The following is a 55,180-nucleotide window of genomic DNA, read 5'->3' on the forward strand; positions in this document are numbered from 1 at the left end:
GTCTGGTAGCTCGTCGGGCTCATAACCCGAAGGTCGTCGGTTCAAATCCGGCTCCCGCAACCAAACATCAAAAAAGGCTACTCGAAAGAGTGGCCTTTTTTGTGCGCGTGTGTTTTTCGTCACCCCTCCTTCCCTCTTGTCGCCAGAGCCAGGAAAAAACCCTTTGCGCTTCTTATACTTAACCTGAGCGCAGCAACCGTCCGACGCTAATTAACGTTAATTTGACCAAGCAGGCTATTAACGGTTGACACTCAGGCGATCGCCTGTAGAATGCCGCCACACAGACGCGGGATGGAGCAGTCTGGTAGCTCGTCGGGCTCATAACCCGAAGGTCGTCGGTTCAAATCCGGCTCCCGCAACCAAACATCAAAAAAGGCTGCTCGAAAGAGCGGCCTTTTTTGTATCTGTAGAAAAGTCCTTTCGCAACAATGATCTGGCAATGTTCTACGAACCTTTGGCACCCTTCAGGGTCCACCAGATCAGGCTATGCTGAGTCGCAGGCAAGCCTCTCTACGATTGAATGTGCGTAATCCCCAATGCTCGGTGATACGCGTTAATATTTGTGATTATTTTTTTCTACAGGGATTGGTAACTTGGCTGGATACCCCCATCCTGTCGCGCACAATCCAAGAGGTGATTGATGCGCGCCAACTCGTCTGATTTACAAGACACCGTCACAGCGACACAACCGATCACGGCCACCCGTTTGCACTGGCTGGATCTGGTCAGCAAGTACCGACAGCCCATTGGCCTGGCGGTCACGCTGCTATTGTTCGCTATTGCGCTGATTGCCTGTCGCCATCTATTAAGCGAACTCGATCTCTACGCCCTGCACGACTCAATTCTGGAAGTGCCGAAACCGGCCCTGCTCGGTGCATTGGCTGCAACCATTGCCGGCTTCATCATCTTGCTCGGCTATGAATGGTCGGCCACGCGTTACGCTGGCGTAAGCTTGCCGCCGCGCACCATGATTCTGGGTGGTTTCACCGCATTCGCCATTGGTAACGCCATTGGCCTTTCGCTGCTGTCCGGCGGTTCGGTGCGTTACCGCCTGTACGCACGTCACGGGCTCGGGGCGTCGGAAGTCGCCCACATGACGCTGTTTGCCAGCCTGTCATTGGGCTGCGCCCTGCCGCCGCTTGCAGCCCTGGCGACACTCAGCAACCTGCCTGCCGCGTCCATTGCGCTGCACTTGTCACAGCCGTTGTTGGGTGCCATTGCGATTGCCGTGTTGCTGCTGTGCTCGGTATTGGCCATCGGCCTCTACCGCCGCCGCCTGCCAGAACAACCGTATACGGACAACCTGCTGGTTCGCATCGGACGACGCACGCTACGCTTGCCGGGTCGTCGCCTGACCTTCCTGCAATTGGTGATTACCGCACTGGATGTGGCAGCCGCCGCGACCGTGCTGTATCTGCTGCTGCCGGAAGCGCCACCGTTCGGCGCCTTCCTGTTGGTCTATCTGCTGGCCCTGGCCGCTGGCGTGCTCAGCCACGTACCGGGCGGCGTCGGGGTATTCGAAGCGATTCTGCTGGCGGCCTTCGCCGACAAACTCGGCGCTGCGCCACTGGCCGCCGCCCTGCTGCTGTATCGCCTGATCTATGTGGTTCTGCCGCTATTGGTCGCTTGCGTCCTGCTGCTGATCAATGAAGCACAGCGCCTGTTCAACACCCGTCAATCGCTGCGCGCCGCCTCGGGCATGGCCGCGCCGGTACTGGCGATCCTGGTGTTCCTGTCTGGCGTGGTGTTGCTGTTCTCCGGTGCGACACCGGAAATCGACACCCGTCTGGAACACATCGGGTTCTTGATCCCCCATCGTCTGGTCGATGCCTCGCACTTCGGTGCCAGCCTGATCGGCGTGCTCTGCCTGTTGCTGGCTCAAGGCCTGCGTCGTCGCCTCTCGGCCGCGTGGATGCTGACCACCATCTTGCTGATGATCGGTGCCGTGCTCTCGCTGCTCAAAGGGTTCGACTGGGAAGAAGCCTGCCTGATGATCCTGACCGCCAGTCTGCTGGCGATCTTCCGGCGCTCTTTCTACCGCCCTAGCCGCTTGACCGAAGTGCCGTTCTCGCCACTGTACCTGGTGGCCAGCCTGTGCGTGTTGGGCGCCTCGATCTGGCTCCTGCTGTTCGCCTATCAGGATGTGCCGTACAGCCATCAATTGTGGTGGCAGTTCACCCTGGATTCCGATGCCCCGCGTGGCCTGCGCTCGTTGCTCGGCGCGGCCGTGTTGCTGGTGGTGGTGTCCCTGACCTGGCTGCTGCGCACCGCGCGCCCGGTGATTCATCAGCCCGACGCCGCCGAACTGGATAAGGCGCTGAAGATCCTGATGGCCTCGTCGCAACCGGACGGCGGCCTCGCCCTGACCGGTGACAAGGCGCTACTGTTTCACCCTAACGACGAAGCGTTCTTGATGTATGCGCGTCGTGGCCGCAGTCTGGTAGCCCTGTACGACCCGATCGGCCCGACCCAGCAACGCGCGGAAATGATCTGGCAGTTCCGTGACCTTTGCGACCTTCATCACGCCCGTCCGGTGTTCTATCAGGTACGCGCCGAAAACCTGCCGTACTACATGGACATCGGCCTGACCGCGATCAAGCTGGGCGAAGAAGCGCGGGTTGACCTGCATCGCTTTGATCTCGAGGCCAAGGGCAAAGAGATGAAAGACCTGCGTTACACCTGGAACCGTGGCACTCGCGATGGCCTGTCGCTGGAAATCTACGAACCGGGCCAAGCCCCCATGGAGGAGCTGAAGGTCATTTCCGATGCCTGGCTGACCGGCAAGAACGTTCGTGAAAAAGGCTTCTCCCTCGGCCGTTTCAGCGACGATTACCTCAAGCACTTCCGTATCGCGATCATTCACTTTGAAGGTCGCCCGGTGGCATTCGCCAACCTGCTCGAGACGTATAGCCACGACCTGGCCAGCCTCGACCTGATGCGTGCACACCCGGATGCGCCCAAGCTGACCATGGAGTTCATGATGGTCGGCCTGATTCAACATTATAAAAATCATGGATATGCACGTTTCAGTCTGGGCATGGTGCCGCTGTCGGGTCTGCAACCCCGTCGTGGCGCGCCATTGACCCAACGCCTCGGCTCTATGGTGTTTCGCCGTGGCGAGCAGCTCTATAACTTCCAGGGGCTGCGCCGCTTCAAGGACAAATTCCAGCCTGACTGGGAACCTCGTTACATGGCCGTGCCCGCCGGACTCGATCCGCTGGTGGCACTGGCCGATACCGCCGCCCTGATTGCGGGCGGCCTGACTGGATTGGTGAAACGCTGATGATTCAACGCTCCTGGCGGTATGTATTAGCCACTCTGGTGGTGCTGGCTGTGATCCTCGGTGGCGGTTACTGGTACTGGAGCCGCCCGGCACCCGAGCCCACCCTCGAACTGCTGACGCCCGTTGATGGCCCGGCAATGACCCGGGTCATTCCTGGCACCACGCCGCGCGCCCAGGTGGTTGTCGCGGTGAACGAAGATCAGAAGCTCAGCGACAAGCAACTGATGACCCTGAGCCGTGGCGGTGCCGCGCAAATCGTTCAGGTGGTCCTGCCCACGGACTGCACCCAACAAGGCAATGCCCTGCAGGCAGCCTTCCAGCAGCTCAAGGGCCCTGCGACCCTGGTCAGCGGTATCGGCCCTGGCGCCATCCTGGCCTGGCGCTGGCTGGCCGAGCAGAAAGATGACAAGTCCCAGGCCGTTTCAGTAGACCTGGCACTGGAAAAACCCGGCTGCACCCACTCGCTGCCAAAAAGCGCAGCTCACGGTCACTGGCTGGTTGCATGGAACGATAACCCGGACGACACCAGCGCCGGTTTCGTGCGCGATCAACCCAATGCCGAAACCAGCATCAGCGACTACGACATCAACCTGCCGCAAGTCCTCAACAACGAACTGCGCAAGCTCCTCGTCGGCGCTGACAAGGGCAACGGCGGCCTGAACATTCCGGTGGTCGAAGTGCCCGCCGGCCAAGCAAAGGACACCGTCACCCTGTTCCTTTCCGGTGACGGCGGCTGGCGTGACCTGGACCGTGACGTAGCCGGTGAAATGGCGAAGATCGGTTACCCGGTGGTCGGCATCGACACCCTGCGCTACTACTGGCAGCACAAGAGCCCTGAGCAAAGCGCCATTGACCTTACCGAACTGATGCAGCACTACCGTCAGAAGTGGGGCACCAAACGCTTCATCCTGACGGGCTACTCGTTCGGTGCCGACGTCTTGCCAGCGATCTACAACCGTATGCCGGAAAGCGAACAGCAACGGGTCGATGCAATCATCCTGCTGGCCTTTGCCCGTACTGGCAGCTTCGAAATCCAGGTCGAAGGCTGGCTCGGCAATGCCGGCAAAGAGGCCGACACCGGCCCGGAAATGGCCAAGCTGCCCGCCGACAAGGTGCTGTGCATCTACGGCGCAGAAGAAATCGCCGAGAGTGGCTGCACCGACAAGACCGCTGTGGGTGAAGCCTTGAAGCTGCCGGGCGGCCACCACTTCGACGAGAACTACCCGGCCCTGGCCAAACGTCTGGTCAATGCGATCGAGAAGCGTCAGAACAAGGACAAGGTCGCAGAACAGTGACCTGAGCCGAGTTCAACAAAAAGCCCCCGTTACCGCAAGGTAACGGGGGCTTTTTTGTGAGCACTGTCCTCAGTCCCAGGACAAAGGACAGTCGCTAACCCAGGCCAAATGAACAGTCAACGCACTGTCGCTGGAATAACAACTGCGCAAGCACCCAGCGACTTTTAAATCGCTCGCCGCGTTTACTTTCGTTTACTCAAGGTGTCGAAATATCGGATGACGCTCGCAGACCTTGTAGGCAAACTCCGAATCTTGCGTTGGGGCACTTTGATGCCTTGTTGCGCTTTTCTTCGACGGGATACTCTCCGGACGTCGCTGACCATTCAGCGATCGGGCTTGGAAACCCGTCGAACCGTAGCGCAACAGCACCCCATCATGACTGCAGAGTTTTTTACGACTGCAATCCTGTGTTATGGCGGCTGTGCGTGGGACGCCTTCGGGCGTGCCGGTTCCTAGGTTCCCGGTTTTCCAACCTGCGTACAGCCGTCACCCATTCGCTTGGAAACGAATGTGGCGGCTCCTTGAACCCAGGAGTAACACCATGACCAAAACAGATTCTTCCGCGACTTCAGAACTGAAAACCATCGGTTTGACCCCTCTCATCTACTGCTCGGACCAGGCCTTATTCAACGTCCGCGCCGGTGTTCCCATCGTTGATGCATTGTCACAGGCCTCTGATCTGCTGTTCCTCGCCCGATCATTTGCTCAGGATGCCGCCTTCGCAAAAGGCACCGACCGCCACGCCTGGGCCGCGCATTATCTGACGGCAATGAGCAAGGCAGTGATTGATGACGTGGTAAAGGTCCTGACCCCGCGACCGGCCCGGACAAAGACCAAATCCGAAGACCCGCGGCCTGAAAGCAACTAAAGGCACAGAGACGAAAAAGCCCCCGTTACCAAACTGGCAACGGGGGCTTTTTGTGAGGCTTACATTTCTACCTGTGTACCCAGCTCAATCACCCGGTTCACCGGCAACTTGAAGAACCGCAAGTTGCCGTTGGCGTTTTTCAGCATGAAGGCGAACAACGCCTCGCGCCAGCGAGCCATGCCGACGAGCTTGGAGGTGATGACCGTTTCCCGGCTGAGGAAGTACGTGGTGCGCATCGGGCTGAAGTCCAGTTCATCGAGATGGCACAACTTCAGCGCTTGCGGCACATCCGGTTCGTCCGTAAAGCCGAAGTGCAGGATCACCCGGTAGAAGCCCTCACCGTAGGAGTCGACCTCAAACCGTCGCTGTGTCGGCACCCGCGGAATGTCCTCGTAAACCACCGTCAGCAACACCACCTGCTCATGCAGCACCTGGTTGTGCAGCAAGTTGTGCAACAACGCATGGGGCACCGCATCCGGCCGCGCGGTCAGGAACACCGCCGTACCCTGGACCCGGTGAGGTGGCTGCACGCGAATACTGCTGATGAAAATCGGCAACGGCAGACCGCCCTCATCCAGTCGATCCACCAGCAGCTCTTTACCGCGTTTCCAGGTGGTCATGAGGATAAACAGCACAATCCCCGCCAATACCGGGAAGGCACCGCCCTGCACGATTTTAGGTACGTTGGCGGCGAAGTACAGCCCGTCCACCAGCAGGAAACCGAGCAGGATCGGCACCGTCAGGATAGGCGACCACTTCCACAGCAACAGCATGACCGCCGCCACCAGAATACTGGTGATCAACATGGTCCCGGTGACCGCCACACCGTAAGCCGAGGCCAGGGCGTTGGACGACCCGAAACCCAGCACCAGCAAAATAACGCCGACCATCAGCGTCCAGTTCACCGCGCCGATGTAGATCTGGCCTTGCTCGGCACTTGAGGTGTGCTGAATGTACATGCGCGGGATGTAGCCGAGCTGAATCGCCTGACGGGTCAGGGAGAACGCACCGGAAATCACCGCCTGGGAAGCGATCACCGTGGCCAGTGTCGACAGCACGACCAATGGAATCAATGCCCAGCCCGGTGCCAGCAGATAGAACGGGTTACGCGCGGCGTCCGGGTTCTCCAGCAGCAACGCGCCCTGACCAAAGTAGTTCAGCACCAGCGCCGGCAGCACCAATGCGAACCAGGCACGGGCAATCGGCTTGCGACCAAAGTGGCCCATGTCCGCATACAACGCTTCAGCGCCGGTCAACGACAACACCACCGCGCCAAGAATCGCGATGCCTATGCCAGGGTGAACCTCGAAAAAGCGCACACCCCAGATCGGATTCAGCGCTTGCAACACTTCTGGATACCGGGAAATGCCAAGCGCTCCCATGACACCCAGCACCACGAACCACAACACCATCACCGGACCGAACAACTTGCCGATGCGGTCAGTGCCGTGTTTCTGGATCAGGAACAACCCCACCAGTACGATCAGCGACAACGGCACGACCCAGCGTTCGAGGCCCTCGAATGCCAGCTCCAGACCTTCCACCGCCGACAATACGGAAATCGCCGGGGTGATCATGCTGTCGCCATAGAACAACGCAGCGCCGATCAGACCGAGGATCACCAGCACCGATTGCAGCCGTGGATACGATGCCGAGGCTCGCCGCGCCAACGCGGTCAGGGCCATGATCCCGCCTTCGCCCTGGTTGTCGGCACGCAGAATGAACAACACGTACTTGATTGAGACGACCCAGATCAGCGACCAGAAAATCAGCGCCAGAATCCCGAATACTCCGTCATGGTTGGCTTGCACCCCATAGCCGCCGGTAAACACCTCTTTGAGGGTATAGAGCGGGCTGGTACCGATATCGCCATAAACCACCCCGACCGCCGCCACCAACATTCCCAAGGGCTTTGCTGCCCCGGAATGCGCTGAGCCTACTGCCTGACTACTTGCCTGACCCATCAACCACTCCTGCCACCAAGACCGGGGCTTCATGTAAAAAGCGCGACACGAACAAGTGCCTGCGCTTTGCCAATCTGCGCAGACTGCCGTGCAGCATGCGCTGTTTTACTTATTGATACAGGCGATTTATTGACTGAAAAAATACGCCTGGGTGTAACGGCGCGAAGCATAGCGCAGCACTCGTCGTATTTCCCTCCATAAAGCTGGTCAACTGCGCTGACCACCGCTAGAATTGCGCACTTTTTGATCAGAGGCGCGTCAAGCGCCCGTCTGTCGCCTTGCCGTTGTCGGCTGGAGGCGTCACAAAACACCGAGGTTAGACATGTCCACCACAACGCCGGCCAACCCTAAAGTTGGTTTCGTATCCCTGGGTTGCCCGAAAGCACTGGTCGACTCCGAGCGCATCCTTACTCAACTGCGCATGGAAGGCTATGACGTCGTGTCGACCTATCAGGACGCCGATGTCGTGGTGGTCAACACCTGCGGCTTCATCGACTCGGCCAAGGCCGAATCCCTTGAAGTGATCGGCGAAGCCATCAAGGAAAACGGCAAGGTCATCGTCACCGGTTGCATGGGTGTCGAAGAAGGCAACATCCGCAACGTACACCCAAGCGTGCTGGCCGTCACCGGTCCGCAGCAGTACGAGCAAGTGGTCAACGCCGTGCACGACGTCGTGCCACCGCGCAAGGACCACAACCCGCTGATCGACCTGGTGCCGCCGCAAGGCATCAAGCTGACGCCGCGTCACTACGCTTACCTGAAGATTTCCGAAGGCTGCAACCACAGCTGCAGCTTCTGCATCATCCCGTCGATGCGCGGCAAACTGGTCAGCCGTCCGGTGGGCGATGTGCTCGACGAAGCCCAGCGCCTGGTCAAATCCGGCGTTAAAGAGCTGCTGGTGATTTCCCAGGACACCAGCGCCTACGGCGTTGACGTCAAGTACCGCACCGGTTTCTGGAATGGCGCGCCGGTGAAAACCCGCATGACCGAACTCTGCGAAGCGCTCAGCACCCTCGGCGTCTGGGTTCGCCTGCACTACGTTTACCCGTACCCGCACGTCGATGAGCTGATCCCGCTGATGGCCGCCGGAAAAATCCTGCCGTACCTGGACATCCCGTTCCAGCACGCCAGCCCGAAAGTGCTCAAGGCGATGAAACGTCCAGCGTTTGAAGACAAGACCCTGGCGCGCATCAAGAACTGGCGCGAGATCTGTCCGGACCTGATCATCCGTTCGACCTTCATCGTCGGCTTCCCCGGCGAAACCGAAGAAGACTTCCAGTACCTGCTGAACTGGCTGACCGAAGCCCAGCTCGACCGCGTCGGCTGCTTCCAGTACTCGCCGGTTGAAGGCGCACCGGCCAACGATCTGGATCTGGAGATCGTTCCGGATGACGTCAAGCAAGACCGCTGGGATCGCTTCATGGCGCACCAGCAGGCCATCAGCTCGGCGCGCCTGCAAATGCGCATCGGCCGTGAAATCGAAGTGCTGGTCGATGAAGTCGACGAGCAAGGCGCGGTCGGCCGTTGCTTCTTCGACGCCCCGGAAATCGACGGCAACGTATTCATCGACAACGGCAGCAACCTCAAGCCTGGCGACAAAGTCTGGTGCAAAGTGACCGACGCCGACGAATACGACCTGTGGGCTGAACAGATCTAAACGCAAAAAATATGAAAAGCCCCGCTCTCTTCACGAGATGCGGGGCTTTTTTACGTCTATCGTATTGTTCAGAAAGAGGATTCAACCTCACTCACGGCACAAGGGGCAGGCGGGCATGCGCCATCATTCGGTCATCCACACACCAAAACACAGCGACTATGAAGAACTGACCCGGGTCTGGGAGGCGTCGGTCCGCGCCACGCATGACTTTTTACCGGACAGTTACATCGAGCTGCTGAAAAACCTGGTGCTTACCCGCTATCTGGATGCCGTCATGCTGATCTGTACCCGCGACCGACACCAGCACATCACCGGGTTCGCCGGCGTTGCGGCAGGCAAGATCGAAATGCTCTTTATTGCCCCCGAACACCGTGGCGAGGGCCTGGGCAAACAACTGCTGAACTACGCCATGGAACACCTGAACGCCGATGAACTGGACGTTAACGAACAAAACCCGCAAGCCTTGGGGTTCTATTTCAAGCAGGGTTTCGAAGTCATCGGACGCTCGGAGGTCGATGGCATGGGCCAGCCTTATCCGCTGTTGCACATGCGTTTGAAGCAGGCCAATCAACAGGCCCGGCGCGGCTAAAAGCCACACAAGGCAAATGGACCCGCGATTAACCGGCGCGAGGCAGGTACAATGCCTCCCCCCTTTTGTAACGGCCCCCTGTCATGACTGACCCGATTCGTCTCTCCAAACGCCTCATCGAGCTCGTCGGCTGCTCCCGTCGGGAGGCTGAGCTGTTCATTGAGGGCGGCTGGGTCACCGTGGACGGCGAAGTCATCGATGAGCCGCAGTTCAAGGTCGACACCCAGAAAGTCGAACTCGACCCCGAAGCCAAGGCTACCGCACCGGAACCCGTGACCATCCTGCTGCACGCGCCGGCGGGCATGGACGCCGAGACCGCCCTGCAACTGATCGGCCCCGAGACCCTGAGCGAAGAACACCGCTTCAGCAAACGTCCGCTCAAGGGCCACTTCCTGCGCCTGACCGCCAGCGCCGACCTGCAGGCCAACGCCAGCGGGCTGTTGGTATTCACCCAGGACTGGAAGATCCTGCGCAAACTCACTGCCGATGCCAGCAAGATCGAGCAAGAGTATGTGGTCGAGGTCGAAGGCGACATGGTCGCTCACGGGCTCAACCGCCTGACCCACGGCCTGTCGTACAAAGGCAAGGAACTGCCAGCGGTCAAAGCCAGCTGGCAGAATGAAAATCGCCTGCGCTTCGCGATGAAAAACCCGCAACCGGGGATCATCGCCCTGCTCTGCCAGGCTGTCGGCCTCAAGGTCGTCGCCATCCGCCGCATCCGTATCGGCGGTGTTTCCATCGGCAAAGTGCCGGTGGGCCAATGGCGCTATCTGTCTGCCAAAGAGAAATTCTAAGGCCGCCACACATTTCGGCGTTGCTGTTAACGGCAACGCCCACAGCTGAATGATCAGGACTGCACACATGATTCATAACGACGTACTGCGCAGCGTGCGCTACATGCTCGACATCAGTGACAAAAAAGTCATCGAGATCATCAAGCTCGGCGGCATGGATGTCACCCTGCCCGACCTGGTGACGTACCTCGACAAGAAAGAAGAAGACGAAGAAGGCTTCGTACGCTGCCCGGACGAGGTCATGGCGCACTTCCTCGATGGCCTGGTGTTCTTCAAGCGCGGCAAGGACGAAAGCCGTCCACCGCAGCCGATCGAGCTGCCAGTCACCAACAACATCATCCTGAAGAAACTGCGCGTGGCCTTCGAACTGAAAGAAGACGACATGCACGCCATCCTCAAGGCCGCCGAATTTCCGGTCTCCAAGCCTGAGCTGAGCGCACTGTTCCGCAAGTTCGGCCACACCAACTATCGCCCTTGTGGCGACCAGTTGCTGCGCAATTTCCTCAAGGGCCTGACCCTGCGCGTTCGCGGCTGATCCCAGACCTGCGGTGACCGGGAACATCATTCCACTGGATGGAGGGTTCAGCCTCTGACGCTCTTGTGGCGAGGGAGCTTGCTCCCGTTCGGCTGCGCAGCAGCCGTAAAATTGGCACCTTAATTGATCGGGAAGGACTCGGTCACAGGTTTTGGGGGCGCTTCGCACCCCAGCGGGAGCAAGCTCCCTCGCCACAGAGGCAGCGTGGGTTATCATGCCCACCTCTTTTCCCTCTCGACGCCAGACCATGACCTACAGCGTTTCCCCGATCGGCTTTGTGCGCTCCTGCTTCAAGGAGAAGTTCGCCATTCCGCGTCAGCCACAACTGGCGCCGGCCGCTCGCGGCATTCTGGAATTGGTGGCACCGTTCGATCAGGGTGATGCGGTGCAAGGCCTGGAGCAGGTCAGCCATGTCTGGCTGCTGTTCCTGTTTCATCAGGCACTGGAAGACAAGCCGCGACTCAAAGTCCGCCCACCGCGCCTGGGCGGTAACAAGTCCATGGGCGTGTTTGCCACGCGCGCGACCCATCGGCCCAACGGCATTGGCCAATCGGTGGTCAAGCTGGACAAGGTTGAAGCCAATCGCCTGTGGATCTCCGGCATTGACCTGCTGGACGGTACGCCGATTCTCGACATCAAACCCTACGTGCCCTACGCCGATATCATCCCGGGCGCATCCAACGAGATCGCCAGCGCCGCGCCGCAACTGATTCCCGTGCAGTGGGCGGACTCAGCCTTGCAACAGGCGCATACGCACGCTCAGCGCCTTGAAGAGCCCTTGGTCGAGCTGATCGAGCAATGCCTGGCCCAAGACCCACGCCCGGCTTACCAGACACCCGCACCCGAACGCGAATACGGCGCACAGTTCTGGGACCTGGACGTACGCTGGCATTACCCGCAAGCCGGGCTGATCCGCGTCCTTGAAGTCATCCCCGTCAACACATAAGCCCTATCAACGAAAAAAACCCGAAAACGAAAAAGCCCACGTTGCCTGGAAAGGCAACGCGGGCTTTTTGGGTCAGACGCATAACTAATGTGGGAGCGGGCTTGCTCGCGAAGACGGACTGTCAGTCAACATCATCGTTGAATGCTAAACCGCTTTCGCGAGCAAGCCCGCTCCCACACAAGCCCGCCCCCCCGAGGGATGCGCTTACTTCTCGACGAACGCACGCTCGATCAGGTAGTCACCGGGCTCACGCATACGCGGCGAAACTTTCAGGCCGAAGCTGTTCAGTACTTCGCTGGTTTCGTCGAGCATGCTCGGGCTGCCGCAGAGCATGGCGCGGTCGTCTTCAGGATTGATCGGCGGCAGGCCGATGTCGCTGAACAGCTTGCCGCTGCGCATCAGGTCGGTCAGACGACCTTCGTTTTCGAACGGCTCGCGGGTCACGGTCGGGTAGTAGATCAACTTGTCACGCAGGGCCTCGCCGAAGAACTCGTTCTGCGGCAGGTGCTCGGTGATGAACTCGCGGTAAGCGACTTCGTTGACGTAACGTACGCCGTGGCACAGGATCACTTTTTCGAAACGCTCGTAGGTTTCCGGATCCTGGATGACACTCATGAACGGCGCCAGACCGGTACCGGTGCTGAGCAGGTACAGATGTTTACCAGGCTTCAAATCGTCCAGCACCAGGGTGCCGGTCGGTTTTTTGCTGATGATGATCTCGTCGCCTTCCTTCAGATGTTGCAACTGGGAAGTCAGCGGACCATCGGGAACCTTGATGCTGAAGAACTCGAGATGCTCTTCCCAGTTCGGGCTGGCAATCGAGTAAGCGCGCATAAGCGGGCGGCCGTTGGGCTGTTGCAGGCCGATCATCACGAACTGGCCGTTCTCGAAGCGCAGGCCCGGATCGCGGGTGCACTTGAAGCTGAACAGAGTGTCGTTCCAGTGGTGAACACTGAGGACACGCTCGTGGTTCATGTTGCTCATGTACGGGGGACTCCTGGAGATTTTGTCTGCGCATGCTCTGCGCCAAGAGAGCAGTGCGCAATTGCATCGCATTCTAATGGCAGCGACAATATCTGTTAACTGGATTATTAAGATAAGGGTTATCGGTTATATAGATATGCGATTTACTCTCCGTCAACTTCAAGTCTTCGTCGCCGTCGCTCAGCAAGAGAGTGTGTCTCGTGCTGCGGGCCTGCTCAACCTTTCACAGTCAGCGGCCAGCACCTCGATCACCGAACTCGAGCGTCAATCCAGCTGCCAACTGTTCGACCGCGCCGGCAAGCGGCTGAGCCTCAACGCCATGGGCAAACAACTGCTGCCGCAGGCGGTGGCCTTGCTCGACCAGGCCAAGGAAATCGAAGACCTGCTCAACGGCAAGTCCGGTTTCGGTTCGCTGGCGGTCGGCGCCACGCTCACCATCGGCAACTACCTGGCAACGTTGCTGATCGGCAGCTTCATGCAGCGCCATCCGGAAAGCCAGGTGAAGCTGCACGTGCAGAACACTGCCAACATCGTGCAACAAGTCGCCCACTATGAAATTGATCTGGGTCTAATCGAAGGCGACTGCAGCCACCCGGACATCGAAGTACAAAGCTGGGTCGAGGATGAACTGGTGGTGTTTTGTGCCCCGCAACATCCGCTGGCCGCCCGTGGCCAGGCCAGCATGGAAGAGCTGACACACGAGGCATGGATCCTTCGCGAACAAGGCTCCGGCACGCGCCTGACCTTTGACCAGGCCATGCGTCACCACCGAAGCGCCTTGAATATTCGGCTTGAGCTGGAACACACCGAAGCGATCAAGCGCGCGGTGGAATCTGGCTTGGGGATTGGCTGTATATCGCGGTTGGCGCTACGCGATGCATTCCGCCGCGGCAGCCTGGTGGCGGTTGAAACACCGGACCTGGATCTGGCGCGGCAGTTTTATTTCATCTGGCATAAACAGAAATATCAGACGTCGGCCATGCGCGAGTTTCTTGAACTGTGCCGCGCTTTCACCGCCGGGGTTCAGCGCAGCGACGAGATCGTTCTGCCGACGATTGCCTAAAGCAGAATCACCGCCCACACCATCACGATCATGCTCAGGGCCATTAACTGAGCAGCGCTGCCCATGTCCTTGGCATTTTTCGACAACGGGTGCCGATCGAGGGAAATCCGGTCAATGGCCGCTTCCACGGCCGAATTGAGCAACTCGACGATCAGCGCCAGCATGCAGACGGCAATCAGCAAGGCACGCTCGACGTGGCTGACGTTCAGCACAAACGCCAGCGGAATCAGGATGACATTGAGCAGCACCAGTTGACGGAAAGCAGCTTCGCCAGTGAAGGCTGCACGCAGGCCGTCGAGAGAATAACCACCTGCATTGAGAATGCGCTTGAGACCGGTTTGACCTTTGAAAGGCGACATAGAGTAGGCAACTGAACCAGAAGAAGTAGAAAAGCTAGATCAACAGAAGTTAAAAAAGCGTGAATGAAAGCGCCGTTAGTGGCTCGAAATTGACTCAAGTTGTTGCAACAACAACGCCGCCTGAGTCCGGGTACGCACCCCCAACTTGCGGAAGATCGCCGTCACATGCGCCTTGATCGTCGCCTCCGACACACTCAACTCGTAGGCAATCTGCTTGTTCAGCAGACCTTCGCAGACCATGGTCAATACGCGGAACTGCTGTGGCGTCAGACTGGCCAAGCCTTCGCTGGCAGCCTTGGCCTCGTCCGAAACGCTGACCGCTTCAAATGCCTGCGGCGGCCAGAAGACATCGCCATCCAGCACAGAGCGCACCGCTTGCTGAATCACTTCCAGTGAACTGGATTTGGGAATGAAACCGCTGGCCCCGAATTCACGGGAACGCACCATGATCGAGGCTTCTTCCTGAGCCGAAACCATCACCACCGGGATCTGCGGGTATTGACCGCGCAACAGCACCAGCCCGGAGAACCCGTACGCGCCCGGCATGTTCAGGTCCAGCAGCACCAGATCCCAGTCAGCCTTTTCGGTCAGGCGGGCTTCCAGCTCGGCAATGCTCGCCACTTCCACCAGACGAACCTCGGGGCCAAGGCCCAGGGTCACGGCCTGGTGCAGCGCGCTACGAAAGAGAGGGTGGTCATCGGCAATCAGGATTTCGTATGTGGCCATTTTTCAAATGATCCTGTTTTTTATGGCAGACCCGATGCATTCAGGCCTCGCCAAGGCAACTCGAGGTACCACCAGACAGCGGCACCAACAGGGCACGTTCAACGCCAAGACCCCATAAAACCGGCGTTTCAATCTTCGGCCGCACCCTAATCGGCGCCAAGGATGCCCAGCGAAGCCTGGGTGGTCAAGCCGCAAACCCGCGGTTACCTGTCAGTATGGGCGACTCTCAGGACATGACCGGCGCGGTGTGTTCAACGAAAGGCAGCAATTCTGTATGGGCCGGGGTCGAGACATTCATTTCCAGCTGATGCTTGGCATCGAGGTAATGCTGGCTGAACACATCGAAATAGGCATCCAGTGCCGATGCAGCGTCTACATCCCCCGCCAGATCCAGGCACAACGCAGCCACTTCCGCAGTGCACAGGTGTTCGCTGCGGGTAGATCTTCGCAGGCGGTACCGCGAGAGTTTTTCGGGGAGCAGGCTCAGAATCGGAAACCCGTCGAAATAAGGGCTTTTCCGAAAAATCTTTCTCGCCTCGGTCCAGGTTGCATCCAGCAGGATGAACAGCGGGCGCTTCTCGCTGGTCGCCTCGACGGTATGAGTCACGCGTTCGGGAGCAACGTATTCGCCGGGAAAGACCAGATAAGGCTGCCATTGCGGGTCGGACAAAAGCGTGATCAATTGCGGATCGATCTCGGTACGCGACCAGATAAAGGCAAAGTTATCCCTGACCACGTCTGCGATCAGCCAGCCGGTGTTGCTCGGTTTGAACACTTCCTTCCTGGTCATGATCAGGCAAACACCGGCCCGTGATTCGACCTGGGGACGCCAGTTACACAGGCAGTGGCTCTCGATCACCCGGCACGTATGGCAACGGGGCGCCCGTGAACCGCGGGCCAGAAAAGGCTTGGTGCTCTCCTCTTCTCGCTCATCGCGCAGACGGGCTACGGCGTTCGTGGCAAAACGTGGGGCGGCATTGCTCATCGCAGGCAGCACCGGCAGGGAAGGAATATCGACACAAAAAACACTCGGCAAGGCAGGAAGTCGTGGCAGTTTACCAGAGCAGCTCGCCCAAACCTGTACCGCCTACCCCCCGCTCGCCTATAATCCGCCGCCACTGAACGCACCGCCATGTGGCTGGTCGAAGCACCAGTCACTGAACCAGGAGAGTTTCATGCTGCGCCTTATCGTCCCCACCGCTGCCCTTCTGCTGGCCCTGCCCTTCAGCGCTCAAGCAGCCTCCCTGAATGACTTGAATCTGGGCAAGATGCTGGAAAAGGTTGCTGCGGAAAGTAACGTCGGCCTGCCTCGGGAAATCAACGAGAACCTTCTCGACCAAGGTTATACGGTTGATGGCAAACAGCTGATCGACCACATTAGCGTGCAATCGGCTTATGCCGACGAAATGCGCGCCAATCCGAAAGTGGTTTATCTGCAACTGGGCGCCAGCGTTTGCCGCAACGTGAACTACCGCAAGTTGATGGCCAAGGGCGCGATCATGCGTTACGACTTTTCGGAAAACAAAACCAATCGCCCTGTAGGCTCGGCCAGCTACCAGGAATCGGATTGCCCTGCGCAAACGGCACAAAAGAAAAAGTAATCACTTAATCAGTGCGAACCTGCGCGTCGTTGCTCATCATCGGCGCGCAGCTCTGCCACCAGCGCCTGCAAATAAGGCGAGCGCCACTCTTGGCCTTCCAGGCGCCGACGACATTCCTCTTCAAGGCTCACGTGATTGCGCGCGGCCGCCGACTGCAGCAATCGATACAGTTGCGCATCGACCTCCAGAATCACCAGGCTCATAGCCTGCCTCCTTGCACTTGATCGCCAATCATTGCGCGATGATCCCCTACAGCTCCTGAAGCCTTGCGCCTTGCCCTGGACGCAATGCCGTCGTGTTGTGTCTGTAACTTAGTAAATCAGAGCCATGGCCGTCCGACACAGGTTCTGACGAGCGGTGTCAGTCGGTTGTGAGCTCGCAATAAGTGATTGCCAGCGAAGACTTTCGAAGACCATGATCAAGTCAGCGCGACTCACCACAAGCGTCTAGATTCAATGTATTGGTGTTTAATGTCCGGGGCAGAAAAGGGGCTGCCCACTCAGAGTCCTGTCGTGCGAACATTTCTTTCATCCAAGGGATAAAACAGAACCCGTCTGGATGACTCGACCGCCACTTCAACGCTTCATGGTCAGGTCGAGTCGGGTGTAGTGCCCAGCCCTCTTTGCGGGCTGAGAGCGACACAAGCGGTGTCGCGGCTCAGGCGAATTTCTCGTTCGAGCCGAAGGTTCTGTGTAGAAGGAGAAGTTGAATGCCTTACCAACCGAATGACCTTCTGGTGCGTCACTTTCAGAGCATCGGCGTCGATCTCACCAGCAAGATCGAAGAGCAACTCAACCTGGTTTCACCCAATAGCCCGAATATTCCGATTTATCGCGACATGATGTTGACGGTCTTGCGCATGGCGCAAGAAGACCACAATCGCTGGAACGCCAAGATTACCCAGCAAACCCTGCGCGAACTCGAGCACGCCTTCCGTGTGCTGGAGCAGTTCAAGGGGCGGCGTAAAGTGACCGTTTTCGGCTCGGCACGTACGCCGGTTGAACATCCGCTGTACGCCCTGGCCCGGGAACTGGGCGCAAAACTCGCCCAATCGAACCTGATGGTCATCACCGGTGCCGGCGGCGGCATCATGGCCGCCGCCCATGAAGGTGCAGGTCGGGATAACAGCCTTGGATTCAATATCACCCTGCCCTTCGAGCAGCATGCAAATCCGACCGTAGGCGGCACTGCCAACCTGCTACCGTTTCACTTTTTCTTTACCCGCAAACTGTTCTTCGTCAAAGAGGCCGACGCGCTGGTGCTCTGCCCGGGCGGCTTCGGCACGCTGGACGAAGCCCTGGAAGTGCTGACCCTGATCCAGACCGGCAAAAGCCCGCTGGTTCCCGTGGTGTTGCTGGATGCTCCTGGCGGCACGTTCTGGGAAAGTGCGCTGAACTTCATCCGCAATCAATTGGAGGCCAACCATTACATCCTGTCGAACGACCTGAAGCTGATTCGTCTGGTGTACACCGTCGATGACGCTGTGGCGGAAATCAATCAGTTCTACAGCAACTTCCACTCCAGCCGCTGGCTGAAACATCAGTTCGTGATCCGCATGCATCACAAACTCAGCGACCAGGCGCTCGAGCATATACAGGAGGCCTTTGCCGACCTGTGCCTGAGCGATCACTTTCATCAACATACTTACGCTGGCGAGGAGCACGACGAGGCTCAGTTCAGTCATCTGGTGCGGCTGTCCTTCACGTTCAACGCCCGTGATCACGGACGCCTGCGTGAACTGGTCGACTACATCAACCTGCCGGAAAACTGGGCCACTGCTCAGCCGCCCCAGACGCCACAGCGCAAACGGGAACAGATCAAGGTTACTTGAGCAAAAAAAGGCCCGACTATTTCAATAGTCGGGCCCTTTCAGTCAGTCATCCATTCCTCGGCCGCTGAACAAGCGGCCAATCATTTCCATGGAGTATCCCCGATAGGCGAGGAAGCGCCCTTGCTTGGCGCGCTCGCGGGCGTCTATCGGTAAATGCCCGGCAAACTTGCGTCGCCAGGTCTCCTCCAGGTTCTCTTGCCAACTGATTCCGCTTTCACGCAGGGCAAGTTCGATATCGGCACGTTGCAAACCACGCTGGCTCAACTCTTCGCGAATGCGCAAAGGGCCGTAGCCGGAACGGGCACGGTAGGAAACGAAGCTTTCGAGGTATCGGGATTCGGACAGCAGCCCCTCTTCCGTCAGACGGTCGAGAGCTGTATCGATCATTTCATCAGAAGCGCCGCGCTGACGCAGTTTACGCGTCAGTTCGACTCGACCGTGCTCGCGTCGTGCGAGCAGGTCCATTGCGGTTCGCCGCACCGCGACGAGGGTATCGAGTACGGCGGTCATCGGATCAATCAGATATCAGCGTCAGCCAGATCATCGGCAGTCTCTTTGACCGGCGAAGCCTTGACGTCTGGAGTCGGCGTCAGCAGCTTGTCGCGAATCTGCTTCTCAAGAGTGGCTGCGATGTCCGGGTTATCCTGCAGGAACTTGGCCGAGTTGGCCTTGCCCTGGCCGATCTTGCTGCCGTTGTAGGCATACCATGCACCGGATTTCTCAACGAAGCCGTGCAGTACGCCAAGGTCGATCATCTCACCGTTGAGGTAGATGCCCTTGCCGTAAAGAATCTGGAACTCGGCCTGACGGAACGGCGAAGCCACCTTGTTCTTGACGACTTTGACGCGGGTTTCGCTGCCGACCACTTCATCGCCTTCTTTCACCGCGCCGGTGCGGCGGATGTCCAGACGAACCGAAGCGTAGAACTTCAGCGCGTTACCACCGGTGGTGGTTTCCGGGCTGCCGAACATCACGCCGATTTTCATCCGGATCTGGTTGATGAAGATCACCAGGCAGTTGGCGTTCTTGATGTTACCGGTGATTTTACGCAGCGCCTGGGACATCAGACGGGCTTGCAGGCCCACGTGCATGTCACCCATTTCGCCTTCGATTTCAGCCTTCGGAACCAGGGCCGCCACGGAGTCGACGATGATCACGTCAACCGCGTTGGAGCGCACCAGCATGTCGGTGATTTCCAGGGCTTGCTCGCCGGTATCCGGCTGGGAAACCAGCAGGTCGTCGACATTGACGCCCAGTTTGCCGGCGTACTCCGGGTCCAGGGCGTGCTCGGCGTCGACGAATGCGCAGGTCGCGCCGGCTTTTTGAGCCTGGGCGATCACGGACAGTGTCAGCGTGGTTTTACCGGAGGATTCAGGACCGTAGATTTCAACGATACGGCCTTTTGGCAGACCGCCAATGCCGAGTGCGATATCCAGACCCAGAGAGCCAGTGGAAATAGCCGGGATCGCCTGACGGTCTTGATCGCCCATACGCATCACGGCACCTTTGCCGAATTGACGTTCGATCTGACCCAGGGCCGCAGCCAAGGCTTTCTTCTTGTTGTCGTCCATTAAAGTCCTCACGTAATCAATAAGGCCTGACGGCCAACACCTGTATAAGTAGCCAGTATTATTCCACAGCGTTTCGGGATCGCCTACCCCTCATTTGAGATTTCTCCGGCGGTATACTGCAGCAACCCCTCTAGCGCGGCCTTCACCGTTTGTCGGCGGACCTCACCGCGGTTACCGGGGAAGTGTCGGCACTCCGAATACACGGCATCTCCGATCCCCCAGGCCAACCACACGGTGCCCACCGGTTTGTTCGACGTACCGCCGTCCGGTCCTGCAATACCGCTGACCGCCACGGCAAAACGCGCGCGACTCTTGTGCTGGGCGCCACGCACCATGGCTTCGACCACTTCACGACTGACCGCCCCGACCTCGGTGAACAACTCGGCGGGCACATTCAGTTGCTGGGTCTTCTGCCGATTGGAATAGGTGACGTAACCCGCCTCGAACCACGCCGAGCTGCCGGCGATTCGGGTGATCGCTTCGGCGATCCCGCCACCAGTGCAGGACTCGGCCGTGCTGACGTGGGCATTGAGCACCTGCAATCGCCGGCCTAGTTGCGCGGCAAGCTGGGTGATTTCGTTCACGACTCTCTCCTCGATCAGGCGGGCATGCGCACTACCGTACACGAGCGAATCACGCTTGCAAGACGCAGGCTGGATCAAAATGTTAGCGAGCAAGCGCTCTGACATAGGCCTGACAGGCCTGCAAGGCAATCAGTCCGCGGTCGCCTGTGTCGGTGATGCCGATAATTCGTTGAGCATGCGCCGGCTCAAGTCGGGCTCGTAGGGTTCCATGAACCACGCCGCCGGTGCCGGAGGCGGCTGACACACCACAACCGGTGTCGGCTTCACGGGGGTCGACAAGGACTGACAGGCGCAAATCAGCAGTGGCAAGACGGTCGCGCAGGCGACCTTGATCACGTTGTGCATCGCTCAAGGCCTTTGAATAGGTTTGATCGCTGGCCTGAAGACGCTGCTCCAGGGCCAGCCGCTTGTCCTGTTCGGTGCGCTGTTGATTCGCCGCCGCCAGGGTCAGTTGGTTCAGCGCCTCGCCGTGCAACCTGGCTTGTTCCGCCAGTTGCCGACCGTAGCGCCAATCCTGAAGGTGCCAGGACACTGCCGCGGCACTGCCAGCCACAATGGCCAGCAGCACAGCAACGCCGATCACCCGGTACGGAAGTGGTATCAGACCGAAGGCTGGCATAACACCGCCCTCGCCCGTGTCCAGAGCTGCAAACGTTCTTCCAGCCCATTCAACCCGCCGTTGATCCTGCGGGTGATGCTGTTGAACTGTTCACGATCGGCCAGTTCATTCAAACCGTTCAGCTCCCAGAACCAGGCCGCCGATTCGGCCGCCCATTGAGGCTGCTCGAGCAACTCAGGCAGGGTCAGCAAACGCTCATCCCCGAACAGTCCAAGGCTGCATCGACGATAGTTGTCGCGCCCGGTGATCTGAATCAGCCCACGCCCCCGATAGCGCTGACCATCACCGTCAGCTTCAGGCGTATTGCCCAAGCGGACGGCCAGCGTGCCGGTATCGTATTTGCTGAGGTACCGGTCGCTGCCCAACTCACGCACATACCGCAACTGCCCCGACTCATGGCCGATTTGTGCAAGGAATGCGGCGATGCGCTTGGGGGTGTTGATGTTGTGGCGGGTCATGGCGGTGTTGAGGGCAGAAACGAAAACGCCCGCTTGGAGGCGGGCGTTGGGCATGATTTTGAGCAGATGCTGTTCTGTAAGAGGCATAAACCAATGTCCTATTGCTTAGTACTTGATCACGTACAGCAACGCGATGTTGCGAGGACGCGATTCATTGCCGCCGACCGCTGCCACGGTAACGGTGTGAGCGTGATCGCCAACGGCAGCTACCGCAACGGAGTGGGCGTGGTCACCCACCGCATTGATCGCCAAGCCATGGGCGTGGTTGCCCCCTGCTGCGGTCACCGCGTTATAGTCGCCCGGCCCACTGCCGGTGCCCTGACGACCAAAAGAGGTGTTGTTACCGTTGGCATAAACGCCATGCTGGTGATCTCCGGAATTGTTAGTGATGCCGGTATGGGTGTGGGTACCTGCGCCTCCTGTCGAGGCGCTATGGTTATGTGTACCCGCGCCGGCAGTCGAGGCCGCGTGGGTGTGCGAGGCATTTTGTCCGCCTTGCGTACTGCCCATTTCCCGTGCGGCATCGACTCCGCGACCATCGTCCCAGCCACGTACAAATTCACCGCGCAGATCAGGCAGGGCAAAGGTCGTATTTCCATTACCAGCACCAAAACGTGTACCAATGGCTGCAAAAAGCGCGGCATATTGCGTGCGAGAAACGATTTCACCGTTGCATTTCAGCCAGCCTTTTGGCGGCTCCGCAGTCGCTACAGTTTTGATGTCACCAATATCACTGCCGGTCTGCTTGATCATTCCGGTGCTGGCGACCATCACCCAGGCACCCTCTGCAATCGAGCTGTTCCATTGCACCCAAACATCACCTGCGGCAGTGATCTCTCCTTCCTGGACCGCGTTATGGTCGGTACCAACGATGGGTTTGGCAGCCAGTCCGTTAGGCGAAAAGGTACTCGCGCCGGTATTGGCGTGTAACGCTTTGAAGCGCAATACCAGGCCGTCAACCAGATTGATGAGCGCCGGAGCATAATTGGCCGCATAGGCATCTGCCTTACCGGTGTCCAACGCATAATCAACCAATCCTGCCTGGTTGATTTTGCGTACAGCCAACAGCAATTGCCCAAGCTCGACTTCGTCAGGAACAACCCCCGCACCTTTGATCACAGCCAACAATTCTTCTGTAACCGAGTTCCCCCAGGCGGCAGGTATCAGTGACCCTGGGGTGCCATTCAACGGGTTCTCGTCGACAAACTTTCCATTTACCAGCCCTACGCTGGGCACACTCTTTGGATAATCCACTTTTCTATTCCCTAGTCATAATTGATTTTCACCTGCGTATGAGCAGGTGCGTTTCGGTGTATCAGGCACTCCAGCGCCGAGCCCGGGTTCATGCCAAAACGCTCGCCCCAGTAACTAGCACCGAAGCGGCGACCCAGCAGGAGGCGGCCGCCGGTATTAAGCGTCCACATAAACTGAGCCTGCCATGTACCGAAGTGCGCCGATCCAAACCTTGAGCTCCCCATGCGTGGTGCTCGCGATTGAGTGACGGAGGCATTCGGATAGCCCTGGCTACGGGCGATTTCAACGAAGTACACAGCGGTCTGGGCCCCGACCGCGAGCAGTCGCCGGCGTACTGCGAGGCGGCGGTCGTCGAACAGCGGGGTCAGGCCCAGGCATGGATCGGGCAGGTTCATCACCCGTTCCCAATCCGGCACCAGTTCGCTGACGCCAGCCGGGTCCATTTCGTTGAGCAGGTCGGCGGCGCGGGCGTCGAGGCGAGCCAGTTCCTGAGAGACGCCTTGCAGCACTTGCTCCAGTTCCGGCACCCGCTCCGGGTCCCAGGCCGGGCCGCTGGGCAGCAGGCTGCGCAGTTGGGCCTGGTATTGTTCGGCGGTTCTTATTGCAGCCATACGCAACCTCCGAACGTCAGCAGCTGATTGCTCGCGGCCGTAACGTCGGCGGCTGGCGCGACCAGTTTGTGATCGCTTTCGCCGGTGGCGCTGCTGATGGCTTCGGCAATATGGGTCAACAGCAAGGTTTCACCGAGCCCGGCCTCGCGGTTATGCAAATCACGCAACTGCGCTTCGACGGCGGCGCGTACAGCGCTGGTGTCAGGGGTCAGGCGCAGGTTGTAGGTCACCGGCATCTGCACCGGCGCCAGCACATGCAACTCGGCGGTAACCGGGCGTAGAGGCTCGATGTACGCCTGGACCAACGCCAGTTGCGTCGCGTCCGGAACCGGCCGCGGGTCATCGTCACGCATGACGAACAAACCGACGGTGCCTGGCCCCAGATAGCTGCCACGACACCAGGCGCGGGTGATTCCCGGGCACTCCAGCGCCCAAGTTTCATAGTCTTGCGCCGAGCCGCCGTGAGGGATGATGCGGTACGAGCGGATCACCCGCGAGCGCAGCGATTCGAGGCTTTCGCGGGCAATGCCGCCGGTCAGGCCCGGCGCCAGCACGGTGAAGACTCCGCCGATGCCCTGGATCGGTTGCACCGGGATCAGCGTCATGCCCGCATCGGCATTGCCGAGCGATCCGGCGTCCAGCGCGGCGATGGTGGTGCTGTTGAGACCATTGCCGGTGGTGAGCGCGGCGGTCACTTTGTAGGTGCGACCGTCGCTCGATTGCAGCAGGGTGTCGACATCCAGCACCGCGCCCACCGTGGCGCTGAAGCTGACACTGCCGCGAGCGGACTGCGCCGCTTTACGCGGCTGGTTGAGGCGTAGCGCGGCGATGCGTTCCAGGGTCGGTTCATCGGCCTTGTCCGGCAGAATCTGCTCGGCGATCCAGTCCAGATAGCCATACAGGCCAAAGGCTGCACCGCCGAGGGTTCGGGCCAGAACTTGCGCATCGGACTGGCGCAGCGAATCGCTGGCCAGGTCGCTTTGGGTGCGCTTGATCAGCACCGGCAGCGAAGGCGTTTCAAACGGCATAGGTCACCTGCCAACTGTGTTCAGGGTTGATGTCCAGACGCTCACCGTCGGCCAGGGTCAGGACCGTGCGCAGGTTCAAGCGCTGGTCGTCGAGGCGTTCGCTGAGGATCTCGATGGCGCTGCAGTGGCCATCGTCGATCAGCCATTGCAGGGCTTCGCGGGCATAAAATTCGGCGTCGAGCTGGGTCTGCCGGGTCAGCTTGACCCGGCGCAGCAGCCACAGACGCGAGCCGATTCGGTCGTCGGCCACCGTGGGAAAACTGTCGCCCCACCAGCCGAAGCGTTCGTCGTCATCGAGGAAGTCATCGTCAGCGGCGCGGCGCCAGGTGAAGAGGCTGATCAGCACCGAGCGGGTCAGTGCGGTTTTGAGGTCATGACTGATGAACATCACTGGCCTCCTGCGGGGGCAGCGGTCTGGCCGTTGCCCGGCTGGACGCCCGGATGCACGTGTTTGATCTGGCTGATACCGCCGGCAACCTGGTCCCCTTGGGAGACGATCTTGCCGGTCTGGGTCAGGGTCGGCGTGTCGATATTCACAGCGCTGCTGGCGCGGATGTTCAGCGTGCTGGTTTCGATGTCGATGATCCGGCCGCGCTTGAAGTGGACCTTGTCCCCTTCGTCGGTGTAGATCGCCACTTCACCGGGCGCCAGCGCCTTGAGGCGATAGCGGCGATCGGCGACCACCAGCACCACGGCGTGAGAGCGATCGCCGCCGAGGAAGGTCGCGATACCTTCGGCGCCGGCCAGCGGGTTGCTGGTGAAACCGTAGGGTTCGAAGTGCTCCATGTCGTCGTTCACTTCGCCGGCAGTCAGGCGCATTTGCAGCGATTGCAGCTTGGTCGCCGAATTGGCGAGCACGACGGTGCCGCGCGCCAAGAGGCGTGTCAGTAGGCTCATTATGGGTTCCTCGTAGGAGCACGGCTTGCCGGCGATAGGGGCAAATGCGCTGGGTCAGACAGGACGCTTCGCGGGCAAGCCTTGCTCCTACACAAGTGCGCCGTGCTCAGGATTTTTGGGGTACCGGGTTGGCGTCGAAGGTATGCGGCGGCGCCACTTGCAGGGTGGTGATGGAGCCCTGCTCAGAGAGCGAGTAAGTGACCTTCGAGATCAGCATGTCCTGATCAAAACCCAGCACCTTGTCGATCACCCTGACCTGCGTGTTGTGCCGCCACAAATCGCCGTTGGATTGCCGCCAGCCTTGCACGCGATAGGTCGTCGTCAGGGCCTTGCCAGTGCGGGTGGCGCTTTCCCAGTCGGCACGTTGTTGCGCCAGTTCCGGCGTCAGTTGCGCGCTTTCGCTGATCACCGTGACCCGCTTGCGTTGGGCTGTAGCATCGGTCGCCACACCCGACACCTCGCTCACAGCGCTACCGCTTTTGCTGTCGCTGCCCTTGTGCTGGCCGATTACCCGGTATTCAGAAAACACCTGGCTGAAATCCATCGGCGCGTTGGCCGAGAGAATGTTCTTGCCCAGTTCCAGCACATCACTGGCCCGCCCGCCGCTGCCGGGTTTCGCCAACAGCACACGGCCTTCGGCATCGTCGGTGGAGAACACCCGGTACAGAGTCAGCAAGCGGTCGATGGACTGAAACACCGTTTCTCCTGGGACGATGCTGTGTTTATTCAACTTGGCGGTTTGTGCGATCTCGCTGACCACTCCCACACCATAAGGCGATGCCAGGGCCTGGACGATGCTCAGCACGCTTTGTTCCTGCCATTGGCTCGGACGGTTGATCGCCGCACAATCCACCAGGTCCCGGGTCAGCGAACTGCCCTCGATACTCAGGCTGATCTGCTTGCCGTCGTAACTGATCGGCGCCTTGTAGACATGCCCCGTGAGCACCAGGTCGCAACCGATCCGTACTTGGCAACGCGAACCGGGTTTGATCGGCACCGCCAGGGTTTGCCCCGGCCATTGCCAGGTGATGTTGAGTGTGAAGGTGCGGAACTGACGCTCCAGGTCCGCACTGATTTCCACGCTTTTCCAGCCGCCATAATCCAGACCGTTAACGGTCAGGCTGACGGCGTTTGCAAGGTCGCTCATGGTCTACTCCCGGGCGATTTGCAGGCCGCCCGGGGGCAGGAATCCAAAGTGAATCACCCCGTTGCGTTGCGTCACTTCACTCACCCGAGTGGCATCCCCCAGGTATTTGTAGGTGAGCACCAGTGCCGGCATGCTCTGATTGGGAGACAACGTGATCAGCCGCACACCGGAGGATGCCACCGCCGTCAGATGCCCGAACAGTTGCTGGCGCATGGCATTGAGCGCTTGATAATGTACGGCGTCCGCCTTGAGGGCGGCTTGCCAGATCGCTTCATTAAGCGCATCGCGCAAGGTCAGCACATCGTCGGCCACCGGCACGTCCACCCGCTGCACCGGCTGCACCGCTTGCTGCGCGAGGGACGGCGTGGAGTTCAGTTTGACCACCGGGGTCGCCACCGGCATCCGCGCCACCTGATAGCCGAGCTTCACCAACAATGCGTCCTGCACCAGATTGGCCATGGCCTGAGCCGCCGCCACTGTGTCCTTGCCGGTGGTGAGCTTGGGGGCGTCGATCTTCTTCACTGCTTCGACCTGCTGCGAGGCGTTGGCGAGCACGCCACGGTAACCCTCACGCGCGAAGTCCCCGAGCTCCTTGATGTCGCCGAGCAAACCCTTGAACTCCGCGCTCACTTCACGGGGCAGTTCCTTGATCGCCTTGACCAGCAAACTGAGTTCCTTATAGGTCTCGATCACCTCCTTGAACTCGTGCTCGATGACCTCGTAGACGTCTTTGAGGCTGTCGCGCAGTTCCTTGATGCCAATCCGCGCGGCCTTGATGAGGCTCATGGCATCTTCGAAGCGTCGCACCATCGATCCCAGCAAGCTGTCGGCCGACACCAGCAATTGCTCGCGAGTGTTGACCTGAGCGGTGGGGAACTGCAGCGGCTGGTCGGGATAGAACTTCAGGGCGAACGTCACCAGCCCGCCGTCCTGGCGGGTCTGGGTCATTTCGCATTCGCCGACCTTGACCTGCATCCGTCCCAGCCACGGATGAACCAGTTCACCCGCGCCCTCCTCCAGCGCCTTGAGCAGTTTGTCACGCTGCTCCAGGCAATCCGGCCCGACGATAAAGGCCGTCAGGTCGTGGATCTTCGCCTGTTGGCCAAGGCCCTCGAAGAACGGCTGGTCACGCTGGGGATACTCATGCAATTGACCTTTCTGGCCGACCGGGGTTTTCGCCTGATCGACCCAGAATCCGACGCCGCGAAACGACGCTGGCAACAAACGATCACGCCAACTCATTGGAACCTCCTAGAGACAGTGAGCGATAGCCAATCTGCGACGTCACGGCCAGGCCAGGCTGGTTGGTCTGTGGTTGATCGGTGCGCATGCCGGCCGGTGCATTTTCAAAGCGCACCGTCAGGCCGCCCTCCAGTTGCGCACGGTTGTTGGCGGCGCTTTGTTGCACCAGGGCGTTGGAGCCTTTCGGCAAATCGCTCGACAGCGACGCTTGATCGTTACTGGCACCGAAAAACGCTGGCGCCAGTTCACCTTTGCCCTCGGCGTTGGTTTTCTGTTGCGCCTCGGTCAAGCCTTCGACCTTGCCGGTGATCTTCGCAATGAAGCCACTGACACTGCCGCCGAACAGGTCCTTGATCGGTTCGATAATCGCCTTGAGCTTTTCCCACAGCCCACTGAACCACGCGATGATCGGCGTCCAGTGTTCGGTAATCATCTGCATCGGTGACCAGTCGAACAGCGTTTTGAACAGTTCCCCGACCGGGGCCGTGACACTGCTCAGCGAGTCCCACAAGCCCGAGAAGAATTCACTCAGTGGCTCCCACGCCGCACTGACCTGCGCCATTGGCGACCAGTCGAACAGACCTTTGAAGAAGTCCACCACGGGCACGGACAGTGCCCGAAGCAAATCCCAGATCGCTGAAAACAATCCAACCAGCGGTTGCCAGTTGCTAACGATCATCCCCAACGGAGTCCAGGAAAACAGTGTCTTGAAGAAGTCGATGACCGGCACAGCAACGGCTTTGATCTCTTGCCAAAGCGAACTGAAGAAGCTGCTGACCGGACGCCAGTTGGCGATGATCATCCCTAATGGTGTCCAGCTGAAGATCACCTTGAACGCGTCGAACAGCAGCGAAGCCGCCGCTTTGATAACGTCCCAGAGCGCGGCGAACACCTGACTGATCGGCCCCCAGTTGTTGATGATCAGCCCCAGCGGCGTGAAGGCGAACATCGTCTTGAAAAACTCGACCATCGGCATGACAACCGGTGCAATCTCTTGCCAGAGCCCGGCGAAAAAAGCCGAGATCGGTTTCCAGTTTGCAACGATTACCCCAGCCACCAACGCAATGCCCATGGCTATCAGCATCAGTGGACTGGTCTTGAGCACCGTGCTCATCAGATCAAGCGCTTGTGAAGCACCCGTAACCGCCGATTGAATCGCCGAGAACGCAATAGCGCCCGCGGCAATGCCCTGGACCAGCTCCGGGTTGTCGTTGAGCAACGTTCCGACGCCATTGAGCAACGGCTCGAGACCGACCACCACCGCGCTGACTGCCGGCAGCAATGCGGCGTCAACCGCGACCGACACCTTGTCCATCGAAGCGCTGAAAACGTTCAGGTTTTGCGCAGCACTTTTGGGCACACTCGGTACATCGACGCTTTTTGCCGTCTCACCGACCTCAGCCAATTTGCCCTGGAACGCTGCCGCCGACTTGATACCTTCGACGAAGGGTGTGACCACGCTACCGCCCTTGAACAACCCGCTGATGTCCAGCTTGCCCATGCCGGCCTGCTCAAGGTTGGTTTTGAAGCCATCGACTTTCGCCCGAAGGGCCGCGAGCTTGGGTGACAGTTCATCGATGCCTGTCAGCAAGACCGCTTTTTTCTCAATCTTTTCTGTCTCTGCCATCACTGCACCTGCTGCATCGCATTGATCCGTTGCGCGTGCTCCAGTGATTCGCGGAGCACGTCCAGTGGCCTGGCCATCATCTGTTCGGGGTCAACCTTCCAGAACCAGGCCAGGTCATAGGCGACAGCGATCAGGTCGGAGATGGCGCCGATGCCGCACTCATGAAAAAACTCGCGACGGCCCAGCTCAGCGCGTTGAGGTCAGCCAGGTCCAACTGGTTGACCGACGACGGCGGGATGCCGGTGCAGACTGCGATGTATTTGGCCGCGACATCCATGTCCAGGCTGACTTCTTCGCTCTTGTCGATCTTGTACGGCAACGCTTTGATCGCCCGCACTTCCTGCACCGTCGGACGGCGCAGGGTCAGTTCGGTCAGCGGCTCGCCGTGGGCCTCGATGGCCACTTGCAGCTTCACGGCTTGAGTCATTGCCAGGTCCCCTTCACACCTTCGAAGACCAACGCGATAGACGCGTCATCGCCCTTGGAAATCGGCGCATCGACCAGGTAGGCACCGGCCAGCACGAAGACTTTGCCGTTGCTGAATTCGCAGGTGACGGTCATGTCGGTACCGGCGATCAGCTGCTTGAGCGGGAAGTCCGGGGTGTGCAGTGCCGTCACCTTGAACGATGGGGTGATGTCGGTTTCCTTGTAGAAACCCGGCACCAGTGTTTCGCGTTTGGTGGACATCAGCGGCGCTTCGCAGCCACCGTTGATGGTCAGTTGAGCGCCGTCCACTTTGACGTAGCAGGTGCCCGCAATCAGTTGACCCATGGTGTTTCTCCCTTCAATAAAAAGCCCACGCGAGGTGGGCACAAATCACACAGTGAAACGCGGCACTCAGGCCGCGTTGTCGTACTGCAAACGGAATTGGTTGAGCAGCGCGAACACGCGCAGGCCGTTGATGTAATCCGGCGGGAACAGCACGTTGACGCGGCTCGGGTCCTGGCTGTCGCGCTCGACGATCAGGTGCTCGGCGAACAGCTCGGCGTTCTCGACGTGGCCTTCCAGCTCGAGCTTGGCGTACTGGGCGATCAGCTCACCGCGAATGGTGCTCGGGGTCACGATCGGCTGGCCGGCACCGAAACGGGTGCCATCGGCGGCCAGTTTGTGGCGACCGTACTTGCTGGTGATCACGCTTTGCAGACGACGCACGATGAACGCCGACTGGTGCATGGTTTCGCTGTCCAGGTAGGAGTTGTCCGCCTGACCGTAAGCGTTCTTCTGATAGGTAGTGATCGCACGCTGAATGCGCACGTAGCCGCCTTCGTAGTACGCGGTAGCGATGCCGTAGTTGAGCAACGACTGGCGCTCGGTCAGGGTGAAGCGCTCACTGGCCGGAGCCGGTTCAACGCCCGGCAGGCTGCCGCTTTGGGTCGGACGGCTGGCGTCGGCAGAGATGAACACCGAAGTCCGCGCAGCCAGTGCGGCAGCCTGAACCCAGAACGGTTGAGGGACACCCAACTCCAGCGCCTGAATGGTCATGTGCTGGTCGTTACGGGTTTGACCGGCGGCGACCAGAGTACCAACGGTGCCGCGTTTGGCGGTGTAGACGTGACCGAACAATTGCTTGGCCCACGACCAACGACCGACGCTGTCATCCATAACGGCTTGCCAGGTATTGAGGGTTGCAGTGTCAGTCCACGGCATGCAGATGAATTCGAACGGCTCATCACCCAGTGCTGCGACTGCCGCTACTTGATCCGGTACGCCAGCGCCACCGGCCATTGGGGTGATGGCGGTGGTCAGGCCAGCCGGTGTGTCTTCGCCATTGCTCTTGCCCAGGCGATTGAACTGCAGGCTGATGTCGTTGGCGCTGTCACCGGTCCATTTAGCGGCCAGGGTAATCACGCCTTCGACCGCAGCGGCGGTGACCGGCAAATCGGCGCTGGCATTGATTTTCAGAGCCAGTGCAGTCGCTGCCTGAGCCGCGGTTGCAGCATTGACCACGGCCGCTTGAACACGCACGCCACCAACGTACAGGTTGAGCACACCGCTTTCCGTTGCGGTGCCAGTCAGGGTCACCACGCCTTTGGCAATGCTGCCCACGGTGTTGTGCACCGGCAGGCACCAGATTTCGCCGACCGGATCGGTCTTGCGCCAGGTCTCGTACATCGAGGCCAGCATCGAGCCTTGGCCGCCGATGCTTTTGGCCAGCGCCACGCTGGACACCAGCACCAGTTTGCCGACTTCGGCGCTGGCAACGTTGTCGTTGACCTGAGCGACGATCAACCGGCGCATGGCCGACGACGCGCTATTGGCTGCCGAATTGTCCATCTCGGCGTAGAACAGCGGAACACGAATGTCCGCAGGAATGTTGCTGAATCCGATCGCCATTATTTGGCTCCCTGTGGTGTTGCCGCTTCCACGGCTTTGGTAGTGATATCGCCATCGGCCAGACGTCGACGCCACCAGGCGTTGTCCGGCACTTCACGGCCTTCGAGAGGCAACAGATCGCCCGCTTCCGGGTCGGGCACGGCACGGCCTTCGGCCGGCAGCACAGTGATGCGTTTGCTCATTGCTTTACGTCTCCAGAAAAAGTCAGTTCCAGGCGCCCGTCAGGCCCCGGACGTTTCAGGTTGGGGTCCGCCGGATCGATCGCATCGACCCGCACGGTCACCCCGGCAAAGGACGACAATCCGTCCAGTTCACGCTCGTGCCAGCTCTCTGCCGGCTGACCTGGCAGATTGCGGCCGAGCTGAAACTCGGTAAAAAAGCGCAGGCGATACAGCGCACGACTGCTGTTGATGGAAACCAGTTCGCCGCCGTCATAGACGATGGCGTCGTAACCGCTACCGGGCTTGAAACCCACCAGTGCGCGCCAGAGTTCGGCGCGCAGGTCGTGCAACAGATCCAGCGCTTTTGTAGCGTCCGCGGTGTCGAGCACCAGGGTCACTTCGAAACGGTCGCGGATCGGTTGCAACATCAGGTTTTGCGCCACGCTTTTGCTCGCCATATCGGCGAGCGGCACGACGTAGGCACAAGGGGTTTGCAGCGGTGTGTTGGTTTGCAGCGTGGCGAGGTCTAAGCCTGCGGCCACGCGATTGGCCAGGGTTGGGCATTGCTCACGCAACTGCGTGAGGATCGGCGTGATCTTCATGAGGGCGCTCCAGCGTTTTATGAAAGGCACCGCTCTTGTAGGAGCAGAGCTTGCTCGCGATGGCGGTGCGTCAGTCGCGGTGATGTTGAATGTGCTGCCGCAGGCGATCTGACCGGAACCTGGATCAGGCGATGGCGTCAGCATTCGGGTCAAGGCAAGTCGCCTCGATCATGCAGCGATAGCTATTGGTGCGATCGCCGCTGGCGGTGACTTTATCGATCGACCAGCGCCCACGCATAAAGCCCGGCCACGTGTCGTCCAGCACTACCAGCCCTTCAGCCGAAAAGTCAGGATTACCCGGACAGCTGATTTTCACCTTGAGCTTTTCACGGCCCATTTTGCGCACTTCGGCTTCGCCGACCGCCTGCGCTTCTTCCGCACTTTGGCAGCGCTGGCGCACGGTCTTGAACGGCGCGAGCCCGGTTTCAACCACCCGCAGCAAACCGGCTGCGGCGTCCCACCAACTGATCTTGCAGCCCTGGCTTTTGCCCCGGGCGGAGTCATCGAGAGTGGCGGTAATAAACGCATGATCGCCGGGACGATTGTTGTGGGTGACCGACAGTTTCACGTCCGGCAATACTTTGCCCGACAACGATTTGACCTGGCCTGGTCGAGCCAGCACATACAGCTCATTGACCGGTTTGGCGATGGCGCCGTACTTGCTCGCCAAGCGCGTGATGAAACCCATGTCGGTTTCATTCGACTGGTCGATGTGCTCGACCTTTTTCAGCGCCAATGCCGGGTCCACCCTCGGCGAAAAGCCGTGCCTGGCTGTCAGCTCGCGAAACAATGCGCCGAGGGTAGTCGGGCCATGGCTGGCCGAGCGGCGCTGCTGAAATCCGCTCTCGTCTGCCGCACTGAACGGCGCGGCGGTAGCCACCAAAGACACGCGAAACGGGAACAGCGTCGGCGTGCGTCGTGTCACCAGAAACTGGCCTTTATCCACCAGCCCGGATTCCAGATAACCCACGAGCAAGCCAACTTTCCCGCCCAGGCTCGGCAGCCCTTCAAGGCCTTCCAGATCGAGCACCAGAGTCAGTTGATCGGACTCGATACCGGCGGCATCAATGTGTTCCCAACTGATCAGGCGCTGATTGATCAGGGTCGCGTTGGCCCCGTAAATTTCTATCGCTGGCGTGAACCCCAATGCCATGTAACCTCCTTAATCCCACGCGGTTACCGGTGTGGTCGCTACGGGTCTGGATTCAAGTTCCGGCAGCACCACCCAGATGCCTGCTGGCAGTACCGGAGCTTGCTCGGCCAGCGTCGGGTTGAGGCGCCACAGCGCCTCTTCGGCCAAATCATCACAACGTTCAAGCTCGCGGTAGAGCAACAGATTCACCGAGTCACCGGCTACCGTTCGTACCTTACGCATTGACGAATTCCTCCAACGTAATCGACCAATTGATCAACATCGCCGTGCCGTCATCAATCACATCGCTTTGGGTTTCCGTCACATCATTGATCCGCCATAAACCCCAGTTACGGCCAATGCCATCGACCAACGGCAGCGGTACTCTCATTGCTTGCAAGGCGCGCAATTCATCGAGCCGGTCCATGGCCACCGCGTACATCGCCTTGCCGGTTATCGTCAGGCTTTGCAGGCCTTGACCGGTCTGGCTGGACTTGGGCTTGCTGGTCAGGATATCCACCTTCACCCAGCCGCCGTCCGACTTGCGCACCAGACCGCTGTAGGCGAAGTTGCGTGACAAGCCGAAAATGAAGCTTCCGAGTGCCATTTGCTGCCTCATCAAGCCACCCCGTCAGTCAGGGCCGTGTCACGTCGCACGGCGAGTTGATTAGTCGTTGTCATCAGTCCGAATTGCCCGGAAATATGCTGCACCACCAGGTTTGCCAGTTGAGCGGCGCTGGCTTGATCCTGACCATTGATATAAATGTTCGCGGTCAGTGCATTTTGCTGACTGGTGGCCTGGGTGTTGGTCAGGTCTTTACTGACCTGGTCCGGAGCGGCGAGTTTGTCGGCAGGTGCTGCGAGTTTTTCACCCAGCCAGGCACCTGACTCACTGCCCATCCAGCCGCCTACCAGCCCGCCAAGAACTCCACCGATGGCTGTACCCAGCAGCGGAACGACACTGCCCAAAGCGGCACCCGCGGCAGCACCAGCCGAAGCTCCCGCCCAGCCACCACCTGCAGCCCCAAGACCTGCTCCCACCATCCGGGTGTTGCCGACAAGCAGACCCTCGGCCACATCAGCGACGGCGCCGACTCCTTTCAATGGACCGGGAAGCTTGCGGGGTATCGAACGCATCGAGGCCGTCACGCCGCCCCAGCGAGGAGTGCTCGCACGCGAGCCTCGCGGACTCACACGTACAGACGGACCATTTCTGGGTTCTGGACTCCTGTTTGTCCCGCTGGCATTCGGTTTGTCCGTCCGACCTTTGTTTTTGAAATCGTCGGAAATCGCCTCACCCAATCGATCAGGGAGCCGTGCGGCCACCCCACCCAAGACCCGCTTGGCCATCCGATTGGTCAGCTCATCCGTTATGGCTTTGAACAGCGCCCCCACCAGCGGTTTGATCGCCGCTGCAACCAGCACAATGGCAGCGGTGGTTTTCGGAGATGCTTCAGCCAATTCACTCAAGCCGTCCACCAACGAACCCAGCGAGTGGAGCGAGCTATCCGTCACGGGCGCCAGAGCATTACCCGTGGCCACCGACAGACGATCATTGCTTGCACTCAAGACGTTCCACTGACCTTGCCGGGTTTTCGACAGTGCAAGTGCGTCTTGCCTTACCGAGCCCTTGTCACCCAGCTCCGACGTGGCGTACTGGGCTTTGTCTTTTACCTGCCAGAAGGCGCCATTCACATCGGTAAGGTTTTGCGCCATGTTCAGCGCGGCCTTATCACCCTCGCCAAATAGCGTAGTGGCAAGCGTCGCGCGATTCTCGGCAGGTTGCGCGTTCAAGGCCGCAAGCACCGACATCACCGTGCCAGGCGCGGCGTCCTTGTCACGCAAGCCGCTCGCCACCGCTTTCGGCTCCAGCCCCAGCTGCTTCCAGGCCGCTTGCTCGGTTGCCGAGGCCTGATCACCCTTGCCCATGACCGTGGTGATGCTTTTTAGCGCTACGCCAGCCTCAGTCTTTTGCGTACCGGTATTGAGCAATGCCGCCGTCAACGCTGCGGCTAGCGCAGGGGCCAGGCCTGCCGCCGTAGCAGCAGCACCGTCACGCTGCAAGACGGCGCCGATGTCAGCCGCTTTCGCACCATTGGGTATCTTGCCCAGATGGTTGGTTGCATCCGCCAAGTCAAAGGTTTCAGCACCGTTGAGCTTCATGGAGGTGCGCCAGCCGACCATCATCTCGGCGACATCCATGGCCGGCATTTTGAACGCCGACGCGGCGACGCCGGCGTCGCTGGCGAAGCGCTGCAACTCTAACTGTCGGTCGGATGCATTGGGCAGATCGCTAACGATTCCTGCCCTGGCAGCCAGACTTTCAATCTTCACCAAATCAACTGCCTTGGTCCCCCCGGCCGCCACCAGCGGAGCGCTGGCGATGTGCTGGGTTGACTGCACCATCTCTTCGCTTTGGCGCGGGGTAAATTGGGCTGCCTGCTTCAGATCGGCCATGGCCGAATCCATCGCTATCGCGGGTTTGAGCAGGTCCGGCGGTTCGATACCGCTACCCGGCTTGCCTGCACTCTTTTGCTCGCTGGCCGGTTCACTCTTGGCACCGGCTCCCATCGCCTGGGACAACAATCGCTGCGACGAAAGTTTCAAGGTCAACGACTCGATAGCCGTCGTCAGCAGACCGAGCTTGAGCCCGAGGTTTTCCAGCGCCAGACCGAGGCCAGATATCTGATCCCTGGCGGACGTGCCCGTACCTTGTGCTGACGCAACGCTGGTGGCTGCCGTAGTCAGGCTGGTATTACCGAACGCCCCCCCACTGTCGTCGAGGGCCGCGTATTTGAGCGAATATCTATCGTCCGCCATCCCGCTCTACTCCTGTTTCACGCCAAGGCGAGTGATCGCGATGTCGTAGCGGCGCAATGCCTTGCCAGCGTCCCACTCCAGAATTTCCGCCTCACTTACCGGGTAAATGAGCGGCACCACATCGAGGATTACTTCGATGTCGCGCTCCGAAAGAAGTCCGCCGGTTTGTTTAAAAAATCGTCGATGCGCACCTGCAGCTGGGTCCAGTCGGGCACGGTCAGCGAGGCCAGATCGGGAAGCATCAGGCCGGTACAGTGAGCGGTGATGAACTCGGCGCGTTCCTTGGCCGTCTTCAGTTTTTTCATCGCTTTGGTGGCGCGCAGCACCGGCATTTCCAGGGTCAGCGAAGGCATGCTGCGGCCTGCCACATTGAGCGGTTGCAGCAGTTGCACCTGATCGGGATCGTCGTCCGAAACTTCGTCAGCCTGCTGTAGAAAGTACGACGCCGGGCGGGTCGACATTTCGTGCACGTACTGCGCAATGCTTACGTAGTCCGGGCGTTTGAGCTGATCCAGTTCCTTGACCGACAGGCCGGTGGCCAATTTGGCCAGTTCGAAGAACTGATCGTCCTCATCCTCGCCGGCGCGGGCCAGCGCCTCTTTCTGCGCGGCGTAGTACAGCGGCTTGAGTTGGATCTGCTCGATCTGCGACTCATCGTCACCGGTAATCGGCGACAACAGGACATGTTTAGGCGGCATCCAGGACATGAAATGATTCCTTGCTCATACAAAAAAGCCGCCCGCAGCAAGCCGGAAAACCAGCAGGTGAAGGCGGCGATACAAGAGGTGTTGCGGTCGCTTAAGGCAGCAACACGGCGCGGCGGGCGTCGCCGAGAATGTCGACACCGTTGAGCACGAACTTTTGCGTGCGCACGTCGATGTCGATCACTGGAATGCCGTTTTCCAGGCGGTTGTAGGTGCGGCAGGACAGCTCCAGCGTTGTGATGGATTTTTCGCCCATCTTCAGCTTGGCCTCGCTCAGGGATTTCAGCTTGCCGCCCACGGTGTGATAGGTGAACCAGGTGTTGCCATCCTGGTCCTGACCGGCTTCGCGGACATTCAACAGGATGTCTTCACCCAGTTTCACACCGAGCGCCAGCATGATTTCCGGGCCAGTACCTTGCAGATTCAACGTAGCGTTGAGCACTTTGCCGCTCTTGGCCATTTCCTCGGCGATAAAGCGCCCGCCAGTCATCGGCTCCATGTCGAAATCGATTTTCGGCGGGGTGAAATCCTCCACTGTTGCTGACAACGGCAGGCCTTGCAGGGTGGCCGCGATGGCCTGTCTTACGCGGTTGGTAAACATTAGAGAACATCCTCCAGGAACTGCTCGATGATTTCATCGCGGGCGTTGAGTTGGTAAACCATGTGTTCGTTCGGCGCGTAGCGGCCGTAGTCGATGACGATGAACCAAGTGCCGTTTTTGTACTTCTCGACGCTGTTCAATTCCGGGTGCAGGTACACGCTGCCGCCAGGGATGGTTTCGTCGGCGACCAGGGTTTGCAGCCAGTCGTTGATGCGCTTGACCTCCTGATCCATGAACGACTTGGTCAGGTTCTTGGCCATGGCTTTCTGGCCGGCCTTGACCAGCTTGCGGCTGATCGCATCTTCCAGGCCGACGTAGCTGATGAACTTGCCGGTGATCGAGCGGTTACCCAGCAGCGAGAAGCCGCCGAGGACAGTCCGGGCGTAGTAGCTGATGCCGTAGCGGTTGAGCAGATCGCCCTCGGTCGAAGTGTCGAGGATGTTGTATTCCACGGTCCGCGAAACGTCTTCGGCGTAGGTCACCTGGTTGCCCGGGCTTTCCCATTGCTTGACCTTGGCGAGTGCCGCGATGGCCAGGCTCGACGGCGCCAGGAACACGTTTTTCTTCGCCGCCTTGGAGTACACCGCAGGCATGTTGTGTACGACGAGGCAGCGGTCGAAACCCAGATCCGCACCGCCCAGCTCCTTGCTGTAGGTCACCTGATCGGCGACCGAAGTGTCCTTGCCATCGAGTACCACACGGGCCTTGATGCGCTTGCCGAACGAGGCGAACTCGCTGGCCACCGCTTTGGTGCCGGTAAAGCCCGGAGCACCGATGATGGTCAGGTCTTCAGGCACACCGCTCAATGCGGCCAGGCCCAACTTGCGACCGGTCAGCGCTTCGTTGCCGCCGATGACATTGTTCAGGGTGTCGGCCGGGGTCGCGCCCTCTTCGACGATGACCACATACACCGGCACCTTGACCACTTTCAGGATCTGGTAAACCGCCTGATACAGCGTGCCCGCCTCGGCGCCGGTCGGATCGAGCTGCGCATGGGTGGTAAAGCTGTTGATACGGAACGGGGTATTTTTCGCGATCAGCGGGTTGGCATTCGGCGCCGTGCCGACCAGACCGATGACGTTGTCACCGAGGCCACCCATGGCCTCGGGGGATTCGGTGGCATTGACGGTGATGCCGTTGTGCTCGAAGTTCAAAACCTCAGCCATGGTTATTCAGCCTTCTTGATGGTGGCCTTTTTGGCCGGGGTGGTTGGGGAGGCCTCGGCCTCGAGGACGCTGGTTAGCTCCAGACGGCCAGCGCTGCGCAACGCGTTGGCTTCAACGTCGAGCAGGTCAAGCTCTTGACCGACGCTCGACCAGTGGCCGCCACCGGTGGGGAATGGGAGGAGCACGGTGTATGTTTGGCGTTCTGCCATTTCAGGATCTCCAGAAGCGAAAAGCCCCGCATGAGCGAGGCTGTTAGGAATGTGCCGCGTTATAGGCAGCGGAAAAGAAAACGCCCCGTCAGTGCGGGGCGTTTATTGGAGCTGGGCAGTCGTCCAAGGCGGGGCAGCAGGACGGTGATCAACAAGCGGAAACTCGTCACCTTCTGGCCAGTTTCGAAGCGACCTACGGAACGCTTGCAGCTCGGTGTATTGCTCGGCGGAAAGGGTTGTTGCTCCACCCCCATCCTCCTGCTCATCTCGATGCCGTGCCACCAAGCTATCGGTTTGTGATAGTTGGCCATCGCGCCATGCTCGCTCAGCCGCAGCCAGTGCTTCATTCGATAACCCTGGGCTATCAACAACGAGCGGCAAACCGTCCTCGCCGGGCACTATGACCTTACCGGCCGGAAGCGGCTCCGCAAAAAGACTCAGATACACGTGATCCGAAATCGGTAGTGCATCTGCAGGAATTTCGCCGTGGAACCCCTTCAGGTAGACTCCGCCCGCCGAGGCTGAATACAGGTACTTGCCCATAGTTAATATCCTATTGCGATGTATGAAAGTATCGGCGTATTGCCTACCACACCGCTCGAGTAGATCCAGGTGCCACCCACTTTGGTTCTTAACTCAAGAGAAGTGTTCACAAATGCATTACCTGCGATTCCGGTCACAATACTAGTGGACGTAGCAAGCACCGCAGTAGGGAATGCAATAGGCCAAGTGATCGGTGTCTGAAGGAACCCATTGACGGTGTTGTAAGTAGCCCCGTTGACGTTGCCCCACTGGATAATCAAGCCGCCGAGCCATGTCGGCAATGCCACGTAACCATTAGTAGCCAGGTTGATTGCAAACCCTCGTCGAAGCTTTTTAGGGGTCACTATCGTGGCATCATCTGTGCCTTCGTTAACCTGAGTCTGAGTCGCGACTTTTGCCGTACCCTGATTGGTTTCTGTTGCAAGAGCTGCCAAAGCAACAAGGGCAGCTATATCAATATTTCCCTGATTGATTGGTGCGTTCCAGGCCTTGATGCACCACATAACCGCCAAGCTGCGCGGGCGGGTTTCCGTGCCACCGGCATTAACTGTGGTGTTAGCGCCAAGGGTCGCATAGTTGTCCGCCCCCGAAGTAGAGGTGTAAGAGCCGGCGATCAACGTGGGGGCACCATTGATAGTTACTCCTGCCGTTCCACCACCTGGATCAAGGGCAGCTCCGGCATTGTCGAAGTATTTATGGCTATGCGCTTCAAGCATTGATCCCTGAAGTGTGCCAATGCCTCGACCAGCGTCCACGCCACGCCCATGATCCCAACCGCGCAGGAACTCGGCGCGCGACTCCGGCAAACGGAAGTTACCGGCGCCCTCATCACCTTTGTTGAACGTAGTTCCCAGGTAAGCTGCCAGATCGGGATAGACCGCAATGCTCTGCACACTTCCGTCCAGCTCAAGAAACCCTGGTGCGAGCTTGTTCACCGGAAACGCCACCATCGTGCCGACTGGCAGCGCCGAGGCCTGGGCAATCATCGACTCGATTTCAGGCTTGGTATAAGTGTCCTTGATGCCGAATCCAGCCAGTGTTTCCGGGTTAGCGCCGGCAATGGCGCGGCCGTACTTATCGACCGTCAGGCTCTTATAAGTACCCGCCTGAATGCCCGTTCTGCCGGCAAGCATTTCAAAGCTCAGCGCGGTAGTGCCCAGCGTTATTGGGCCGTTCGTGACCAGACGCCACAGAGAGCCACCGTTCGCAGAGCCCTCCTCGACCATCACCGTCAGGCCCGGCGTTACCTTCGCGCTGCTGTTCGCATCAACGGCACGCACCCAGGCGCCATTGGCCGCCACATAAATGCCGTTGTCCTTCGCCGCCGTTTGACCCGCGACCAGCACCCGTTGGCCGGATACCACGGCGACGCCATCGATCTGCTGAGCACCGCTCAACACGATGTTTTCCGCGGCGACCACGCGAACCGATTGCTTGCCATCGAGCTTGGCCAGCTCGTCAGCGAGATAGCCCATCACCCAAGCCCGCGTTGCCTTGACGACCGTATCGTCAATCAGCAACGTCACCAACGAAGCATTACTGGTCTCGAAAATCGAACGAATATAAAACTCTTTCCCCGATCCCGACGTCGCCAGTACCGGCTTGAACGACTCCGGGTATTTGACGATCGCGTACAGAATGCCGGTATCGGTCCAGAGCCCGGCCTCGCGTACATACCAACCGCCGACTTCGGGCGGGATGGTAACTTCGGCCAGCAGCCAGCTGGGGTTTTTCTCGTCCTGGAACAGCGCGTTGAGTGGCCCGCGCCACACTTCGCGTTTGAGTGCAGTAGCGGTCGCCGCCGGGTTATAAACTTCGCCACCGCCGTCACCGACCGAAATCTGCGACAACTTGATCGGTACGCCCGCCGCCTTGCAGGCAGTTTCGTAGGCGATCCCCGCATTCGTGAGCAGGGTGTAATAGTCGGCCATTTAGGACCCCTGAGGATAAATAGTGGATGTTTCGACGCTGTAGAGCCCGGCGGCCATAAAGGCCTGACCCGAGGCTTCAAGCCCTTCGATCACAATCGGATAAACCGTGGTCAGCTCACCGCACACAGTGGCTGCGCCGATGACGTGGTTGCCAAATGCGCTCAAGCCCACGGACACCGACAAGGTGTCGCGTTCGCTCTTTGCGTCCGCCAGACGTCGGTCGAGACGCGCGTCGATTTCTTCGCTGTAGGGTTGCTGGGTAAAGGCCCTCATGGAAAAGCTATAGGGCTGGCCTGGCGGGGTCTGCTCGTACCAGGCGCGAATCTCGGGCACTAATTGCAAACCCTTGGCGGCGTTCTCCAGGGCCTTTCGCGTACCGGCCTGCCGGGCGGTTGACCATGCGAGTTCTACCGTTAAACGCTTTTCTGCCTCGGGAGCCTCGGAGCTCCATTCAGCAACCCCTCGATCAGCCGCGAGATATGGCAGGAACGCCAACGGCGTGTTGACCGGGTCCATAAGCTCGGGGAACGGCAGAACAATGCGATCGAGCAATTGACCAAAACCGAGATCGAGCGCTTTTTCCAGCGGCGAACTGTTCGCCGGCAACAGGCTCGGACGAGAAGCTTGATCACTCATAGCGTCAGCACCTCAACCTCGACACCCGTGCAGTACGGAGCCTGGAAGGCTGTGGTCACGATGGGCTCCACTGGCTCGAGGATCTCCAGCTGTACCGCGCCGGCGGTATGTATCGTGTAATCGATCCAGCTCGGATCGACCCGCCCTTCCAGCCGATGGCACGCATCGGCATACGCCTGCAACTGCTGCTCAGCGGCCACCTTGGTCAAACCCGAGTCCGGTCCGGCGTTGATCTTCGCGACCACCCGGATCTTGTAGCGCTTGATTTCGGCGGCCTGCACCGTGACGAGATCCGTTTCGGGCCTCACGTCAGGGCGGGCAAAGTGCCGGCGAACCCCGTCCAGCAGGTCCGCAGACGGCGTGCCGTCAGCCTCTCGCGACAGCACGGTAACCCTCACCTCGCCAGGCGCTGTTCGGCGCCCGTTGCCATCCTTGACCTGCGCCGCGTAGCCATCCGGATCAAAGCTGTAGGTCACCGTCACCACGCCCGGGGCCGTGGTGTCGACCTTCACTGCGGGCCGTTCGCCGAGGGTGAACACCTCGCGGCGATACTGCATCCGCGAACCCGCTGCCGGTGCATGCGGCGCCAGGTAGTAACGCAGCCGGGCATCGTCGTCGCTTTCATAAGTGGGTGGGATCGGCGGGAATGCCGCCGGATTTCCCGGGTCCAGTACCTGACGCTCAAGCCCCATGTCCGCGAGGCGGGCGTCGAGGTTGCTGCCGGTCGCCCACCACGCGAGCATCTGCTTGATGCGGGCGTTGTATTTGCGTTCGTGGGTTTGCAGCCGCACACAAAAGGCCTCAAGGGCCAGGGTCAGCAGCTCACTTTCGTTGTCGAGGCTGACTTGCAGTTTGGCGGCAGTTTCCGGTGAACGGGCGGCCACGTAGTCGACGACAAACGCCTTGAATTCTGCGAGCAGCGCCTCGAACGCCTCGACCGTGACAATCGCCGGCTCAGCCAACTGGTTTTGACCGGGTATCAGCATGCTCATGTCACGACCTCGAATGTCTGTTTGCGGTTTTTCCAGGTGCCAGCGAAGCGCAACAACAGCCCCGCCCCTCGACGACTGGCGACGATGACCTCAGGCTGAAAATCATCGATACCGTTTGCCTTGTTGTAAAACGCCTGTGCTGCATAGCTCTGCGCCAGGATCAACATGTCGTCGCCAACGTTCTGCCCCAGCAAATCAGGCACCAGCGATCCATACAGCGGACGCTTTTGACGAGTGCCCAGCGGGGTGGTCAGTGCGCGGGTTGCGCGCTGCACAAACTGCAGCCAGTCGTCGACCGCTGCTCCGGTATTTCTATCGACTCCAATCATGGGAAGTCCCTTATGCCGTACTGATGACTCGCCCCTGGTGATCCACCAAAGGGCCGAGGAAGTGAACGCCAGAGGCGTCGAGCAGCACGCCGACTGCGCCCAGCTTCAGCTCGATGGCCTCAGGGGTCAGCGCCAGCCGAGCCGGGCCGACAGTCAACTCGACCGACTCACGCGAGCCCTTGAATGTCGTCTGTCCATTGGTCCAGCTCAGGACATGGCTTGCATCGTCGTAGCTGCTTTCGGTGCCGTCCTTGTATCGACGACGTGTCAGCGTGGCGACGGTCGAAACCGGAGGGAACCGATTGCTGTTGAGGCCGAACAAGGCGACCGATTGCCCAGCGCCATCGCCGCCGCCATAGTTCAGCAGCAAGCACTGCTCGCCCTCGGAAGGAATGCGCGATTCACTCTGTTCGCCAGCACTCGGGTTGAAGAACCTGATCGCTGGCGTCAGCAGATCCCCATGGCTGACCTTGCAGGTGTTACTGGTGGCATCGACCTCTACACACACGCCGATGCGACAAAAGCTGTCGGCACGCCGGTGCAGGTCTTCGAACTCGGTCTCCATCTCAGCCAAACGCTCAATGATCGGACCGAGCTGCATACGTAGAAGAGCGTCAAACATGGGCCACTCCTTGAGTGCTTGTTAAACAAGCGTTGTGTATTGATCCGGATCGTCGATGTTCGAAACTTGCGAGGTGAACGCGAACTTTGGCGTCCCTGTTGGCTCATCGAGCAACGGCGGACCGAAGTACAACGTCTGGGAAAACGAAACCGTCCATGCGTCGTACACCTGCTCACCGCTGGTGAACGTCGACGGCACTGCCTCGATGCTCATCGGCAGGTCGCATTGCCCTCCCGATACGCCCCAACGGTTATCCGTGACGATATCCTTCAGTGCGCTGGCGAGATTGCAGGCCTCAAACCCTGAATGCCCGCTCTTCCCGGCGACCACGCCTTGCAGCGAGATCGTCAGGACATGAGCGATACGCCCGTCGTTGGCGCGGGTGCCCGCGGCATCGCGCTGAATCGCGATCAGGACCCAGGCATCATCGACAACCCCATCGAAATCCTGATATCCCCCAACCTTCAGGCCTGGATAAATCGGCCGAAGTGCCTCACCGATAGCGAGAATCAGCTCCGAGGGTTTATTGATAACGCTTGGAGACATAAGCGGTTTCCTGTTCGAGTGTCACAGTGTCAATTGTTGAGTTGAGGAGAATTACCGCCGATGACCTGCATCCTTGCAGGTCGGGGTCGTTGTCTACGCCCCCCGTCAGCCGGTCCATTGGACTTGTTCAGCGGTGACCTCTTTGCTGCCAGTACCATTAGCGGTCCTGACTGGAATCACGCGGCGCCATTTCATCGACGCCAATCCGCTTCGCCGCCCAGCGCTCGTAAAGCCCGATAGCGACGTCGGCACCAGCCATCGCGGTGAGGCAACCGAAAGCGCCAGCGGTCCAGATCGACACGCCCGCGGCATACAACAGCATGATGGTCGAGACCCCGCAGACCATGCAGGCCCCGGAGCGCAGCACCAGACGCCGCAACAGTGGCCAGCCGCGAGCGCCCTCCTTGTCGGCGCGCCACATTTCGCCGGACACCCCGCCGACCACCGCCAGAGCGATGACCAGCCAGATAGGCATGTCCGCCAACGCTTGCTGCTCGTTTGTCATGTCACGCCTCCTGCGTTGATAAATAGGTGATGGGTTTGTGTGTTATTCAAACGCTGTCTCTTGATGTGCCTGACGGTAGGTAGGCATTCCAAAAAGCCCGGTCGCCCGGGCTTTTCAGTAATACGGTCCTTCGCACTTTCCGTGAATACGGTCGCCTCAGCTTACTTACGCAAGCTCTGGCCAATTGATGGTCACAGGAAAGCCAGGTTGTTTATTGACGTTGCTCAGTGCGATGCAGAACTGCTTGTGCGCCAACAGATAGGCTTCATCCGCCGGAGTGGCGATGCCCAACTCGATTTTGAATGGCAAAGCTGTAGCCGTCAGACGGGCGTTGGCTTTGTCCAGACGCTTAGTCTTTTCATATCGAAGTTGTTCCGAGAGCGGAGATGGCTGCCATGGAAAGTCAAAACTGAATGCCCACACACCATCTGTGTTGACCGCATTCCAGGAGTAGTCGACCAGAGTGTTAGCGGTAACTTCGACCCACAATTGGCCCGCTGGAAACTCTTCGGTGATGGGGTTATTGGTTTCGTAAATGTTGTCGACTTTGCCTTGGGCAATGCGTACGTATTTTTTCATGTTCATTTCCTTATCGATTTTCCAGAACTGCCTACATCAGGTAGGCATTCCAAAAAGCCCGGCGCCTGCCGGGCTTTTCAGTAATGCGGTCCTGCTATCTGATCTTTCGGCGCTACTGGCGCGGTACGGATCCATTCAAATTGTTCCTCCGACCGCGACCCTGTCCGCCGGATAACTGCTTACGGTGCTTTACGCTGCACACCCGGGTCAGTTGCCAACCCTCTGAACCGTTGAGGCCGGTTCATCGCTGCCTTTGCTGTGGAACTAAAGAGCTTCGTTGCGAGCCGTTGTTGAGCGGCTTGAGACAAAGAATATGCATGGATGCATATACAGTCAATGCATAAATGCATTTATTTATGCATCAGAAATGCACGGACGCATGAAAGCCCCGTAAACAAAGGGTGGGATGGTTTTCGTCGGGCGAAAAAAAACCCGCTTGATAGCGGGTTTTGTCTGACAGCTAAGCGTTAGCGGGCGTACATGCCCCACCAGAAGACATGGCCGAGGATGACGATCTGCTCTTCCTGGATTTCCTGGAAGGTGTAGTCCTCATCCGGGTGTTCATCGCGATTGAAGCTGCGCAGACGAATACCGGTTGGCAGACGATAGAGCTGCTTCACCCGCAGCTGGCCGTTATGGTTGATGGCATACAAATCACCATCAACGATATCGCCAATCCCGGACTTGCCGGCATTGACCCCAACCGTGGCGCCGTCGCGCAGCACCGGCAACATGCTGTTGCCGCGCACGGTCACGCATTTGGCCTGGTCGAACTGCACACCGTTATGCCGCAAGCTGCGCTTGCCGAAGCGCAAGCTTGAGCGCTCGCTTTCTTCGATGACGAATCTTCCTGATCCAGCAGCCAATTCAACCTCGCGAAGAAAGGGGACCGAGACCTCGTCGTCATCGACGGGGGTATCGTCATCCCACAGACTTATGTCCTTGAGTTCCGAATGCGACTCTTCGCGTGCAGGCGCATTGGCCGACGCAACATCGGCGCGGCCACGCAACTGGTCAGTGCTCACACGGAAGTACTCGGCGATCTTCGAGATGTGTTTATCCGAAGGATCGACGATCTTCCCGCTGAGAATCCGCGAGAGGGTAGATTGAGGCACGCCGGTGCGACGGTGAAGCTCCGTGGGGGAGATCCCGTGCTGATCGAGCAGTGCTCTTAAGACGGTAGAAACATTGCGTTTTTGCATAACGCGCATAGTGCTTGTTCTTATCGAAGATGACAAATGCTGTTTTGCATAACCAGTGCATAAACCCCTGAAGTGTGCAGCGGGCCTTTCATCCCTGCGTAGGTCGGACTGCCCATGGTAACCTTGCGCCCATCGCGGAAAAGCCGGGCCAACGTCCCTCTTTTGCCCCACCCCTTTCAACGAATTCGCCTGATTACCTGATGAATAAAGCACTCTCCGATCTGTCTTCCCACACCCCGATGATGCAGCAGTACTGGCGTCTGAAGAATCAGCACCCTGACCAGTTGATGTTCTACCGCATGGGTGACTTCTACGAGATCTTCTATGAAGACGCGAAGAAGGCCGCCAAATTGCTGGACATCACCCTGACTGCCCGTGGGCAGTCGGCCGGGCAGGCGATTCCTATGTGTGGGATTCCTTACCACGCTGCGGAAGGTTACCTGGCGAAACTGGTCAAGCTCGGTGAGTCGGTGGTGATCTGTGAACAGGTCGGCGACCCGGCGACCAGCAAAGGTCCGGTAGACCGTCAGGTTGTACGAATCATCACCCCCGGCACCGTCAGCGATGAAGCGCTGCTGGATGAGCGCCGCGACAACCTGATCGCCGCCGTACTGGGTGACGAGCGCCTGTTCGGCCTGGCCGTGCTGGACATCACCAGCGGCAACTTCAGCGTGCTGGAGATCAAAGGCTGGGAGAACCTGCTGGCGGAGTTGGAGCGGGTCAATCCGGTCGAGCTGATGATTCCGGACGATTGGCCAAAAGACTTGCCGGCGGAGAAGCGCCGTGGCGTTCGTCGTCGCGCACCGTGGGATTTCGAGCGTGATTCGGCGCTGAAAAGTCTTTGCCAGCAATTTTCCACCCAGGACCTCAAAGGTTTCGGCTGCGAGAACCTGACCCTGGCGATCGGTGCCGCCGGCTGCCTGTTGAGCTACGCCAAGGAAACCCAACGCACCGCCCTGCCGCATTTGCGCAGCCTGCGTCATGAGCGTCTGGACGATACCGTGGTGCTGGACGGCGCGAGCCGTCGCAACCTGGAGCTGGACACCAACCTGGCGGGTGGCCGCGAGAACACCCTGCAATCGGTGGTCGACCGTTGCCAGACCGCCATGGGCAGCCGCTTGCTGACCCGTTGGCTGAATCGCCCACTGCGCGACTTGAGCGTGCTGCTGGCACGCCAGACCTCGATCACCTGCCTGCTCGACGGTTACCGCTTCGAGAAACTCCAACCGCAGTTGAAAGAGATCGGTGACATTGAGCGAATTCTGGCGCGTATCGGCCTGCGTAACGCTCGCCCGCGTGACCTGGCTCGCCTGCGCGACGCTCTCGGTGCCCTGCCAGAACTGCAAGTGGCGATGACCGAGCTTGAGGCGCCACACCTTCACCAACTGGCCGTGACTACCAGCACCTATCCCGAGCTGGCCGCCCTGCTGGAAAAAGCCATCATCGACAACCCGCCGGCGGTGATCCGCGACGGTGGCGTGTTGAAAACCGGTTACGACGTCGAACTCGACGAGCTGCAATCGCTGAGCGAAAACGCCGGACAATTCCTGATCGACCTCGAAGCCCGCGAGAAGGCGCGTACCGGCCTGGCCAACCTGAAAGTCGGCTACAACCGGATTCACGGTTACTTCATCGAGCTGCCCAGCAAGCAAGCCGAGCAGGCACCGGCCGATTACATCCGCCGCCAGACCCTCAAGGGTGCCGAGCGTTTCATCACGCCAGAACTAAAAGCCTTCGAAGACAAGGCCCTGTCAGCGAAGAGCCGTGCGCTGGCCCGCGAGAAGATGCTTTACGAAGCCCTGCTCGAAGACCTGATCAGCCAACTGCCACCGCTGCAGGACACTGCCGCGGCACTGGCCGAGCTGGATGTCTTGAGCAACCTGGCCGAGCGTGCGCTGAACCTTGACCTGAACTGCCCACGGTTCGTCAGCGAGCCGTGCATGCGCATCAGCCAGGGCCGTCACCCGGTGGTTGAACAAGTATTGACCACGCCGTTCGTGGCCAACGACCTGAGCCTGGACGACAGCACGCGGATGCTGGTGATTACCGGCCCGAACATGGGCGGTAAATCCACTTACATGCGGCAAACCGCGCTGATCGTGCTGCTGGCGCATATCGGTAGCTTCGTGCCTGCCGCCAGCTGCGAATTGTCGCTGGTGGACCGGATTTTCACCCGGATCGGCTCCAGCGATGACCTGGCCGGTGGCCGTTCGACCTTCATGGTCGAGATGAGTGAAACCGCGAACATCCTGCACAACGCCACCGAACGCAGCCTGGTGCTGATGGACGAAGTCGGTCGCGGCACCAGCACCTTCGACGGTCTGTCGCTGGCTTGGGCTGCGGCCGAGCGTCTGGCTCAGCTGCGCGCTTATACGCTGTTCGCCACCCATTACTTCGAGTTGACGGTACTGCCGGAAAGCCAGCCGCTGGTGGCCAACGTCCACCTCAATGCCACCGAGCACAACGAGCGCATCGTATTCCTCCATCACGTACTGCCTGGCCCTGCCAGCCAGAGCTACGGATTGGCGGTTGCACAGCTGGCCGGCGTTCCCACCGAGGTGATTGTGCGGGCTCGCGAGCATCTGGGGCGACTGGAAGCCACGGCACTGCCTCACGAAACGGCGCAGCCAAGCAAAGACAAACCGGCCGCACCGCAGCAGAGCGATATGTTCGCCAGCCTGCCGCATCCAGTGCTCGATGAACTTGCCAAGCTTGATCTGGATGACATGACCCCGCGTAAGGCGCTCGAAATGCTCTATACATTAAAGACACGGATCTAACGCACTGGCCTGCAAGCTGTTAGAATCTCGCGCGGTTTGGGATGCTGCAGGCAAATAGCCTGGTCTGCAGACTATCGCTCCCAAACCTGGCGACCCCACCGTGAAGGGGCGCAGCACGCCGCCGCCTGAGGAGAGAATTAGAATGACCTTCGTCGTCACCGACAACTGCATCAAGTGCAAGTACACCGACTGCGTAGAAGTGTGTCCGGTGGACTGCTTTTACGAAGGCCCGAACTTCCTGGTGATTCACCCGGATGAGTGCATCGACTGCGCCCTGTGCGAGCCGGAATGCCCTGCTGTGGCCATCTTCTCTGAAGACGAAGTCCCGAGTGAGATGCAAGAATTCATTCAGCTGAACGTTGAACTGGCCGAGATCTGGCCCAACATCACTGAGAAGAAAGATCCGCTGCCAGACGCGGCAGAGTTTGATGGCGTTAAAGGCAAGATCAAAGACCTCGCTCGCTGATCATTGTCGCGCTCTTGAAAAGGCCCCTTGCGGGCCTTTTTGCGTTTCAGGGGGTGCGATCCTTTTCTGCGGGCAAAAAAAGGGGCGGTATGACCCGCCCACATTTTTTCCCTATTCCTTGTGTTCCTTTTCATCGTCCTGATGAATCACGTCCTTGCGATGTTCCTTGACCATCATCCTTGATGGCTGTGTCTATCCGTCGACACAGGGCTGATACTAAAGAGTTCCCCGGTAAGAGCAATCACCTGCCACGGGTAAGCCCGAATGAAACGACATGTTTATCTATAAAAAATATCGTTATAAATCAATAATTTACATAATTAAGCCAACAGAGATAGACGACCACTACCCGGTAGAAAAACCGAACACTTACGAAAGAGTAAGCCATGGCTTACGTTAACCTGCGAAAGCGTCCGAATAGCTCTTACGAAGCTTAAACAGCCTATCAATCGGCGAATAACAAAAAGCCCCGAAACAGACGGGGCTTATTGTTATCAGGCGAACGCGCTCCTGCTACTGGAACAGCGACTCACTCGACAGGCCATTCTTCTCAAGGATTTCACGCAGACGTTTCAGACCTTCAACCTGAATCTGTCTGACCCGCTCACGGGTCAGGCCAATCTCCAGGCCTACGTCTTCCAGCGTACTGCTCTCGTGGCCGCGCAGGCCGAAGCGGCGGATCACCACTTCGCGCTGTTTGTCCGTCAGCTCCGAGAGCCACTGATCGATGCTCTGCGACAGGTCATCATCCTGAAGCAGCTCACAAGGATCGGTAGGGCGGTCATCCGTAAGGGTGTCCAGCAGGGTTTTATCCGAATCCGGACCCAGCGAGACGTCGACCGAAGAAACCCGCTCGTTCAGGCCCAGCATGCGCTTGACCTCTCCTACCGGTTTTTCCAGCAGGTTGGCGATTTCTTCGGGTGAGGGTTCATGATCGAGCTTTTGCGTCAGCTCCCGTGCCGCACGAAGGTAGACGTTGAGCTCTTTCACCACATGAATCGGCAGCCGGATGGTCCGGGTCTGATTCATGATTGCACGCTCGATGGTCTGGCGTATCCACCAGGTCGCGTAGGTCGAAAAACGGAAGCCGCGCTCTGGGTCGAACTTTTCCACTGCCCGGATCAGGCCGAGGTTGCCCTCTTCGATCAGGTCGAGCAGCGACAGTCCACGATTGACATAGCGTCGGGCGATTTTCACCACCAGTCGCAGGTTGCTTTCAATCATGCGCTTGCGCCCAGCCGGATCGCCACTTTGCGACAGTCGCGCAAAATGAACTTCTTCTTCCGGTGACAACAAGGGGGAAAAGCCGATTTCGTTGAGGTACAACTGGGTAGCATCGAGCGCTCGGGTGTAGTCGATGTACTTATGCTGCTTGAGTGTTGCGGAGTGCCTGGATTTGGAGCGAACTGAAGGCGTAGCTGATCCTTCATTCGACATCTCATCCGATGCGACGTCGGTCTCCATCAGGAGAACCTCATCGTCGATGTCAAACTCCGGCACTTCTTTACTGAGAGCCATTGTTATAGTCCTTTGGTGAGTTCGACCTCAAGCTCAAGCGACGCCTTTATCCTTGGCAACGCTGGAGCCTGTTCCCTCTACGTGACGGAACAGGCTGGTAACAAATCAACGACGTGGCAGGAATTGCAGCGGATCTACAGGTTTACCTTGTCGGCGAATCTCAAAATGCAGTTTCACCCGGTCTGTACCCGTGGACCCCATTTCGGCAATTGTCTGTCCGACTTTGACCTGCTGCCCCTCCCGAACCAACAGCCTGCGGTTGTGACCGTAGGCACTGACGTAGGTATCGCTGTGTTTGATGATGACCAATTCGCCGTAGCCCCGCAAGCCACTCCCGGCATAAACCACGGTCCCATCAGACGCAGCTAAAACAGGCTGTCCCAAATCCCCGGCGATATCAATTCCTTTATTCAAACTACCGTTTGAAGAGAATTTTCCAATCAAAATGCCGTTGGATGGCCATCCCCAGCCTGTCGGCGCGGGCCCTGCAGGCGGCAATGGCGCAGGTGTCGGCTTGTTTGCGACGGACGGCGCAGCCGTCTGTTTCGCGGTGGTCGCACCCGAGGCTGGACCCCGGGTTACGGTAAATTTGCTCGAAGGAGAAGCGGTTGTTCCAGACGGGGTCACCACCTCTGTCGGCGTTGAACCGGAACGCCCGTCGAAGCGAATCGTCTGACCTGGATGGATTGTGTAAGGCGTAGGAATGTTGTTGCGTGCCGCCAGGGCCTTGTAGTCCCAGCCGTAGCGAAACGCGATCGAGAACAGGGTATCGCCGCGACGGACCACGTATTGGCCGGTGGTTACTGCGGGGCGTTGGGCCGCCGCATTATTACGATCGACCACTCGCACATCGCCTGAACGCGTGCTGGAGCAACCGACCAACAAGGAACTCAAGACAAGGCCAGTCACCAGGCGCTGAAAGCTTGTTGTACCGATACGCTGCGCAATGACTGTGAGACTCACCCGCCGCTCCCTTTGTGGTGGTTGAAGATAAAAATCGCCGTATTCAGGCATGAAATGTCGCAAGTATAACTGGCCGTCCGGGCTTTACCGTCGGCAAAACAAAATCGACACGCGCGCACGTTTGCTTATCGCTGTTCAATCGCGTTTAACCGATCAATGCCGCTGTAAGACCAAGGTAATCAAATAGAATTCAGCGTCGTTAAATAAATGCTTAAGCCAGTGGCCCATGGAGCAACGGTACAAAGCGCACCCCCCCCAAAACACGCCTGGAAAAGCCTTGTTCTTCACGGATGATCAACATCAATTGCTGAACCTCCCCTGAACCAACCGGAATCACCAGCCGCCCACCCGGCGCTAATTGATCGAGCAACGCCTGCGGTACATCGGTCGCCACCGCAGTGACGATAATGCCGTTGTACGGTGCCAGCGCTGGCCAGCCTTCCCAACCGTCGCCCCACCGAAATACCACGTTGCGCGTGTTCAACTCGACCAGGCGCTCCTTGGCACGATCCTGCAGGACCTTGATGCGCTCGACGGAAAACACCCGCTCGACCAATTGCGACAACACCGCTGTCTGGTAACCGGACCCGGTGCCGATCTCCAGCACTTTATCCAGAGGACCGGCCTCCAGCAGCAGCTCGCTCATGCGAGCCACCATATAAGGCTGAGAAATGGTCTGGTTATGGCCAATCGGTAATGCCGTGTCTTCGTAAGCACGGTGCGCCAGGGCTTCATCGACAAACAGATGACGCGGTGTCCGCCGAATGACCTCCAACACCTGGGCGTTGGACAGGCCTTCCTCATATAAGCGCTGGATCAGCCGTTCGCGCGTGCGCTGGGAGGTCATCCCGATACCACGACGCAGGATATCGTCTTGTTCACGAGCCATCAGCGCAGCCCCTCCAGCCAGCCATCAAGACTTTTGAAGGCATCATTGAAGGTACGATCGAGTTGCAGCGGGGTGATCGAGACATAACCCTGCATTACCGCATGGAAATCCGTACCAGGCCCGCCATCTTCCACATCGCCGGCCGCGGCAATCCAGTAGCCGGATTTGCCACGCGGATCGACCACTTGAATCGGCGCGGCAGCGCGGGCACGGTGACCCAGGCGAGTCAGCTGGATACCTCGAATATGTTCCAGAGGCAGATTCGGAATGTTCACGTTCAGCACCGTGCGCGGTGGCAAATCAAGGTCGGCATAAGCCTCCACCAGCTTGCGCGCAAAGTAGGCCGCCGTCGGCAGGTTTTCCACTTGCCGCGATACCAGCGAGAAGGCAAACGACGGCAGCGTGAGGAAACGCCCTTCGAGCGCCGCCGCAACCGTGCCGGAATACAGCACATCGTCGCCCAGGTTGGCTCCCATGTTGATCCCGGAAACCACCATATCCGGCTCGCGCTCCAGCAAACCGTTGAGGCCCAGGTGCACGCAATCGGTCGGCGTGCCATTTAGGCTGATAAAGCCATTGGCCAGGGTTTGCGGGTGCAACGGACGGTCAAGCGTCAGCGAACTGCTGGCGCCGCTTTTGTCCTGGTCAGGGGCAATAACCACGCACTCGGTGTAATCCGCCAGCGCAGCATGAAGCGCGGCAAGACCGGGCGCTGTTACCCCATCGTCGTTAGAAATCAGAATACGCATGAGCTGTCCGTCTGCCCCACCGGCACCAGATCGACGAGTTCACGCACCAATACGGTGGCGAAGCATCCGGCCGGAAGGACGAATTCCAGTTGCAGAATGTCCAGCGAGGGATAATGCCACGTCAACCCGCCAATGGGCAGCCGCAGGATGCGACGTTCTTGGCTCATTCCAGCGTTTATCAACCAATCGCGCAGATCCGCTTCGCCTGCCGCGACCCGCTGCTCCAGTTCATGAGTCGCACCGGTCGCAGGGGACTCGCCCTCGCCCCACAGCGGCCCGGTCGGGTGCAGGTCGAGGATTGCCAGGCGCGGATCACTGCATTCGGCTTCACCTGCCGGGAAGAAGCTGCGGCTGTCGGTGAACGCCAGCAAGTCACCGACCTGGGCGCGCTGCCAGCTGCCATCGGCGACTCGCGCCGCCAATACCTGATTGAACAGAAAGCTGCGCGCGGTAGAGAGCAGGCGTGAACGCACGTTGCGCTGCTCCGGCAAGGCTTTACGTGCCGCCCAGTCACGGGCATCCACCACGTTGCCGCCATTGTGGCCGAAACGCTGCGCGCCGAAGTAGTTGGGAATGCCTTGTTTGGCGATCAATTGCAGACGCGCGTCAATCGCGTCCTTGTCGCCAGCAAACTGGGTCAAGCGCAAGGTAAAGCCATTGGCCGAATG

General features: G+C 59.2%; 60 protein-coding genes and 2 tRNA genes (2 of these 62 only partly in view). 15 read left to right on the plus strand and 47 right to left on the minus strand.

Annotated features, from left to right (window positions below; all coding sequences use genetic code 11):
- From AC3WK5_RS07065 to AC3WK5_RS07085, 5 genes are all read left to right on the plus strand, one after another.
- Nucleotides 1–63, plus strand: a tRNA-Met gene (locus AC3WK5_RS07065); it begins 114 nt to the left of the window's first position.
- Between the two features lie 222 nt (nt 64–285).
- A tRNA-Met gene (locus AC3WK5_RS07070) sits at nt 286–362 on the plus strand.
- A gap of 278 nt (nt 363–640) precedes the next feature.
- Nucleotides 641–3,283: a bifunctional lysylphosphatidylglycerol flippase/synthetase MprF gene (mprF, locus tag AC3WK5_RS07075; protein WP_103315467.1), complete on the plus strand. Its 2,643-nt coding sequence runs from the start codon at nt 641–643 to the stop codon at nt 3,281–3,283.
- Complete coding sequence (locus AC3WK5_RS07080; protein WP_103315468.1) at nt 3,283–4,578, plus strand: virulence factor family protein; 1,296 nt, start codon at nt 3,283–3,285, stop codon at nt 4,576–4,578. The genes mprF and AC3WK5_RS07080 overlap by 1 nt, the downstream gene beginning before the upstream one ends.
- 541 nt (nt 4,579–5,119) lie before the next feature.
- The gene (locus AC3WK5_RS07085) at nt 5,120–5,446 is read left to right on the plus strand and encodes a DUF3077 domain-containing protein (RefSeq protein WP_103315469.1); all 327 of its coding nucleotides are present in this window, start codon (nt 5,120–5,122) and stop codon (nt 5,444–5,446) included.
- 59 nt (nt 5,447–5,505) lie between these two features.
- Here AC3WK5_RS07085 and AC3WK5_RS07090 read toward each other — a convergent pair whose 3' ends face one another.
- Complete coding sequence (locus AC3WK5_RS07090; RefSeq protein ID WP_371919120.1) at nt 5,506–7,347, minus strand: potassium transporter Kup; 1,842 nt, start codon at nt 7,345–7,347, stop codon at nt 5,506–5,508.
- A 385-nt stretch (nt 7,348–7,732) separates the two neighbouring features.
- On the opposite strand from AC3WK5_RS07090, the gene rimO reads away from it, so the two are divergent.
- The 5 genes from rimO (at nt 7,733) to tsaA (ending at nt 11,931) form a co-directional block, all read left to right on the plus strand.
- Nucleotides 7,733–9,067, plus strand: coding sequence for a 30S ribosomal protein S12 methylthiotransferase RimO (gene rimO, locus AC3WK5_RS07095; RefSeq protein ID WP_103315472.1), 1,335 nt, complete (start codon nt 7,733–7,735; stop codon nt 9,065–9,067).
- A gap of 115 nt (nt 9,068–9,182) precedes the next feature.
- Nucleotides 9,183–9,656 carry a GNAT family N-acetyltransferase gene (locus AC3WK5_RS07100; RefSeq protein ID WP_103315473.1) on the plus strand — a complete coding sequence of 158 codons (474 nt, stop codon included), beginning with the start codon at nt 9,183–9,185 and terminating at the stop codon, nt 9,654–9,656.
- An 83-nt stretch (nt 9,657–9,739) separates the two neighbouring features.
- Nucleotides 9,740–10,450: an rRNA pseudouridine synthase gene (locus AC3WK5_RS07105; protein WP_103315474.1), complete on the plus strand. Its 711-nt coding sequence runs from the start codon at nt 9,740–9,742 to the stop codon at nt 10,448–10,450.
- A 67-nt stretch (nt 10,451–10,517) separates the two neighbouring features.
- On the plus strand, nt 10,518–10,985 hold the full coding sequence (locus AC3WK5_RS07110; RefSeq protein ID WP_019692130.1) for a YehS family protein: 468 nt from the start codon (nt 10,518–10,520) through the stop codon (nt 10,983–10,985).
- 247 nt (nt 10,986–11,232) lie between these two features.
- Nucleotides 11,233–11,931 (plus strand): tRNA (N6-threonylcarbamoyladenosine(37)-N6)-methyltransferase TrmO, encoded by a 699-nt coding sequence (gene tsaA, locus AC3WK5_RS07115; RefSeq protein WP_103315475.1) that lies wholly within the window; start codon nt 11,233–11,235, stop codon nt 11,929–11,931.
- A 204-nt stretch (nt 11,932–12,135) separates the two neighbouring features.
- Here tsaA and fpr read toward each other — a convergent pair whose 3' ends face one another.
- A complete protein-coding gene (gene fpr, locus AC3WK5_RS07120; protein ID WP_003189055.1) occupies nt 12,136–12,915 on the minus strand; it encodes a ferredoxin-NADP reductase in 780 nt (259 codons plus the stop codon).
- Nucleotides 12,916–13,051: 136 nt separating this feature from the next.
- Here fpr and AC3WK5_RS07125 point away from each other — a divergent pair, with 136 nt between their 5' ends.
- Nucleotides 13,052–13,978, plus strand: a complete 927-nt coding sequence (locus AC3WK5_RS07125) for a LysR family transcriptional regulator (protein ID WP_177474778.1) — start codon at nt 13,052–13,054, stop codon at nt 13,976–13,978.
- On the opposite strand, the gene AC3WK5_RS07130 is transcribed toward AC3WK5_RS07125, so the two are convergent.
- The 3 genes from AC3WK5_RS07130 to AC3WK5_RS07140 all read right to left on the minus strand — a co-directional run bounded on the left by AC3WK5_RS07130 (nt 13,975) and on the right by AC3WK5_RS07140 (nt 16,048).
- Nucleotides 13,975–14,337 carry a diacylglycerol kinase gene (locus AC3WK5_RS07130; RefSeq protein ID WP_054595972.1) on the minus strand — a complete coding sequence of 121 codons (363 nt, stop codon included), beginning with the start codon at nt 14,335–14,337 and terminating at the stop codon, nt 13,975–13,977. The two genes, AC3WK5_RS07125 and AC3WK5_RS07130, sit on opposite strands and share 4 nt — an antisense overlap.
- Before the next feature lie 75 nt (nt 14,338–14,412).
- Nucleotides 14,413–15,063 (minus strand): response regulator transcription factor ErdR, encoded by a 651-nt coding sequence (gene erdR, locus AC3WK5_RS07135; RefSeq protein ID WP_071551583.1) that lies wholly within the window; start codon nt 15,061–15,063, stop codon nt 14,413–14,415.
- A gap of 226 nt (nt 15,064–15,289) precedes the next feature.
- Nucleotides 15,290–16,048, minus strand: a complete 759-nt coding sequence (locus tag AC3WK5_RS07140; RefSeq protein WP_103315477.1) for a tRNA-uridine aminocarboxypropyltransferase — start codon at nt 16,046–16,048, stop codon at nt 15,290–15,292.
- Between the two features lie 190 nt (nt 16,049–16,238).
- On the opposite strand from AC3WK5_RS07140, the gene AC3WK5_RS07145 reads away from it, so the two are divergent.
- The gene (locus tag AC3WK5_RS07145; protein WP_019692124.1) at nt 16,239–16,664 is read left to right on the plus strand and encodes a PA3611 family quorum-sensing-regulated virulence factor; all 426 of its coding nucleotides are present in this window, start codon (nt 16,239–16,241) and stop codon (nt 16,662–16,664) included.
- An 8-nt stretch (nt 16,665–16,672) separates the two neighbouring features.
- Here the strand turns inward: AC3WK5_RS07145 and AC3WK5_RS07150 are convergent, their stop codons facing one another.
- A complete protein-coding gene (locus tag AC3WK5_RS07150) occupies nt 16,673–16,867 on the minus strand; it encodes a hypothetical protein (RefSeq protein WP_054595969.1) in 195 nt (64 codons plus the stop codon).
- A 506-nt stretch (nt 16,868–17,373) separates the two neighbouring features.
- Between AC3WK5_RS07150 and AC3WK5_RS07155 the strand changes: the two genes are divergently transcribed.
- Entirely contained in the window at nt 17,374–18,495 is a 1,122-nt protein-coding gene (locus AC3WK5_RS07155; protein WP_103315478.1) for an LOG family protein, read from the plus strand.
- Between the two features lie 42 nt (nt 18,496–18,537).
- Here AC3WK5_RS07155 and recX read toward each other — a convergent pair whose 3' ends face one another.
- The 36 genes from recX to AC3WK5_RS07335 all read right to left on the minus strand — a co-directional run bounded on the left by recX (nt 18,538) and on the right by AC3WK5_RS07335 (nt 47,147).
- The gene (recX, locus tag AC3WK5_RS07160) at nt 18,538–19,005 is read right to left on the minus strand and encodes a recombination regulator RecX (RefSeq protein ID WP_054595967.1); all 468 of its coding nucleotides are present in this window, start codon (nt 19,003–19,005) and stop codon (nt 18,538–18,540) included.
- An 8-nt stretch (nt 19,006–19,013) separates the two neighbouring features.
- On the minus strand, nt 19,014–20,066 hold the full coding sequence (gene recA / locus AC3WK5_RS07165; protein WP_054595966.1) for a recombinase RecA: 1,053 nt from the start codon (nt 20,064–20,066) through the stop codon (nt 19,014–19,016).
- Nucleotides 20,067–20,149: 83 nt separating this feature from the next.
- Nucleotides 20,150–20,650 (minus strand): CinA family protein, encoded by a 501-nt coding sequence (locus tag AC3WK5_RS07170; protein WP_103315479.1) that lies wholly within the window; start codon nt 20,648–20,650, stop codon nt 20,150–20,152.
- An 82-nt stretch (nt 20,651–20,732) separates the two neighbouring features.
- A complete protein-coding gene (locus AC3WK5_RS07175; RefSeq protein WP_103315480.1) occupies nt 20,733–21,269 on the minus strand; it encodes a lysis system spanin subunit in 537 nt (178 codons plus the stop codon).
- Nucleotides 21,251–21,814: a glycoside hydrolase family 19 protein gene (locus AC3WK5_RS07180; RefSeq protein WP_103315481.1), complete on the minus strand. Its 564-nt coding sequence runs from the start codon at nt 21,812–21,814 to the stop codon at nt 21,251–21,253. Before AC3WK5_RS07180 ends, AC3WK5_RS07175 begins: the two co-directional genes overlap by 19 nt.
- Before the next feature lie 18 nt (nt 21,815–21,832).
- Nucleotides 21,833–22,981 (minus strand): phage tail protein, encoded by a 1,149-nt coding sequence (locus AC3WK5_RS07185; RefSeq protein WP_146016071.1) that lies wholly within the window; start codon nt 22,979–22,981, stop codon nt 21,833–21,835.
- 11 nt (nt 22,982–22,992) lie between these two features.
- Nucleotides 22,993–23,592 carry a YmfQ family protein gene (locus AC3WK5_RS07190; RefSeq protein WP_103315483.1) on the minus strand — a complete coding sequence of 200 codons (600 nt, stop codon included), beginning with the start codon at nt 23,590–23,592 and terminating at the stop codon, nt 22,993–22,995.
- Nucleotides 23,580–24,620 (minus strand): baseplate J/gp47 family protein, encoded by a 1,041-nt coding sequence (locus tag AC3WK5_RS07195; protein ID WP_103315484.1) that lies wholly within the window; start codon nt 24,618–24,620, stop codon nt 23,580–23,582. Before AC3WK5_RS07195 ends, AC3WK5_RS07190 begins: the two co-directional genes overlap by 13 nt.
- Nucleotides 24,610–25,008, minus strand: a complete 399-nt coding sequence (locus AC3WK5_RS07200; protein WP_054595959.1) for a phage GP46 family protein — start codon at nt 25,006–25,008, stop codon at nt 24,610–24,612. The genes AC3WK5_RS07195 and AC3WK5_RS07200 overlap by 11 nt, the downstream gene beginning before the upstream one ends.
- Entirely contained in the window at nt 25,008–25,517 is a 510-nt protein-coding gene (locus tag AC3WK5_RS07205) for a phage baseplate assembly protein V (protein ID WP_103315485.1), read from the minus strand. The genes AC3WK5_RS07200 and AC3WK5_RS07205 overlap by 1 nt, the downstream gene beginning before the upstream one ends.
- A 106-nt stretch (nt 25,518–25,623) precedes the next feature.
- Nucleotides 25,624–26,664, minus strand: coding sequence for a phage baseplate assembly protein (locus tag AC3WK5_RS07210; protein WP_103315486.1), 1,041 nt, complete (start codon nt 26,662–26,664; stop codon nt 25,624–25,626).
- Between the two features lie 3 nt (nt 26,665–26,667).
- Nucleotides 26,668–27,906, minus strand: coding sequence for a DNA circularization protein (locus tag AC3WK5_RS07215; protein WP_103315487.1), 1,239 nt, complete (start codon nt 27,904–27,906; stop codon nt 26,668–26,670).
- On the minus strand, nt 27,893–29,533 hold the full coding sequence (locus tag AC3WK5_RS07220; protein WP_103315488.1) for a phage tail tape measure protein: 1,641 nt from the start codon (nt 29,531–29,533) through the stop codon (nt 27,893–27,895). Before AC3WK5_RS07220 ends, AC3WK5_RS07215 begins: the two co-directional genes overlap by 14 nt.
- 130 nt (nt 29,534–29,663) lie before the next feature.
- The gene (locus AC3WK5_RS07225; protein ID WP_103315489.1) at nt 29,664–29,960 is read right to left on the minus strand and encodes a phage tail assembly protein; all 297 of its coding nucleotides are present in this window, start codon (nt 29,958–29,960) and stop codon (nt 29,664–29,666) included.
- Complete coding sequence (locus AC3WK5_RS07230; protein WP_054595953.1) at nt 29,957–30,304, minus strand: phage tail tube protein; 348 nt, start codon at nt 30,302–30,304, stop codon at nt 29,957–29,959. Before AC3WK5_RS07230 ends, AC3WK5_RS07225 begins: the two co-directional genes overlap by 4 nt.
- Nucleotides 30,305–30,370: 66 nt before the next feature.
- The gene (locus AC3WK5_RS07235) at nt 30,371–31,867 is read right to left on the minus strand and encodes a phage tail sheath subtilisin-like domain-containing protein (protein WP_103315490.1); all 1,497 of its coding nucleotides are present in this window, start codon (nt 31,865–31,867) and stop codon (nt 30,371–30,373) included.
- On the minus strand, nt 31,867–32,049 hold the full coding sequence (locus AC3WK5_RS07240; RefSeq protein ID WP_054595951.1) for a DUF2635 domain-containing protein: 183 nt from the start codon (nt 32,047–32,049) through the stop codon (nt 31,867–31,869). Before AC3WK5_RS07240 ends, AC3WK5_RS07235 begins: the two co-directional genes overlap by 1 nt.
- The gene (locus AC3WK5_RS07245) at nt 32,046–32,630 is read right to left on the minus strand and encodes a phage tail terminator protein (protein ID WP_103315491.1); all 585 of its coding nucleotides are present in this window, start codon (nt 32,628–32,630) and stop codon (nt 32,046–32,048) included. Before AC3WK5_RS07245 ends, AC3WK5_RS07240 begins: the two co-directional genes overlap by 4 nt.
- Before the next feature lie 124 nt (nt 32,631–32,754).
- Nucleotides 32,755–33,783 (minus strand): phage tail protein, encoded by a 1,029-nt coding sequence (locus AC3WK5_RS07250; protein WP_103315492.1) that lies wholly within the window; start codon nt 33,781–33,783, stop codon nt 32,755–32,757.
- 9 nt (nt 33,784–33,792) lie between these two features.
- Nucleotides 33,793–34,005, minus strand: coding sequence for a tail protein X (locus tag AC3WK5_RS07255; RefSeq protein ID WP_054595948.1), 213 nt, complete (start codon nt 34,003–34,005; stop codon nt 33,793–33,795).
- Complete coding sequence (locus tag AC3WK5_RS07260; RefSeq protein ID WP_054595947.1) at nt 33,998–34,381, minus strand: phage tail protein; 384 nt, start codon at nt 34,379–34,381, stop codon at nt 33,998–34,000. Before AC3WK5_RS07260 ends, AC3WK5_RS07255 begins: the two co-directional genes overlap by 8 nt.
- Complete coding sequence (locus tag AC3WK5_RS07265; RefSeq protein WP_103315493.1) at nt 34,381–36,582, minus strand: phage tail tape measure protein; 2,202 nt, start codon at nt 36,580–36,582, stop codon at nt 34,381–34,383. The genes AC3WK5_RS07260 and AC3WK5_RS07265 overlap by 1 nt, the downstream gene beginning before the upstream one ends.
- Nucleotides 36,583–36,710: 128 nt before the next feature.
- A complete protein-coding gene (locus AC3WK5_RS07270; RefSeq protein ID WP_103315494.1) occupies nt 36,711–37,289 on the minus strand; it encodes a phage tail assembly protein in 579 nt (192 codons plus the stop codon).
- A gap of 91 nt (nt 37,290–37,380) precedes the next feature.
- Entirely contained in the window at nt 37,381–37,887 is a 507-nt protein-coding gene (locus AC3WK5_RS07275) for a phage major tail tube protein (protein ID WP_054595944.1), read from the minus strand.
- Entirely contained in the window at nt 37,887–39,053 is a 1,167-nt protein-coding gene (locus AC3WK5_RS07280; protein ID WP_103315495.1) for a phage tail sheath protein, read from the minus strand. Before AC3WK5_RS07280 ends, AC3WK5_RS07275 begins: the two co-directional genes overlap by 1 nt.
- Before the next feature lie 2 nt (nt 39,054–39,055).
- A complete protein-coding gene (locus AC3WK5_RS07285; protein ID WP_103315496.1) occupies nt 39,056–39,262 on the minus strand; it encodes a hypothetical protein in 207 nt (68 codons plus the stop codon).
- 102 nt (nt 39,263–39,364) lie between these two features.
- Entirely contained in the window at nt 39,365–39,805 is a 441-nt protein-coding gene (locus tag AC3WK5_RS07290; protein ID WP_103315497.1) for a phage tail assembly chaperone, read from the minus strand.
- 2 nt (nt 39,806–39,807) lie between these two features.
- Nucleotides 39,808–41,736: a phage tail-collar fiber domain-containing protein gene (locus AC3WK5_RS07295; RefSeq protein WP_103315498.1), complete on the minus strand. Its 1,929-nt coding sequence runs from the start codon at nt 41,734–41,736 to the stop codon at nt 39,808–39,810.
- Nucleotides 41,737–42,372, minus strand: coding sequence for a phage tail protein I (locus AC3WK5_RS07300; protein ID WP_103315499.1), 636 nt, complete (start codon nt 42,370–42,372; stop codon nt 41,737–41,739).
- On the minus strand, nt 42,369–43,364 hold the full coding sequence (locus AC3WK5_RS07305; RefSeq protein ID WP_103315500.1) for a baseplate J/gp47 family protein: 996 nt from the start codon (nt 43,362–43,364) through the stop codon (nt 42,369–42,371). Before AC3WK5_RS07305 ends, AC3WK5_RS07300 begins: the two co-directional genes overlap by 4 nt.
- The gene (locus tag AC3WK5_RS07310) at nt 43,361–43,693 is read right to left on the minus strand and encodes a phage baseplate protein (protein WP_103315501.1); all 333 of its coding nucleotides are present in this window, start codon (nt 43,691–43,693) and stop codon (nt 43,361–43,363) included. Before AC3WK5_RS07310 ends, AC3WK5_RS07305 begins: the two co-directional genes overlap by 4 nt.
- Before the next feature lie 10 nt (nt 43,694–43,703).
- On the minus strand, nt 43,704–44,315 hold the full coding sequence (locus tag AC3WK5_RS07315) for a phage baseplate assembly protein V (protein WP_103315502.1): 612 nt from the start codon (nt 44,313–44,315) through the stop codon (nt 43,704–43,706).
- Between the two features lie 21 nt (nt 44,316–44,336).
- Nucleotides 44,337–44,861, minus strand: a complete 525-nt coding sequence (locus AC3WK5_RS07320; protein ID WP_103315503.1) for a hypothetical protein — start codon at nt 44,859–44,861, stop codon at nt 44,337–44,339.
- 157 nt (nt 44,862–45,018) lie between these two features.
- Nucleotides 45,019–45,366, minus strand: a complete 348-nt coding sequence (locus AC3WK5_RS07325; RefSeq protein WP_054595933.1) for a phage holin family protein — start codon at nt 45,364–45,366, stop codon at nt 45,019–45,021.
- A gap of 165 nt (nt 45,367–45,531) precedes the next feature.
- On the minus strand, nt 45,532–45,945 hold the full coding sequence (locus AC3WK5_RS07330; protein WP_103315504.1) for a tail fiber assembly protein: 414 nt from the start codon (nt 45,943–45,945) through the stop codon (nt 45,532–45,534).
- Between the two features lie 467 nt (nt 45,946–46,412).
- A complete protein-coding gene (locus tag AC3WK5_RS07335; protein ID WP_054598255.1) occupies nt 46,413–47,147 on the minus strand; it encodes an XRE family transcriptional regulator in 735 nt (244 codons plus the stop codon).
- Between the two features lie 200 nt (nt 47,148–47,347).
- On the opposite strand from AC3WK5_RS07335, the gene mutS reads away from it, so the two are divergent.
- Both mutS and fdxA read left to right on the plus strand, forming a co-directional pair.
- Nucleotides 47,348–49,927 (plus strand): DNA mismatch repair protein MutS, encoded by a 2,580-nt coding sequence (gene mutS / locus AC3WK5_RS07340; protein ID WP_103315505.1) that lies wholly within the window; start codon nt 47,348–47,350, stop codon nt 49,925–49,927.
- Nucleotides 49,928–50,069: 142 nt separating this feature from the next.
- The gene (gene fdxA / locus AC3WK5_RS07345; protein WP_019692115.1) at nt 50,070–50,393 is read left to right on the plus strand and encodes a ferredoxin FdxA; all 324 of its coding nucleotides are present in this window, start codon (nt 50,070–50,072) and stop codon (nt 50,391–50,393) included.
- A 513-nt stretch (nt 50,394–50,906) separates the two neighbouring features.
- On the opposite strand, the gene rpoS is transcribed toward fdxA, so the two are convergent.
- The 5 genes from rpoS to truD all read right to left on the minus strand — a co-directional run.
- Nucleotides 50,907–51,911 carry an RNA polymerase sigma factor RpoS gene (gene rpoS, locus AC3WK5_RS07350; RefSeq protein WP_054595931.1) on the minus strand — a complete coding sequence of 335 codons (1,005 nt, stop codon included), beginning with the start codon at nt 51,909–51,911 and terminating at the stop codon, nt 50,907–50,909.
- 105 nt (nt 51,912–52,016) lie between these two features.
- On the minus strand, nt 52,017–52,874 hold the full coding sequence (locus tag AC3WK5_RS07355; RefSeq protein ID WP_054595930.1) for a peptidoglycan DD-metalloendopeptidase family protein: 858 nt from the start codon (nt 52,872–52,874) through the stop codon (nt 52,017–52,019).
- Nucleotides 52,875–53,085: 211 nt separating this feature from the next.
- Nucleotides 53,086–53,721 (minus strand): protein-L-isoaspartate(D-aspartate) O-methyltransferase, encoded by a 636-nt coding sequence (locus tag AC3WK5_RS07360; protein WP_173859967.1) that lies wholly within the window; start codon nt 53,719–53,721, stop codon nt 53,086–53,088.
- 41 nt (nt 53,722–53,762) lie between these two features.
- Nucleotides 53,763–54,512 (minus strand): 5'/3'-nucleotidase SurE, encoded by a 750-nt coding sequence (gene surE, locus AC3WK5_RS07365; protein ID WP_054595928.1) that lies wholly within the window; start codon nt 54,510–54,512, stop codon nt 53,763–53,765.
- Nucleotides 54,500–55,180: the 3' portion of a tRNA pseudouridine(13) synthase TruD gene (gene truD / locus AC3WK5_RS07370; protein WP_103315506.1), read on the minus strand. The gene runs 378 nt beyond the window's last position; the window shows 681 of its 1,059 coding nt (coding positions 379–1,059); the start codon falls outside the window, past its right edge; the stop codon is at nt 54,500–54,502. The genes surE and truD overlap by 13 nt, the downstream gene beginning before the upstream one ends.

This window comes from Pseudomonas sp. FW306-02-D09B (genome assembly GCF_058782685.1).

Coding starts and splice junctions, on each gene's coding strand:
- mprF (WP_103315467.1), top strand. CDS start 641: ATGCGCGCCAACTCGTCTGATTTACAAGACACCGTCACAGCGACACAA.
- AC3WK5_RS07080 (WP_103315468.1), top strand. CDS start 3,283: ATGATTCAACGCTCCTGGCGGTATGTATTAGCCACTCTGGTGGTGCTG.
- AC3WK5_RS07085 (WP_103315469.1), top strand. CDS start 5,120: ATGACCAAAACAGATTCTTCCGCGACTTCAGAACTGAAAACCATCGGT.
- AC3WK5_RS07090 (WP_371919120.1), bottom strand. CDS start 7,347: ATGTTGGTGGCGGCGGTCGGGGTGGTTTATGGCGATATCGGTACCAGC.
- rimO (WP_103315472.1), top strand. CDS start 7,733: ATGTCCACCACAACGCCGGCCAACCCTAAAGTTGGTTTCGTATCCCTG.
- AC3WK5_RS07100 (WP_103315473.1), top strand. CDS start 9,183: ATGCGCCATCATTCGGTCATCCACACACCAAAACACAGCGACTATGAA.
- AC3WK5_RS07105 (WP_103315474.1), top strand. CDS start 9,740: ATGACTGACCCGATTCGTCTCTCCAAACGCCTCATCGAGCTCGTCGGC.
- AC3WK5_RS07110 (WP_019692130.1), top strand. CDS start 10,518: ATGATTCATAACGACGTACTGCGCAGCGTGCGCTACATGCTCGACATC.
- tsaA (WP_103315475.1), top strand. CDS start 11,233: ATGACCTACAGCGTTTCCCCGATCGGCTTTGTGCGCTCCTGCTTCAAG.
- fpr (WP_003189055.1), bottom strand. CDS start 12,915: ATGAGCAACATGAACCACGAGCGTGTCCTCAGTGTTCACCACTGGAAC.
- AC3WK5_RS07125 (WP_177474778.1), top strand. CDS start 13,052: ATGCGATTTACTCTCCGTCAACTTCAAGTCTTCGTCGCCGTCGCTCAG.
- AC3WK5_RS07130 (WP_054595972.1), bottom strand. CDS start 14,337: ATGTCGCCTTTCAAAGGTCAAACCGGTCTCAAGCGCATTCTCAATGCA.
- erdR (WP_071551583.1), bottom strand. CDS start 15,063: ATGGCCACATACGAAATCCTGATTGCCGATGACCACCCTCTCTTTCGT.
- AC3WK5_RS07140 (WP_103315477.1), bottom strand. CDS start 16,048: ATGAGCAATGCCGCCCCACGTTTTGCCACGAACGCCGTAGCCCGTCTG.
- AC3WK5_RS07145 (WP_019692124.1), top strand. CDS start 16,239: ATGCTGCGCCTTATCGTCCCCACCGCTGCCCTTCTGCTGGCCCTGCCC.
- AC3WK5_RS07150 (WP_054595969.1), bottom strand. CDS start 16,867: ATGAGCCTGGTGATTCTGGAGGTCGATGCGCAACTGTATCGATTGCTG.
- AC3WK5_RS07155 (WP_103315478.1), top strand. CDS start 17,374: ATGCCTTACCAACCGAATGACCTTCTGGTGCGTCACTTTCAGAGCATC.
- recX (WP_054595967.1), bottom strand. CDS start 19,005: ATGACCGCCGTACTCGATACCCTCGTCGCGGTGCGGCGAACCGCAATG.
- recA (WP_054595966.1), bottom strand. CDS start 20,066: ATGGACGACAACAAGAAGAAAGCCTTGGCTGCGGCCCTGGGTCAGATC.
- AC3WK5_RS07175 (WP_103315480.1), bottom strand. CDS start 21,269: ATGCCAGCCTTCGGTCTGATACCACTTCCGTACCGGGTGATCGGCGTT.
- AC3WK5_RS07180 (WP_103315481.1), bottom strand. CDS start 21,814: ATGCCTCTTACAGAACAGCATCTGCTCAAAATCATGCCCAACGCCCGC.
- AC3WK5_RS07190 (WP_103315483.1), bottom strand. CDS start 23,592: ATGGCTGCAATAAGAACCGCCGAACAATACCAGGCCCAACTGCGCAGC.
- AC3WK5_RS07195 (WP_103315484.1), bottom strand. CDS start 24,620: ATGCCGTTTGAAACGCCTTCGCTGCCGGTGCTGATCAAGCGCACCCAA.
- AC3WK5_RS07200 (WP_054595959.1), bottom strand. CDS start 25,008: ATGTTCATCAGTCATGACCTCAAAACCGCACTGACCCGCTCGGTGCTG.
- AC3WK5_RS07205 (WP_103315485.1), bottom strand. CDS start 25,517: ATGAGCCTACTGACACGCCTCTTGGCGCGCGGCACCGTCGTGCTCGCC.
- AC3WK5_RS07210 (WP_103315486.1), bottom strand. CDS start 26,664: ATGAGCGACCTTGCAAACGCCGTCAGCCTGACCGTTAACGGTCTGGAT.
- AC3WK5_RS07215 (WP_103315487.1), bottom strand. CDS start 27,906: ATGAGTTGGCGTGATCGTTTGTTGCCAGCGTCGTTTCGCGGCGTCGGA.
- AC3WK5_RS07220 (WP_103315488.1), bottom strand. CDS start 29,533: ATGGCAGAGACAGAAAAGATTGAGAAAAAAGCGGTCTTGCTGACAGGC.
- AC3WK5_RS07225 (WP_103315489.1), bottom strand. CDS start 29,960: ATGACTCAAGCCGTGAAGCTGCAAGTGGCCATCGAGGCCCACGGCGAG.
- AC3WK5_RS07230 (WP_054595953.1), bottom strand. CDS start 30,304: ATGGGTCAACTGATTGCGGGCACCTGCTACGTCAAAGTGGACGGCGCT.
- AC3WK5_RS07235 (WP_103315490.1), bottom strand. CDS start 31,867: ATGGCGATCGGATTCAGCAACATTCCTGCGGACATTCGTGTTCCGCTG.
- AC3WK5_RS07240 (WP_054595951.1), bottom strand. CDS start 32,049: ATGAGCAAACGCATCACTGTGCTGCCGGCCGAAGGCCGTGCCGTGCCC.
- AC3WK5_RS07245 (WP_103315491.1), bottom strand. CDS start 32,630: ATGAAGATCACGCCGATCCTCACGCAGTTGCGTGAGCAATGCCCAACC.
- AC3WK5_RS07250 (WP_103315492.1), bottom strand. CDS start 33,783: ATGGCATTGGGGTTCACGCCAGCGATAGAAATTTACGGGGCCAACGCG.
- AC3WK5_RS07255 (WP_054595948.1), bottom strand. CDS start 34,005: ATGCGTAAGGTACGAACGGTAGCCGGTGACTCGGTGAATCTGTTGCTC.
- AC3WK5_RS07260 (WP_054595947.1), bottom strand. CDS start 34,381: ATGAGGCAGCAAATGGCACTCGGAAGCTTCATTTTCGGCTTGTCACGC.
- AC3WK5_RS07265 (WP_103315493.1), bottom strand. CDS start 36,582: ATGGCGGACGATAGATATTCGCTCAAATACGCGGCCCTCGACGACAGT.
- AC3WK5_RS07270 (WP_103315494.1), bottom strand. CDS start 37,289: ATGTCCTGGATGCCGCCTAAACATGTCCTGTTGTCGCCGATTACCGGT.
- AC3WK5_RS07275 (WP_054595944.1), bottom strand. CDS start 37,887: ATGTTTACCAACCGCGTAAGACAGGCCATCGCGGCCACCCTGCAAGGC.
- AC3WK5_RS07280 (WP_103315495.1), bottom strand. CDS start 39,053: ATGGCTGAGGTTTTGAACTTCGAGCACAACGGCATCACCGTCAATGCC.
- AC3WK5_RS07285 (WP_103315496.1), bottom strand. CDS start 39,262: ATGGCAGAACGCCAAACATACACCGTGCTCCTCCCATTCCCCACCGGT.
- AC3WK5_RS07290 (WP_103315497.1), bottom strand. CDS start 39,805: ATGGGCAAGTACCTGTATTCAGCCTCGGCGGGCGGAGTCTACCTGAAG.
- AC3WK5_RS07295 (WP_103315498.1), bottom strand. CDS start 41,736: ATGGCCGACTATTACACCCTGCTCACGAATGCGGGGATCGCCTACGAA.
- AC3WK5_RS07300 (WP_103315499.1), bottom strand. CDS start 42,372: ATGAGTGATCAAGCTTCTCGTCCGAGCCTGTTGCCGGCGAACAGTTCG.
- AC3WK5_RS07305 (WP_103315500.1), bottom strand. CDS start 43,364: ATGAGCATGCTGATACCCGGTCAAAACCAGTTGGCTGAGCCGGCGATT.
- AC3WK5_RS07310 (WP_103315501.1), bottom strand. CDS start 43,693: ATGATTGGAGTCGATAGAAATACCGGAGCAGCGGTCGACGACTGGCTG.
- AC3WK5_RS07315 (WP_103315502.1), bottom strand. CDS start 44,315: ATGTTTGACGCTCTTCTACGTATGCAGCTCGGTCCGATCATTGAGCGT.
- AC3WK5_RS07320 (WP_103315503.1), bottom strand. CDS start 44,861: ATGTCTCCAAGCGTTATCAATAAACCCTCGGAGCTGATTCTCGCTATC.
- AC3WK5_RS07325 (WP_054595933.1), bottom strand. CDS start 45,366: ATGACAAACGAGCAGCAAGCGTTGGCGGACATGCCTATCTGGCTGGTC.
- AC3WK5_RS07330 (WP_103315504.1), bottom strand. CDS start 45,945: ATGAAAAAATACGTACGCATTGCCCAAGGCAAAGTCGACAACATTTAC.
- AC3WK5_RS07335 (WP_054598255.1), bottom strand. CDS start 47,147: ATGCAAAAACGCAATGTTTCTACCGTCTTAAGAGCACTGCTCGATCAG.
- mutS (WP_103315505.1), top strand. CDS start 47,348: ATGAATAAAGCACTCTCCGATCTGTCTTCCCACACCCCGATGATGCAG.
- fdxA (WP_019692115.1), top strand. CDS start 50,070: ATGACCTTCGTCGTCACCGACAACTGCATCAAGTGCAAGTACACCGAC.
- rpoS (WP_054595931.1), bottom strand. CDS start 51,911: ATGGCTCTCAGTAAAGAAGTGCCGGAGTTTGACATCGACGATGAGGTT.
- AC3WK5_RS07360 (WP_173859967.1), bottom strand. CDS start 53,721: ATGACCTCCCAGCGCACGCGCGAACGGCTGATCCAGCGCTTATATGAG.
- surE (WP_054595928.1), bottom strand. CDS start 54,512: ATGCGTATTCTGATTTCTAACGACGATGGGGTAACAGCGCCCGGTCTT.